The 57,671-nt window shown below is 61.2% G+C and carries 46 protein-coding genes, 1 tRNA gene and 1 pseudogene (1 of these 48 running past the window's edge); 28 read left to right on the top strand and 20 right to left on the bottom strand.

Translation table 11 applies throughout. From position 1 onward, the window contains the following. Both PQQ96_RS04155 and PQQ96_RS04150 read left to right on the top strand, forming a co-directional pair. A protein-coding gene (locus PQQ96_RS04155) for a BolA family protein (RefSeq protein ID WP_054042675.1) crosses the window boundary here: on the top strand, positions 1-267 show its 3' portion. It extends 48 nt beyond the left edge of the window; 267 of the gene's 315 nt are visible here — the last part of the coding sequence; the start codon falls outside the window, past its left edge; the stop codon is at positions 265-267. Positions 268-278: 11 nt separating this feature from the next. Beyond that, complete coding sequence (locus PQQ96_RS04150) at positions 279-1,058, top strand: peptidylprolyl isomerase (protein ID WP_408289129.1); 780 nt, start codon at positions 279-281, stop codon at positions 1,056-1,058. A gap of 134 nt (positions 1,059-1,192) precedes the next feature. On the opposite strand, the gene purL is transcribed toward PQQ96_RS04150, so the two are convergent. Further along, on the bottom strand, positions 1,193-5,287 hold the full coding sequence (purL, locus tag PQQ96_RS04145; protein WP_408289126.1) for a phosphoribosylformylglycinamidine synthase: 4,095 nt from the start codon (positions 5,285-5,287) through the stop codon (positions 1,193-1,195). Positions 5,288-5,567: 280 nt separating this feature from the next. Here purL and PQQ96_RS04140 point away from each other — a divergent pair, with 280 nt between their 5' ends. From PQQ96_RS04140 to pgi, 3 genes are all read left to right on the top strand, one after another. Next, complete coding sequence (locus PQQ96_RS04140) at positions 5,568-6,866, top strand: FAD-dependent oxidoreductase (protein WP_408289123.1); 1,299 nt, start codon at positions 5,568-5,570, stop codon at positions 6,864-6,866. 216 nt (positions 6,867-7,082) lie between these two features. Next, positions 7,083-8,696: an NAD(P)H-hydrate dehydratase gene (locus tag PQQ96_RS04135; protein ID WP_408289120.1), complete on the top strand. Its 1,614-nt coding sequence runs from the start codon at positions 7,083-7,085 to the stop codon at positions 8,694-8,696. A gap of 274 nt (positions 8,697-8,970) precedes the next feature. Continuing rightward, positions 8,971-10,593: a glucose-6-phosphate isomerase gene (gene pgi, locus PQQ96_RS04130; RefSeq protein WP_408289117.1), complete on the top strand. Its 1,623-nt coding sequence runs from the start codon at positions 8,971-8,973 to the stop codon at positions 10,591-10,593. Positions 10,594-10,690: 97 nt separating this feature from the next. On the opposite strand, the gene PQQ96_RS04125 is transcribed toward pgi, so the two are convergent. Then, positions 10,691-11,377, bottom strand: a complete 687-nt coding sequence (locus PQQ96_RS04125) for an ABC transporter ATP-binding protein (RefSeq protein ID WP_408289115.1) — start codon at positions 11,375-11,377, stop codon at positions 10,691-10,693. Here PQQ96_RS04125 and PQQ96_RS04120 point away from each other — a divergent pair. Together PQQ96_RS04120 and PQQ96_RS04115 are read left to right on the top strand one after the other, a co-directional pair. Then, the gene (locus PQQ96_RS04120) at positions 11,376-12,080 is read left to right on the top strand and encodes an arylesterase (protein ID WP_408289112.1); all 705 of its coding nucleotides are present in this window, start codon (positions 11,376-11,378) and stop codon (positions 12,078-12,080) included. The genes PQQ96_RS04125 and PQQ96_RS04120 overlap by 2 nt on opposite strands. A gap of 116 nt (positions 12,081-12,196) precedes the next feature. Continuing rightward, complete coding sequence (locus PQQ96_RS04115) at positions 12,197-12,538, top strand: hypothetical protein (RefSeq protein ID WP_408289109.1); 342 nt, start codon at positions 12,197-12,199, stop codon at positions 12,536-12,538. Positions 12,539-12,673: 135 nt separating this feature from the next. Here PQQ96_RS04115 and PQQ96_RS04110 read toward each other — a convergent pair whose 3' ends face one another. From PQQ96_RS04110 to PQQ96_RS04100, 3 genes are all read right to left on the bottom strand, one after another. Continuing rightward, a complete protein-coding gene (locus tag PQQ96_RS04110; protein WP_408289106.1) occupies positions 12,674-14,611 on the bottom strand; it encodes a SurA N-terminal domain-containing protein in 1,938 nt (645 codons plus the stop codon). An 87-nt stretch (positions 14,612-14,698) separates the two neighbouring features. Then, positions 14,699-14,775: transfer RNA gene (locus tag PQQ96_RS04105), tRNA-Asp, on the bottom strand. A gap of 278 nt (positions 14,776-15,053) precedes the next feature. Further along, on the bottom strand, positions 15,054-15,998 hold the full coding sequence (locus tag PQQ96_RS04100; protein WP_408289103.1) for an AraC-like ligand-binding domain-containing protein: 945 nt from the start codon (positions 15,996-15,998) through the stop codon (positions 15,054-15,056). Between the two features lie 615 nt (positions 15,999-16,613). Between PQQ96_RS04100 and PQQ96_RS04095 the strand changes: the two genes are divergently transcribed. Further along, positions 16,614-17,603 (top strand): AraC-like ligand-binding domain-containing protein, encoded by a 990-nt coding sequence (locus PQQ96_RS04095; protein ID WP_408289101.1) that lies wholly within the window; start codon positions 16,614-16,616, stop codon positions 17,601-17,603. Between the two features lie 126 nt (positions 17,604-17,729). Here PQQ96_RS04095 and PQQ96_RS04090 read toward each other — a convergent pair whose 3' ends face one another. From PQQ96_RS04090 to PQQ96_RS04080, 3 genes are all read right to left on the bottom strand, one after another. Next, the gene (locus PQQ96_RS04090) at positions 17,730-18,740 is read right to left on the bottom strand and encodes an AraC-like ligand-binding domain-containing protein (protein WP_408289098.1); all 1,011 of its coding nucleotides are present in this window, start codon (positions 18,738-18,740) and stop codon (positions 17,730-17,732) included. Beyond that, positions 18,673-21,384, bottom strand: coding sequence for an ATP-binding protein (locus tag PQQ96_RS04085; protein ID WP_408289096.1), 2,712 nt, complete (start codon positions 21,382-21,384; stop codon positions 18,673-18,675). Before PQQ96_RS04085 ends, PQQ96_RS04090 begins: the two co-directional genes overlap by 68 nt. Before the next feature lie 442 nt (positions 21,385-21,826). Next, a complete protein-coding gene (locus PQQ96_RS04080) occupies positions 21,827-22,186 on the bottom strand; it encodes a BON domain-containing protein (protein WP_408289093.1) in 360 nt (119 codons plus the stop codon). Positions 22,187-22,629: 443 nt separating this feature from the next. Between PQQ96_RS04080 and PQQ96_RS04075 the strand changes: the two genes are divergently transcribed. The 3 genes from PQQ96_RS04075 (at position 22,630) to PQQ96_RS04065 (ending at position 26,228) form a co-directional block, all read left to right on the top strand. Next, positions 22,630-23,325, top strand: coding sequence for a dienelactone hydrolase family protein (locus PQQ96_RS04075; RefSeq protein ID WP_408289090.1), 696 nt, complete (start codon positions 22,630-22,632; stop codon positions 23,323-23,325). 257 nt (positions 23,326-23,582) lie between these two features. After that, entirely contained in the window at positions 23,583-24,101 is a 519-nt protein-coding gene (locus tag PQQ96_RS04070) for a Dps family protein (RefSeq protein ID WP_408289088.1), read from the top strand. A 303-nt stretch (positions 24,102-24,404) separates the two neighbouring features. Then, the gene (locus tag PQQ96_RS04065) at positions 24,405-26,228 is read left to right on the top strand and encodes an ATP-binding protein (RefSeq protein ID WP_408289086.1); all 1,824 of its coding nucleotides are present in this window, start codon (positions 24,405-24,407) and stop codon (positions 26,226-26,228) included. A 48-nt stretch (positions 26,229-26,276) separates the two neighbouring features. On the opposite strand, the gene PQQ96_RS04060 is transcribed toward PQQ96_RS04065, so the two are convergent. The 4 genes from PQQ96_RS04060 to PQQ96_RS04045 form a co-directional block, all read right to left on the bottom strand. Then, complete coding sequence (locus tag PQQ96_RS04060) at positions 26,277-26,648, bottom strand: response regulator transcription factor (protein ID WP_408289083.1); 372 nt, start codon at positions 26,646-26,648, stop codon at positions 26,277-26,279. A gap of 181 nt (positions 26,649-26,829) precedes the next feature. Further along, on the bottom strand, positions 26,830-27,195 hold the full coding sequence (locus PQQ96_RS04055) for a response regulator transcription factor (RefSeq protein ID WP_408289374.1): 366 nt from the start codon (positions 27,193-27,195) through the stop codon (positions 26,830-26,832). Positions 27,196-27,239: 44 nt separating this feature from the next. After that, complete coding sequence (locus PQQ96_RS04050) at positions 27,240-28,682, bottom strand: ATP-binding protein (RefSeq protein WP_408289371.1); 1,443 nt, start codon at positions 28,680-28,682, stop codon at positions 27,240-27,242. Between the two features lie 254 nt (positions 28,683-28,936). Further along, on the bottom strand, positions 28,937-29,404 hold the full coding sequence (locus PQQ96_RS04045) for a hypothetical protein (RefSeq protein WP_408289080.1): 468 nt from the start codon (positions 29,402-29,404) through the stop codon (positions 28,937-28,939). 308 nt (positions 29,405-29,712) lie between these two features. On the opposite strand from PQQ96_RS04045, the gene PQQ96_RS04040 reads away from it, so the two are divergent. Together PQQ96_RS04040 and PQQ96_RS04035 are read left to right on the top strand one after the other, a co-directional pair. Next, complete coding sequence (locus tag PQQ96_RS04040) at positions 29,713-31,110, top strand: cytochrome ubiquinol oxidase subunit I (protein WP_408289077.1); 1,398 nt, start codon at positions 29,713-29,715, stop codon at positions 31,108-31,110. 25 nt (positions 31,111-31,135) lie between these two features. Continuing rightward, a complete protein-coding gene (locus tag PQQ96_RS04035; protein WP_408289074.1) occupies positions 31,136-32,137 on the top strand; it encodes a cytochrome d ubiquinol oxidase subunit II in 1,002 nt (333 codons plus the stop codon). A gap of 175 nt (positions 32,138-32,312) precedes the next feature. Here PQQ96_RS04035 and PQQ96_RS04030 read toward each other — a convergent pair whose 3' ends face one another. The 5 genes from PQQ96_RS04030 to PQQ96_RS04010 form a co-directional block, all read right to left on the bottom strand. Continuing rightward, positions 32,313-32,726, bottom strand: coding sequence for a DUF3331 domain-containing protein (locus tag PQQ96_RS04030; RefSeq protein ID WP_408289071.1), 414 nt, complete (start codon positions 32,724-32,726; stop codon positions 32,313-32,315). Between the two features lie 149 nt (positions 32,727-32,875). Further along, complete coding sequence (locus PQQ96_RS04025) at positions 32,876-33,823, bottom strand: helix-turn-helix domain-containing protein (protein WP_408289068.1); 948 nt, start codon at positions 33,821-33,823, stop codon at positions 32,876-32,878. 331 nt (positions 33,824-34,154) lie between these two features. Continuing rightward, positions 34,155-34,841, bottom strand: coding sequence for a response regulator transcription factor (locus PQQ96_RS04020; protein WP_408289065.1), 687 nt, complete (start codon positions 34,839-34,841; stop codon positions 34,155-34,157). Next, complete coding sequence (locus PQQ96_RS04015) at positions 34,831-35,139, bottom strand: hypothetical protein (RefSeq protein ID WP_408289063.1); 309 nt, start codon at positions 35,137-35,139, stop codon at positions 34,831-34,833. The genes PQQ96_RS04020 and PQQ96_RS04015 overlap by 11 nt, the downstream gene beginning before the upstream one ends. Positions 35,140-35,319: 180 nt before the next feature. Beyond that, on the bottom strand, positions 35,320-35,757 hold the full coding sequence (locus tag PQQ96_RS04010) for a PRC-barrel domain-containing protein (protein WP_408289368.1): 438 nt from the start codon (positions 35,755-35,757) through the stop codon (positions 35,320-35,322). Positions 35,758-36,094: 337 nt separating this feature from the next. On the opposite strand from PQQ96_RS04010, the gene PQQ96_RS04005 reads away from it, so the two are divergent. Next, positions 36,095-37,057 carry a LysR family transcriptional regulator gene (locus PQQ96_RS04005; RefSeq protein WP_408289060.1) on the top strand — a complete coding sequence of 321 codons (963 nt, stop codon included), beginning with the start codon at positions 36,095-36,097 and terminating at the stop codon, positions 37,055-37,057. A 52-nt stretch (positions 37,058-37,109) separates the two neighbouring features. Here the strand turns inward: PQQ96_RS04005 and PQQ96_RS04000 are convergent, their stop codons facing one another. Both PQQ96_RS04000 and PQQ96_RS03995 read right to left on the bottom strand, forming a co-directional pair. Continuing rightward, positions 37,110-37,751 carry an HD domain-containing protein gene (locus tag PQQ96_RS04000; protein WP_408289057.1) on the bottom strand — a complete coding sequence of 214 codons (642 nt, stop codon included), beginning with the start codon at positions 37,749-37,751 and terminating at the stop codon, positions 37,110-37,112. Between the two features lie 678 nt (positions 37,752-38,429). Beyond that, complete coding sequence (locus PQQ96_RS03995) at positions 38,430-39,350, bottom strand: LysR family transcriptional regulator (RefSeq protein ID WP_408289054.1); 921 nt, start codon at positions 39,348-39,350, stop codon at positions 38,430-38,432. A gap of 118 nt (positions 39,351-39,468) precedes the next feature. Between PQQ96_RS03995 and PQQ96_RS03990 the strand changes: the two genes are divergently transcribed. From PQQ96_RS03990 to PQQ96_RS03960, 7 genes are all read left to right on the top strand, one after another. Then, the gene (locus PQQ96_RS03990; protein WP_408289052.1) at positions 39,469-40,122 is read left to right on the top strand and encodes a DsbA family oxidoreductase; all 654 of its coding nucleotides are present in this window, start codon (positions 39,469-39,471) and stop codon (positions 40,120-40,122) included. Between the two features lie 177 nt (positions 40,123-40,299). Further along, positions 40,300-41,514 carry an MFS transporter gene (locus PQQ96_RS03985; RefSeq protein WP_408289049.1) on the top strand — a complete coding sequence of 405 codons (1,215 nt, stop codon included), beginning with the start codon at positions 40,300-40,302 and terminating at the stop codon, positions 41,512-41,514. A 147-nt stretch (positions 41,515-41,661) separates the two neighbouring features. After that, positions 41,662-42,603, top strand: coding sequence for an oxidoreductase (locus PQQ96_RS03980; protein ID WP_408289046.1), 942 nt, complete (start codon positions 41,662-41,664; stop codon positions 42,601-42,603). Next, on the top strand, positions 42,587-43,876 hold the full coding sequence (locus PQQ96_RS03975) for a c-type cytochrome (protein WP_408289043.1): 1,290 nt from the start codon (positions 42,587-42,589) through the stop codon (positions 43,874-43,876). Before PQQ96_RS03980 ends, PQQ96_RS03975 begins: the two co-directional genes overlap by 17 nt. Next, positions 43,873-44,385: a (2Fe-2S)-binding protein gene (locus PQQ96_RS03970; protein ID WP_408289040.1), complete on the top strand. Its 513-nt coding sequence runs from the start codon at positions 43,873-43,875 to the stop codon at positions 44,383-44,385. The genes PQQ96_RS03975 and PQQ96_RS03970 overlap by 4 nt, the downstream gene beginning before the upstream one ends. After that, positions 44,382-46,646 (top strand): xanthine dehydrogenase family protein molybdopterin-binding subunit, encoded by a 2,265-nt coding sequence (locus tag PQQ96_RS03965; protein ID WP_408289037.1) that lies wholly within the window; start codon positions 44,382-44,384, stop codon positions 46,644-46,646. The genes PQQ96_RS03970 and PQQ96_RS03965 overlap by 4 nt, the downstream gene beginning before the upstream one ends. Before the next feature lie 81 nt (positions 46,647-46,727). Then, entirely contained in the window at positions 46,728-47,522 is a 795-nt protein-coding gene (locus PQQ96_RS03960) for an SDR family NAD(P)-dependent oxidoreductase (RefSeq protein WP_408289034.1), read from the top strand. Between the two features lie 44 nt (positions 47,523-47,566). Here PQQ96_RS03960 and PQQ96_RS03955 read toward each other — a convergent pair. Continuing rightward, a pseudogene (locus PQQ96_RS03955) lies at positions 47,567-48,741 on the bottom strand (porin). A 515-nt stretch (positions 48,742-49,256) separates the two neighbouring features. Here PQQ96_RS03955 and PQQ96_RS03950 point away from each other — a divergent pair. From PQQ96_RS03950 to PQQ96_RS03920, 7 genes are all read left to right on the top strand, one after another. Beyond that, positions 49,257-49,445, top strand: a complete 189-nt coding sequence (locus PQQ96_RS03950) for a hypothetical protein (protein WP_408289031.1) — start codon at positions 49,257-49,259, stop codon at positions 49,443-49,445. Next, a complete protein-coding gene (locus PQQ96_RS03945) occupies positions 49,442-50,854 on the top strand; it encodes a cytochrome ubiquinol oxidase subunit I (protein ID WP_408289028.1) in 1,413 nt (470 codons plus the stop codon). Before PQQ96_RS03950 ends, PQQ96_RS03945 begins: the two co-directional genes overlap by 4 nt. A gap of 6 nt (positions 50,855-50,860) precedes the next feature. Continuing rightward, on the top strand, positions 50,861-51,853 hold the full coding sequence (cydB, locus tag PQQ96_RS03940) for a cytochrome d ubiquinol oxidase subunit II (RefSeq protein ID WP_408289025.1): 993 nt from the start codon (positions 50,861-50,863) through the stop codon (positions 51,851-51,853). 143 nt (positions 51,854-51,996) lie between these two features. Further along, positions 51,997-53,607, top strand: a complete 1,611-nt coding sequence (locus tag PQQ96_RS03935; protein WP_408289022.1) for an MFS transporter — start codon at positions 51,997-51,999, stop codon at positions 53,605-53,607. 64 nt (positions 53,608-53,671) lie between these two features. Next, positions 53,672-54,793 carry an HlyD family secretion protein gene (locus tag PQQ96_RS03930; RefSeq protein WP_408289019.1) on the top strand — a complete coding sequence of 374 codons (1,122 nt, stop codon included), beginning with the start codon at positions 53,672-53,674 and terminating at the stop codon, positions 54,791-54,793. Beyond that, entirely contained in the window at positions 54,772-56,286 is a 1,515-nt protein-coding gene (locus tag PQQ96_RS03925) for an efflux transporter outer membrane subunit (RefSeq protein WP_408289016.1), read from the top strand. The genes PQQ96_RS03930 and PQQ96_RS03925 overlap by 22 nt, the downstream gene beginning before the upstream one ends. Positions 56,287-56,403: 117 nt before the next feature. After that, on the top strand, positions 56,404-57,537 hold the full coding sequence (locus PQQ96_RS03920; RefSeq protein ID WP_408289014.1) for an FAD binding domain-containing protein: 1,134 nt from the start codon (positions 56,404-56,406) through the stop codon (positions 57,535-57,537). Positions 57,538-57,671 lie beyond the last annotated feature (134 nt).

The following is a 57,671-nucleotide window of genomic DNA, read 5'->3' as shown; positions in this document are numbered from 1 at the left end:
CTGATCGAGGCGCGCCTCACCGCCGCGCTCGCGCCGGTCGCGTCGATCCGGATCACGGATGACAGCGCGCAGCACGCGGGCCACGCCGGCGCCTCCGCCGGCGGTCATTTCAGTGTCACGATCGTGGCAGCCGCATTCGCCGGGAAAGCCCGCGTGGCGCGACATCGCATGGTGTATGATGCGCTGGCCGATGCCATGCAGCGCGGCATTCACGCCCTTGCAATCACGGCGTATACGCCCGAAGAATTTGCTTTGTTGCCCCGCTAGGAAACCTTTCGATGACCTTGAAGAAAACCCACCTTTGGGTATTGCTGGCTGCATTTGCGGCCGCACCTGCATTCGCACAGAACATCGCTGTCGTGAACGGCACGCCGATTCCGAAAGCACGCGCTGACGCACTGATCGATCAACTGGTTCACCAAGGCCAGCAAGACACGCCGCAACTGCAAATGGCCGTGCGCGAAGAGCTGGTGAACCGCGAAATCCTGATGCAGGAAGCGCTGCGTCGCGGCCTGCCGAATCGTCCGGACATCAAGGCACAAATCGCCGTTGCACAGCAAACCGTCGTGCTGCGCGCGCTGATCGAAGACTTCGTGAAGAACAACACGCCGACCGACGCCGAAGTTACCGCGCGTTACAACGCGCTGATCAAGGACGCGGGCGGCAAGGAATATCACCTGCACCACATCCTGGTCGACAACGAACAGCAGGCGAAGGAGCTGATCGCCAAGATCAAGGCCGGCGCAAGCTTCGAAGACCTTGCCAAGCAATACTCGAAGGACCCGGGATCGGGCAAGAACGGCGGCGACCTGGACTGGTCGGACCCGAAGGCCTACGTGCCTGAATTCGCGGACGCGGCCACGCATCTGCAGAAGGGCCAGATGACCGACACGCCGGTGCATACGCAGTTCGGCTGGCACATCATCCGTGTCGACGATGTGCGTGACATCACGCCGCCGCCGCTCGAACAAGTGCGCCCGCAGATCGTGCAGCAGATCCAGCAGGAAAAGCTGCAGGCGTTCGAAGAAAGTTTGCGTAAGAACGCGAAGATTCAGTAAGCGGGTTTTAGCTGCTGCTTCAGAACAAAAAAACCGCCCTCGGGCGGTTTTTTGTTTCTTCTGGTTTTGTTTCGGCTCCGCGCTTCGCTTCTGCCAGAGCAAGGCCGCCGCAATGGGCGACGGCCCCATCACCATCAACCCAACCAGCGGCGTGCGTTCTGGAACACGCGCAGCCACGGGCTTGCGTCCGTGCTGCCCTCGCCCCAGCCTTCCGGATGCCAGCTCATCTGCACCGCGCGGTGCACACGCTCCGTGTGCGGCATCAGTACTGTGAAGCGGCCATCAGGCGTCGTGACCGACGTGATGCCGTCCGGCGAACCGTTCGGGTTGAACGGATACTGCTCCGTTGCCTCGCCACGGTGATCGACGAAACGCATCGCCACGGCCACCTTCGACGCATCGCCTTGCTGCGAGAAGTCCGCATAACCTTCGCCGTGCGCAATCGCTACCGGAATGCGCGAGCCTTCCACGCCGGCGAAGAAGATCGACGGCGAAGGCTGCACTTCAACCAGCGAGAAGCGCGCTTCGAATTTCTCCGACTTGTTGCGCGTGAACTTCGGCCAGGCTTCGGCGCCCGGAATCATCGACGCGAGGCTGCTCATCATCTGGCAGCCGTTGCAGATGCCCAGCGCAAACGTGTCTTCACGGCCGAAGAACGCGGCGAACATATCGGCCAGTTGCGAGTTGAAGCGGATTGCCTTCGCCCAGCCTTCACCGGCACCCAGCGTGTCGCCGTACGAGAAGCCGCCGCACGCCACTGCGCCGGCGAAATCCGCCAGATTGGCGCGGCCGGCCAGCAGGTCGCTCATGTGGACGTCGTGCGCGTCGAAGCCGGCGCGATCAAACGCATAGGCGGTTTCGAGGTGCGAGTTCACGCCCTGCTCACGCAGGATCGCGACACGCGGACGTGCGCCCTTGCCAATGAACGGCGCGGCGACGTCTTCCGAGGGATCGAACGTGAGGATCGGCGAGATGCCCGGATCGGTGGCGTCGGAAAGCACGTCGTATTCGGCATCGGCACACGCCGGGTTGTCGCGCAGACGCGAAATACGCCAGCTCACCTCGCTCCACGCGCGATGCAATTCGGTGCGCGGTGCGTCATAGATCTTCTTCGCGTCGCGATAGATTTCGATCGTGTCGCGCTCGTTGGTCTTGCCGATCACGTGCGAGCATGCCGACAGACCGTGTTCGCGCAGCGCGCCCAGCACCGCGTCGCGGTCCGCCGCGCGCACCTGAATCACCGCACCGAGTTCCTCGGTGAAAAGCGCGCGAATCGTGCGGTCTTCACGGCGGCCGCTGGTCTGCTTCGCCCAGTCTTTCGCATCGCCGTAATCGGATTCGTGGTTCGGATCGAGCACCAGCATGTCGACGTTCAGCGACACACCAACGTGACCCGCGAACGCCATTTCGCAAACCGTTGCCCACAAGCCGCCATCCGAACGGTCGTGGTACGCGAGCAGCTTGCCGTCGCTATTGAGCGACTGGATCGCGTTGAAGAATCGCTTCAGATCTTCCGGATCGTCGACGTCCGGCACCGTATCGCCGACCTGCTGCGTGACTTGCGCGAGAATACTGCCGCCGAGACGATGCTTGGCGCGGCCGAGGTCGATCGCGATCAGCACGGAGTCGCCCACACCATCCGTTCCGCTCGCGCGGCGCAATTGCGGCGTGAGGTGCTGACGCACGTCTTCGACCGGCGCGAATGCGGAGATGATCAGCGAGACCGGCGCAACCACTTCCTTCGCAACGCCACGGTCTTCCCACTTGGTGCGCATGGACAGCGAATCCTTGCCGACCGGAATGCTGATGCCAAGCGCCGGGCACAACTCCATGCCGATGGCCTTGACCGTGTCGTACAGCGCGGCGTCTTCGCCTGCCGCGCCGCATGCGGCCATCCAGTTTGCCGACAGCTTGAGCTTATCGAGCGACGCGATCGGCGCCGCCGCAATGTTGGTGACCGCCTCGCCGACCGCCATGCGGCCCGACGCCGGCGCGTTGATCACGGCGAGCGGCGTGCGCTCGGCCATGGTCATCGCTTCGCCACGGAAGCCCGCGTAGTCCATCGTCGTAATCGCGACGTCGGCCACGGGCACTTGCCACGGGCCGACCATCTGGTCGCGCGCGGTCGTGCCGCCCACCGAGCGGTCGCCGATCGTGATCAGGAACGACTTGCTGGCAACCGTCGGGTGACGCAGCACGCTGACTGCGACTTCCGACAAGTTGATGCCGGTGACATCCACCGGCTCGAGCTTGGTCTCGACGCGTTTGACGTCGCGATGCATGCGCGGCGCCTTGCCGAGCAGCACTTCCATCGGCATGTCGACCGGCTCGTGTGCGGCGTCGCCATTCGCTTCCGAGTCGATCACCTTCAACTGACGCGCGGCCGTTGCGGTGCCGACCACCGCGAACGGGCAGCGCTCGCGCTTGCACATCGCTTCGAAAGCCGGCAGATCGGCCGGCGCGATGGCCAGCACGTAGCGCTCCTGCGCTTCGTTCGACCAGATTTCGCGCGGCGACAAACCGCTCTCTTCCAACTGGATTTTGCGCAGATCGAAGATCGCGCCCTTGCTGGCGCCGTCCACCACTTCCGGGAACGCGTTCGACAGACCGCCCGCGCCGACGTCGTGGATGCTCAGAATCGGGTTCTTCTCGCCGAGTTGCCAGCACGCATTGATCACTTCCTGCGCACGACGCTCGATTTCCGGATTGCCGCGCTGGACCGAGTCGAAGTCGAGTTCGGCCGTGTTCGTGCCGGTCGCCATCGAGCTGGCGGCACCGCCGCCCATGCCGATGCGCATCCCCGGGCCGCCGATCTGGATCAGAAGCGAGCCTTCCGGCAGATCGTGCTTGTGCGTGTGCTGATCGGAAATATTGCCGATGCCACCGGCAATCATGATCGGCTTGTGATAACCGCGCACCAGACCCGCGACGTTCTGCTCATACGCACGGAAATAGCCACCCAGATTCGGCCGGCCGAATTCGTTGTTGAACGCGGCGCCGCCGAGCGGGCCGTCGATCATGATTTGCAGCGGCGACGCGATGCGGTCAGGACGGCCATACGCTTCGTGCTTGTCGTCCGGGTTCCGGTGTGCCAGCGGTTGCGCGGCGTCACGAGCGTTTTCCCATGCTTCGACGCCGTCCGGCAATTCCAGATTCGACACCGTGAAGCCCGCCAGACCCGCCTTCGGACGCGCACCGCGGCCCGTTGCGCCTTCGTCGCGGATTTCGCCGCCTGAGCCGGTCGAGGCGCCCGGGAACGGCGAGATCGCGGTTGGGTGGTTGTGCGTCTCCACCTTCATCAAGGTGTGCGTCAGCTCGACATGGCGACGGTAGTGCTCGGGCAACGCGTTCTCGCCAGCCTCAGCCGGCGTGCGCGGGAACCAGCGCTCCGCCACGCCACCGGCCATGATCGCCGAGTTGTCCGAATACGCGACGATCGTGCCCTGCGGGTTCAGCTTCTCGGTGTTGCGGATCATGTTGAACAGGGAGATGTCCTGCTTCTCGCCGTCAATTGTCCAATCCGCGTTGAAAATCTTGTGACGGCAGTGTTCGCTGTTGGCCTGCGCGAACATCATCAGCTCGACGTCGGTCGGGTTGCGGCCGAGTTTCGTGAAAGCGTCGACGAGGTAGTCGATTTCGTCGTCGGCGAGCGCGAGACCTAATTCCGTGTTCGCTGCTTCCAGCGCGCCACGGCCCTTGCTCAACACGTCGACGGTTTGCAGCGGCTTGGCCGGCAGTTCGTCGAACAGATGCAGCGCGTGATCGCGCGAGGGCGACACGCTTTCGGTCATGCGGTCGTGCAGCGCCGCGGCGACGGCCGCGCGGGCTTCGTCGGAGAGCGCCTTCTTGCCACCCAGCAGACCGCTTTTCAGCGTAACCGTGTATTCAACGCCGCGCTCGATGCGGCGCACCTGCGTGAGACCGCAGAGGTGCGCAATATCGGTTGCCTTGCTGGCCCACGGCGACACCGTGCCGAAGCGCGGCACCACGAGGAACGTTTCGACCGTGCCACGCTCTTTGGTTTCTTCGAGCGGATCGCCGTAGTGCATCAGCGCTTCGATCTTCGCGTTGTCTTCCGCAGACAGCGGGGTTTGCGCGTTGACGAAGTGCAGATATTGCCCGCGCACGCCGGTGATGTTGGCGTCGATGCGCGTCAGCGTGTCGAGCAGGCGGGTTTGACGGAAATCGGAAAGGGCCGAAGCGCCGGGGAAACACGAGAAGTGGGCCATGGACTTGACGTTGCGTCGCTAATGATGCCGATGAGTCGCGCGTGAAGGCGACGTGAGGCGGAAAGGAAGTCCGGGATTATACCCCGGGAACGGCCTTCCAACGGGCTTCGCACCAGGGTTTTGGCGGGGTTTGCATGGCCGGGCTATCGCTTTGGCTGCTATCATTCGCCCTTTCACCAGATCGGCGCGAGCGGCCTGAGCAATGCCGGGCAGCGCGCCGCATGCCACGCTTAACGGGAACGCTGCACTTCGGCGCCCCGCCGGCAAATCGAATCAGATCATGGATGTCATCGTCATTGGCGGCGGGGTTGTGGGCGTCGCCACCGCTTATCAACTGCGCGCGGCCGGCCACCGGGTATGCGTCGTCGAGCGCCACGCAACGGTCGCGCAAGGCGCGACCTACGGGCACGGCGGCACCGTGCTGCCGACCCCGCTCGACGTCTGGTTCGGCCCGACCTTCATGGCGAGCCGTCAAGGCGCCAGGAACGGCGTGATCAGCAAGACCGGCTTTAACGGGCCGGCGCGCCAGTTCGTCAAGCAGCTAGCCGTTTTGCAGGAACCTGAGGCGTTCAGCCGGCAGTACGCGCGGCTGCGTCCGCTGATTGAAGCATCGCGTGAGGCGATGGCCGATATCGAAGCGCGCTTCGGGCTGGAATTCGAGCAGGCGAGCGGCCTGCTCTACCTGGTGCGTTCCGAGCAGGAATGGCAACAGACACAGACTGCGCTCGATCTGCTGCGCCAATACGAAGTCCCGCATCACGTGCTGACGCCGGCCGAATGCGCCGCGTTCGAGCATTCCGTACGGACTGAGCCGGAATTCGCCGGCGGCGTGCTGTTCGACCACGAGCGCACGGCCAACTGCCCGCTTTTCGCGAAACTGATCAAGCAGACCCTCGATACGCAGGGCGGCGTGCAATTCATGCTGGGCTGCGAAGTGTCGGCGATCCGGCTCGAGGGTCAGCGCGCCACCGTGGAACTGGCGCCACGGCCGGGCACGGCTTCGCGTTCACGCGAAGTCGACGTGATCAACGCCGACGCGGTCGTTGTCGCCGCTGGGCAAGGCAGTCTGCCGCTGCTCGAACGCCTTGGGCTGCGGCTGCCGTTGCATCCACTGCGTCTGCATAACCTGGTGTCGCCGATTGCGCATGAGGAATGTGCGCCGCATGTCGCGATCGTGGACGCGGTCAAGCGGATTACGATAAGCCGCATGAATCATCGCTTGCGGATTGCGGGCGGTGCGGTTTTGCAGGGCGCCGGCCAGATCGACAAACCGCTGGGCGAGGCATTGACGAAAGAAGCGCTGGCGCTGCTGGGCCAGGCGACTCACGACTGGATTCCGGGCGCGGCCCGGATCTCTGCCGCCCTACCGTGGGAGGGCGTCAAACTGCTGTCGCCGGACGGGTTGCCCGTGATCGGCAACGCACTTCATCCGCGGCTGTTCGTGAACGCCGGCCACGGGCCTGCCGGCTGGGGCCTGGCATGCGGGGCGGGCAAACTGGTCGCCGACCTGATCTCGGGCAAGACTCCTGACGTCCCTGCGGATACCCTGTCTGCGCTGCGCGCGGATCGATTCCAGTAAATGACGGGCCGCCCTGGCGCGGGGCGTATGGGGCGCAAGCGGAAAAATGCAGGTGCCGCTTCGCGCCGCGCAATGCCCATCAGGCCCAATCAACTCCAATCAGGCAATAACAAGGCCGGCACAGGCCAGGACGGCGCCCGCCCGGAGCATATCGGCACTACCATAGTGGCTCCTCAAGCTTCCTCACCTTGCCCAAGGTGAACGCCAAGCCTCGCCATGACCGTGCCCGAATCCACACTCCCGACGTTAATCAGCCCGCGCAACCGGGCGTTACCGCTGCTCACGCTCACCGACCTGCGGATCCTTGAAACCCAGGCCGCAGCGGCACTGCCTGCGCACACCCTGATGTCCCGCGCCGGCAAAGCGGCCGCGAGCTACCTGCAAGAACAGATCACCCGCGATACGTCGAGCGAAAAATCGAAGCACAAGGTCTGGCTTGTAGCCGGCCCGGGCAATAACGGCGGCGACGCATTGATCATGGCCGCGGAGCTGCACCAGGCCGGCATTGCCGTAGACCTGTGCATGCCACTTGAAGTCAAACCGGACGACGCCCGCTGGGCGCTCGACACTGCCCGTGCGGCAGGGGTAGCGATTACGTCGACACCGCCGGCTTCGCTGGAAAGCTACACATGGCTGGTGGACGGCATGTTCGGCATCGGCCTGACGCGCCCCCTGGAAGGCATCTTCGCCACCATCGCCCGCCAGCTCTCGCAACGCACGAAAGCAAAGTCGAAAAGAGGTGGCGTTCTGGCGCTCGACACGCCAAGCGGCCTCGACAGCGACACCGGCACGGTAGTGAGCGAAAGACAGGGACAACGCGGGGGTCAAAGCGATGGCACCGCGGTCCACGCCACTCACACGATCACCTTCATCGCCGCGAAACCCGGCCTCTTCACCGCGCAGGGCCGCGATCTCGCCGGCACGGTAACGGTGGCGCCGATCGGTGTTGACAGCACCAGCCGCACGGCCGTGCAACTCAACGCACCCGAGCTGTTCGCCGCCTTCCTGCCGCCGCGCGACTTCGCCACCAACAAGGGCACTTTCGGCAGTCTCGCCGTGGTCGGCGGCGACACCGGCATGTGCGGCGCGCCGATCCTCGCCTCGCGCGCGGCGCTCTATACCGGCGCGGGTAAAGTGCACGTCGCTTTCCTCGGTGACGGCGCCCCGCCCTACGATCCGCCGCATCCCGAACTGATGCTGCATGCGATCGACGATGTACCGCTCGACAAGATGGACGCACTCGCCATCGGCTGCGGCATGGGTCTGCGCGACCGCGCCACACGCATCATGCATGACGTACTGCCGCTCGACGTGCCCAAACTGTTCGACGCCGACGCCCTCAATCTGATTTCGACCGACCCGTCGCTCGCCGCCGAAGTCTCCGCGCGCGGCAGACAAGGCGACCCGTGCGTGCTCACGCCGCATCCGTTGGAGGCCGCGCGCCTGCTCGGCACCGACGCGCCGAGCGTGCAACGTGACCGTCTCGCCGCGGCGCGGGCACTGGCTGCGCGCTTTGCCGGCGTGGTCGTGCTGAAAGGCACGGGCACCGTCATCGCCGCGCCGGACGGCCGCGTCGCGATCAATCCGACCGGTAATGCCGCGCTCGCGACAGGCGGCACCGGCGACGTACTCGGCGGCATCATCGGCGCGCTGCTCGCCCAACACCTGCCACGTTATGAAGCCGCGCTCGCTGGCGTCTACCTGCACGGCCTCGCCGCCGATACGCTGAGCGCGCAAGGCCACGGTCCGGCCGGCCTGACCGCGGGCGAACTCGCGCCGATGGTGCGGACTTTGCTTAACCGACTGTTCTATCCGCCAGAGGCTGAATGAACCCACCCATCCCACAGTGTGCTGGGGACACCCAAACCGCTGCCACCCGTCACGCAACGCCGTTATACTGGACGACTGCGCCGCGCGTCAGATTCAGCGCGGGTTGCAGCGAAACGTCAGCGAGCCGGCTCGACCTCCAGGCTAGCTCACGGCGTTTCCCTGCAACCCACCGCGAACCCGTCCGCGCGGCATCGCTCTAACAGCATCGTTGCATCATCCTCGGCAGCGCTTCACGCGCGCGCCTTTCTTCGTGCCCCTTCGTTAGACGGACGCTATGACGCAGAACTCGCTCCCCTCCTGGTCCTCGCTGCAAACGCATTACGAGAAGATTCGCGATGCGCACATGCGCGACTGGTTCGCCCCCGAGAACGATCCCGCCCCTACCCGTGCTGAGCGCTTTGCGTTCGCGGGCGGCGGTCTCGCGGCCGATTTTTCGAAGAACCGCATCACCGACGAAACCCTGAAACTGCTGGTGCAACTCGCGCGCGAAGCCGGCGTCGAGAAACGCCGCGACGCGATGTTCGCGGGCGAGATCGTCAACCCGACAGAAGGCCGCGCCGCATTGCACACCGCGCTGCGCGCCATCGATCCCAACGCACCGTTCCATGCACAAATCCTGGCCGAACGCGCCAAGATGGCCGCGTTCGCCGACCAGGTGCGCAGCGGTGCGTGGACCGGCTACACCGGCAAGCGGATTCGCTATGTCGTGAACATCGGCATCGGCGGTTCGGACCTCGGGCCGAAGATGGTCGTGCACGCGCTGCATCATCTGGCCACGCCGGAGATCACCACGCACTTCGTGTCGAACGTGGACGGCGCGGATCTGTATAACGTGATGCAGATGATCGATCCCGAGGAGACGCTCGCGATCATCGTCTCCAAGACCTTCACGACACTCGAAACGATGACCAATGCGCGCTCGCTGCGCGACTGGTTCATCGAGAAAGGCTGTCCGGAAAGCGCGCTGGCGAAGCACTTCGTCGGCGTGTCAGCGAACCCGGCTGAGGTGGTCAAATTCGGCATCGCGAAAGAAAACGTGTTCGAGATGTGGGACTGGGTCGGCGGGCGTTATTCGTTGTGGTCGGCAGTGGGTCTGTCGATCATGATCGCGATCGGCCCGCAGCAGTTCGATGAACTGCTGGCCGGCGCCAACGAGATGGACCAGCATTTTCGCGACGCCCCGCTTGAGAAGAATCTGCCGGTGCTGCTCGGCATGATCGGCATCTGGTATCGCAACTTCTTCGGCTCGCAAAGCTATCTGGTCGCACCGTATTCGGAAGCGCTGCATTTCCTGCCGTCGTACCTGCAACAGCTCGAGATGGAGAGCAACGGCAAATCGGCGCGCCTGGATGGCGTGATGGTCGACTATCCGACTGCGGCTGTGACCTGGGGCGAACCGGGCACGAACGGTCAGCATGCGTTCTTCCAGATGCTGCACCAGGGTCCGACCATCGTGCCGATCGACTTCATCGCCGTGTTGACGCCGGAGCATCCGCTTGTCAGCCATCATCCGAAGCTGCTGGCGAACTGCTTCGCGCAAAGCGAAGCGCTGATGCTGGGCCGCACGCTGGACGAAGCGAAGAAGGTCGCCGGGGCTGACAAGCCGGAACTGGCGCCGCATCTGGTGTTTCCGGGCAACCGTCCGACGAGCACGCTGCTGGTCGATGCACTCACCGCGCGTTCGCTCGGCGCCTTGATCGCGCTGTATGAGCACAAGGTGCTGGTGCAGGCGTCGGTGTGGGACATCAATCCTTTCGATCAGTGGGGCGTCGAGTTGGGCAAGATTCTCGGCAAGGTCGTTGAGGCGGATCTGACGGCAGCAAGCGTCGATGAGAAGAAGCATGACTCGTCGACGTCGGCGTTGATCGCACGGGCGCGCGCTGCCTTGAAGCGGTAAAGCGTTGACGAAGCTGGAATGAAAAAGCGGGCCTTTGCGGTCCGCTTTTTTTTGGGCTCGATGATGATCGACGGGTTAAACAGCGCGCAGCGCGTTTTCAGGCCAGACGCCCCGCCTCGATCGTCACCGTCGTATCGCAGCGGCGCGCCAGCTCGATGTCATGCGTAACGAGGATCAGCGTGGCGCCGTTCGCGCGGTTCATCTCGAACATCAAATCGATCACGGCGTGACCGGTTGCTGCATCGAGACTGCCAGTCGGCTCGTCGGCAAACAGGATCGCCGGATGCGTAACAAACGCGCGCGCGAGCGCAACCCGCTGCTGTTCGCCGCCCGACAGCAGCTTCGGATAGTGCCCCGTACGCTTGTCGAGGCCCACCTGCTCCAGCAATCCTCGCGCGCGCGCCGCGGCCTCGCGCGTACCGATGCCGCCCTGCAGTTCGAGCGGCAAGGTGACGTTCTCGAGCGCTGTCAGATGCGGCATCAGTTGAAACGACTGGAACACGAAACCGACCGAGCCGCTGCGCAACGCGGCGCGCTCATCTTCGCTCAGCTCGGTGAGTTCGCGGCCGAGCAACCGAACCGAGCCCGAGCTCGCGCTGTCCAATCCTGCGAGCAAGCCGAGCAGCGTAGACTTGCCGGACCCGGATGCGCCGACGATCGCCACACTGCTGCCGGCATCGATAGCAAGATCGATGTCCTCGAGAATCGTCAGTTCACCCGTTGCATCCTTAACCTTCTTGCACAAACCCCGCACTTCAATGACTGGATCAGTTTTGTTTAGCATGGTGAAGCGTAGGTTGAAAGTGCGCACCGTGGCGCCGCGCGCGGCGGTGCCGACTACGGTATTCGGCTCGGCCGTGCTGGCCGCAACCCTGTTTTCGTTGCCCTTCCCAGCCCATGCGGCCAACACGCCCGAACAGGCCAGACCGGTAATCGTCGTACTCGGCGACAGCATCTCGGCCGAGTATGGCTTGCCCCGTGACACCGGCTGGGTAGCCTTGCTGCGCCAGCGCCTTACCGACGAGCGAATCGATTATAGCGTCGCCAATGCGAGCATCAGCGGCGACACCACAAGTGGCGGGCGGGCCCGCTTGCCGGCGCTCCTGCAGCGCCTCAAGCCGAGTATCGTGATCGTCGAGCTCGGCGCCAACGATGCGTTGCGCGGCGTGCCGCTCGCAACAACCGAGGACAATCTGCGCACGATCATCGAGCAGGCTCAACAAGGCCACGCGAAGGTCGTACTGGTTGGCATGTATGTGCCACCCAATTACGGCCCCGAGTACACGCAAAAGTTCCACGGCCTGTACGGCGAACTCTCCAAGCAATTGCGCGTGCCGTTGGTGCCCTTCCTGCTCGCCGGCATCGCCGACAAACCCGATATGTTTCAGGCCGACCAGATCCATCCCACACAGCAGGCACAGCCAGTGCTACTCAACAACGTGTGGCCGGCTGTCAAGCCACTCCTTCGCACAAGTTCGCCGCGCTGAAAACGCGCTAACAACTTGTGTCCGGTAATTGGGAGCGCGGATCGATGAGGTCGCTCTGACACTTTCGTAATCCCGCGCCACCCGGCTCGATTCTGAGCGACTTTTGAGGAGATAACGTGAAATATTTACCGTTAATCGCTTTGACCGTGGCAATTTCTGCATGCGCCGCTCAACCACCCGCTGGCGTCCAATCCGTGGGTCAAAGCCAGCAGCCGCCAAAGGCTGTCGCTACGTGCATCGCGCAAAAGTGGGCCGATGGCTCGCAACAGCAAGTGGTATCGCAGGACACCCTGGCCAACGATCAGGCAATGGATGTCTATGTGCCGGGTCAACAGCCGCCTAATGGCGCAGCCGCGGTCGTACGGCCGTCCTACACGGGCCCGGGCTCGTGGGTCGGCTTCCGCGCCAATGGCGCAGCCGGCAGCGATGCCACGAGTTCGATCAGCGCCTGCCTCTAAGCGGCTGACGGCATAAGAAGCCGCCCTTAAGCAAACCGCTTGACGCGCTTGCACTCGTCAAATGAAAAAGCCCCGCAAACCTGCGGGGCTTTTTTATGCTGCGCGCTTTAGTTGCTTACGCGCTGGCGCCGGCGCTTAGTCGCCGTTCGCCTGCGCATTGCTGCTGTCGAGCGAACCGTAGAACTTCACCTTCGAACGGGCACGCAGCGCTTCGACGTACGCTTCCGCCTCGGATTGCGCGTCGACTTGCGCAATCTGCTGCTGCGCAGCAGCCAAACGCTGCGGATCGATCGGCGCACCCGCAACGACCGCGTTCACACGGTAGATCGCATAACCGTCATCGCCGAGATCCACACCGACGTAAGCAGGTAGTTTTTGCGCGTCCGCTTTGTAGATTGCACTCAATGCAACCGGCGGGATGCCTTGCGCGTCATTGCGCGAAACCTTCAGCGGCGACGAGAAGCCCGTTGTGGCCTTCGACTTGTCGAACTCCGCCAGCTTCGCGATGCCATCCTTGTGAGCGGCCTCGTTAGACTGAACCGCGATCACTTTCTGACGCACTGCATCCTTGACGGCGTCGAGCGCCGGCACGGCTGCTGCCTTGTAATCGGTCACGCGCGCCGCGATCAGCGTGTTGCTGCCAACGTCGATTGCTTGCGTGTTGTTGCGCGCAGTGACCGCATCATTTGCGAACACGGCAGCCAGGAACTTCGCGTTGTTCAGCGGGCTGTCAGGCGGCAGCTTCGGATCCGGCTGTGGCGTTACCGTGGCCGTTTGCAGTTGCAGCTTGTACTTGTCGGCTGCAGGCTGCAGGCTCTTCGCCTTCTCGTAGACGATCGACGTGAAGCCTTCCGAATCGTCGCTGAATGCCTTGCTCGCCAGTTGCGTCTTCAGGTCTTTCGCGATCTGATCTTTCACTTCGTCGAACGGCTTGGTGACTGCCGGCTTCACGTCCGTCACCTTGACGATGTGATAACCGAAGTCGGTCTGCACGATACCGCTGACTTCGTCTTTCTTGAGACCGAACACGGCGTCGTCAAACGCCTGGCCGCCTGCGATCATGCCGCGCCCGAAGTAACCCAGGTCGCCGCCCTTCGACGCCGAACCCGGATCCTGCGAATCCTGCTGCGCGATCTGCGCGAACTGGTCCGGATGCGCCTTGACCTGTGCGAGCACCTCTTCGGCCTTCTGCTTCGCCTTGGCCTTGTCAGCCGCGCTGGCATCTTTCGGCGCGGAGATCAGGATGTGGCTCGCCCGCACCTGACCGTCCGTGCGGTAATGCGCGATGTTGTCGTCGTAGTACTTTTTCAGGTCGGCGTCGCTCGGCTGAACGGCAGCAGACAAGGTTGCCGGCGACAACACGAGGTACTGGATCGTTGCCGTGGCCGGCGTGGCGAAGTCGTTGCGATGCGCATCGTAATACGCTTGCAATTGCGCATCCGTAGGCTGCACCTTCGCGGCGTAGTCACGCGGATGGAATGCGATACCCTGCACTTCGCGCTGCTGTTCGGCAAGCTCGGTCAGATGCTGTGCGAGGGTCTTCGACGTGAAGGCACTGCCTTGAATGCTGCCAGGCAACTGCTGCGTGGCGAGGCTGTAACGCACACGTTCGTCGTACTGATCGGGCGTCATGCCCTGCATCGCGAGCAACTGCTTGTAACGGTCGACGTCGATCGAACCATCAGGATTCTTCAGCGACGAGATCACCGGATCGTTCAGCAGTACGCGGCGTACCGCATCGTCAGATGCGGTCAGATGCAGGCGCTGTGTTTCGTCGGCCAGCACGCGCTGCTCGATCAGACCGTCGAGCATTTCGCGACGGCGCTCCGGCGTGTCGAACGACTTCATGTCGAACTGCGCGCCGAGCATTTGACGGGCGCGGTCGAGCTGCTGACGCATTGCGTCGTCGTACTCTGCGCGCGTGATCTTGTGGCCGTTGACGCTGGCGACGTTTGCACTTTCGTCAAAGAAGCCGCGGAAACCTTGAATACCCACAAAACCCAACCCCGGCACAATGACGAGGATGAGCATGAACATCATCAGGCGTTTGTGATTGCGGAAAAAATCGAGCATGCGTGAACGAGTGCCAAAAACAGAACGCCCGATCTTACAACAGCGGGCAATAAAAAAGGCGAACCGGAGTTCGCCTTTCGAGGATACTGGCGGAGTGGACGGGACTCGAACCCGCGACCCCCGGCGTGACAGGCCGGTATTCTAACCGACTGAACTACCACTCCTTATACTGCACTAACTTCTGGTGCTAAACAGAACCACTAAGCCGAATCTGAAACTGGTGGGTACTGAGGGGTTCGAAAACACCCAGCGAAGCCTTATGAGACAAGGCTTCCACACAATTCGATCCAGCAGATACAACAGCAAAGTATTCTACCTGAAACCGCCGCATGACTGCAACATGTCCAAAGTGCCACCGCGTTGCCCAACAGTTAGGAAGGAATAGCAACGCCTTCACGACCATACCGCCGCAGCCCGACCGTGTGCCGATATATCGCCGGGCTCAAAGCCGGTAAGCAATCGAGCGATAGTCGCGCGGTGACATGCCATACGCCGCTTTGAAGGCCTTGCTGAAATGTGCGGAGTCGAAAAATGCCCACGCGTACCCGATATCCGTAACGGTCCGGTGTGCCATGCGTGGATCAGCAAGGTCCTTCGCGCAGCGCGCAAGCCGCTGTTCGAGCACATATCGTCGATAGGACACGCCGCACTCCGCCAGGAGTTCCCGCACGTTCTGCGTGGAGGCACCCAGTGCTGCCGCGACGCCGGCAAGCGTTAGCGATGGGTCTGCAAGATGTTCATCGATAAACGACTTTGCTCGCTGGAACTGAGCGCTGCGATGTACGCTGGTGTGGAGACGCACCTGCTGCGCCCGCTCCGAAAGCGCCATGGTCAAAAGATCCAGCGCCACTGTATTGGCGTGAACGCCGGCATCGGCCGCAATATCGTCCCAGACCTTCGACAAACTCAGCAGATAGTCCATTGAAAGTCGAGCGTAAGGACTCTCGTTGCCAAGGGCGATACCCGTAACCGCTTCAATTCGTCCAATCCGTGCCGCGAACGACGCGCGCGGCACATGCAACCAGATGAAGGTGAGGTCTTCGGTGATTGATTCCTTATAGGGTCTTGCCGGGTCGACAACGTAGAATTGGCCGGCGCGCACCTGCGCTTCATTACCTTCCTGGCTGACCGAGATCGCACCCGACAAGGGCATGACTACTTTGAATGCGTCGTTTTCGGAGCGGGCTATATGCTGACGTGTCCTGCTAACACGCAGCGGCGTCATCAACGAGGTACCGGCCGCGGTATCGCCCACAAAGCGACGGTCCAACTCAAAGCGAAACGTCTCGGGCGAGCTGCACTCGAGGCTAACCGGAACATAGAGTTCCTCAGCCATGTCCCTCCAGTAACTGAAGCGTCGATTGGCGGGAATTTCGTCGAGATTCATGCTTGCGCCCATCACGTCTCCTCATGTGGCTCACCGCCGGCCGTCATGGCTGGCGACCCGGCGCCTGACCCATTGATCGGTGCGCGTTCGGCGCCTCCCCATCGGCCGCGGCAAACGCCACGCAAAACTGCCCGGTACCCGCCAGACCCTACCTACTTGCAATCTCCATTGCACTGTAGCCGCTGGAGCCCACATCGGCCAGCACCTGTGCGCAACGGCTCAACCGAACGCTCAACAGGAACTGCGCAAAATCCATGTCGTACCAGCGCGGGACGCCCTCCATCTCTGAGAACGTCATCCCTCGCGAGGTGCCGGTCATGCAGATCGAAAGCAATCTGTCAGCACGATGCGCATTCACGCACGATCTGAAGGAAACTGAACCCGTGCGTATTCTGCGGGCTGCGCGGACCTGTCCGCGAACGCTCGCTAGCAATGGGTTGCGCCGTTCGTTCTGACCGCCACCGGGAAAAACAGGATGGACGTGACTGCGCAAATAGCTGGACGCTTCGCTTTATCGCTCCATGTACGACAAGTTGTCAAATGCGGTCTTTCTCGCCTCACAAACGCCATTGTCAAAGGTGATCCTACATGGCCTCGACCTTCAGTCTCGACAACATGCCGGTTGCAAAGCGGTTCGGCTATTTCCGTGACGTCGTGGAATCGTTCTATATTCCGATTGGTCTTCAGTGCGATACGCCCGAACGATTCAATGCATGGGTCAAGGGCGACTCGCTGGGGCCGGTCGACATCGGCACCTGTTTCCTCGCCGAGCAACGAGTCAGCAGAAAGATGGAACACATCGCGCGCTCGCAGGACGATCGCATCAAACTGATCATGCCGCTCTCAGGTGCCATTGCGGTGTGTCAGGACAACAATCACGCGGTGGTTCGCCCCGGCCAGTTCTATATCACCGACCCGACGCGAGTGTACGAGGAACACATTCTCGAAGGCCTGACCTTCACCTACATGCTCATCCCACGCGCGGCTATCGCCGGTAAGATCGGCGACACTGCGAAGATTACAGCGACGCCTCTGGACTACGATCTTCCGTACGCTCGACTCGCAGCGGACATGATGCGCAGTCTGATATCGATCAGTAGTTCGATGGAAGGATTCGAAGCAGAACAGGCGGGCGCCATTGCAGCGGATCTGGTGACGATGGCGCTATGGGAACGAATGGACAAGGTGCCCACGCATGGAACGGCACACCGCACAGCGCAATTCCAGCAGGCGAAAGCACTGATCGAGCAGAACCTGACGAATGGTGAACTGAGCCTGGCAGGAATTGCAACACAAATGGGCTTATCGACCCGGTATCTGAGCGGACTTCTTTCGGAAGGCAATTTGCACTACCAGCGCTATGTCCTGGAGCAACGACTCGCACGCTGCAAGCGACATCTGGCCGATCCCAGGCTGGCCCAACTCGTCATAGCCGACATCGCCGCGCGGTACGGCTTTGTCAATGGCGCACACTTTAGCCGCGCGTTCAAGGCAATATATGGCGTGTCACCGCGGGACTATCGTTCAGCGGCACTAGCCGGATTCGTCCGGCCAGATGAACCATCCGCAAGCCCGAGAGGCGATGAACAAGTGTTAGCGCAGTAATATCCCTCGGGAGATCGTCCGCCGTTGTCGCGCCCTGGCTCACGTTCAGCCTGGTCCACGCCTCGCGCGCCTCGGCGGTCACTGCTGCATCAGGGCGCGTCCCGCCGCGACAGAGAGCGCTGGATCTCACCCATTGGTTGAACCCTTTCGCCGTCGGACGTCGTCGGGGGATATGCCGTACGCTGCTTCAAATGCTTTGCGAAAGCAGCCAATATGCAGCCAGCCACCCATCGTGCTGATGTCATGTACGCTGTGAGCGGCGAAACGCGGATCTGACAGCATACGAAAGCATCGCGCCAGCCTGCGCTCCTGCACATAAGCGTGAAATCCGGAACCGGCCTGCGTCGTCAACCGCTGCACTTCTTGCGCCGGAATGCCGAGTGCCGCCGCGACTGTCTCTACAGATAAACTGTGATCCGCCGCGCGCTCGTCGATAAAGAGCCTGATCCGCAGTAACAGCTCCGACGAATCCGCGGCGTTCGTTAGAGCCGGCGCTTTGGCATGCGCGTTAAACGCGAGTCCTAAAAGACTCAGCACATGCGCAGCTATCTGTTCGGACTTTGGACCGGAAAGCTCATCCCATACGGTCGACAGGCTGCGAATGAACTCAATCGCGAGGCGCGCGTGCGGTTGATCCACGGAGTGCGCGAAACCTGTGACCTTTTCGGTCGAGCCGATTCTGGCAACGACGTCCTCGCGAGGCAGAAGCATCCACAGGAAATTGCAGTTCCTGAGCGTCAGCTCTTCATAAGGACGCGTGGGGTCTACAACAGCGAGTTGTCCAGGTCCGATCAGCGCCTCCTTGCCATCCTGTCTCAGATGGATTCCGGCGGTTAAAGGCATCCAGATACCGATGGGGTCCGCTGCGGAACGGCCGATGTGATACGACGTTCGCGACACACGCTGCGCTTCACTCAGAAACGCTGAGCCGGCGAGGAGTGGTCCGAGTGGACGTCCGTCCCACTTCGCCGTGAAGGTCTCCGTTTCTTCGCAGTCGACCGACACCGGCACATGCAAGCTTTCAGATACATCGTGCCAGTACTCATACCGCTCGGAAGCCGGGAGATCGTTAAGATCGAATCTCGAATGCATGGACGGACTCCTCCAGCGGTGATGGTTCTGTTCGAGGTGCGGCAATGCGCTTCGCTTCCCAAGACAGGGCTGCGTTCCCACGCGACGAAAGGATCATTTTCCTTACACGGCGCAGTTCGGGGTGAAGCCAACGCTCGCCGGTAACGTTGCCATGTTCGATTGCCTGATCCACAATCTTCAGTGCGTTCCCCGCGTCGCCACACTTCGCAAGCGCCTGGCCATACCGGCACAACAGCAAGGTCAGCGGCGCGCGAAAGCCCGTTTCCGCCAGACGCTCAATAGCGGTCGAAAAGAACCGTAGTCGGCCGGGATCCGGCGATGCCGTGGCGGCAACGCATTGTTCATAACACGCGCAAACCGCAATCCATATAGGAAAGGACATCCGGGATGCCCTCTCGCGCAGACCGGCGATCGCTTCGCGCGCTCGCGCCATGTCATCCGACAGGATCGCCAACGGAATAGTCGCTTCGACCAGGACGTAGCACGTCACCGTCTCGCTGTCGCAATCGATCGCGGCCTGGAGGGTCGACTGAGCCAATTCCAGGGCGCTTTGCACTGATCCCTGAACCCAAAGGACACGGGAGAGCGTCGCGCGCGCCACGATTCCATGTTCGTGTTCGATGCGGAACCCAGTCGCACTCCAGCGATGCACTGATTGATCGTAGGCGGCCAGCATCTCCTCGAGTCTGGCGCGAGCCTGGTCTTGATCGCCGAGGTAATGCAGCGTAATCCCTTCAATGCCCATGCCAAGCAGAGATCGCGTCACCTCTTCCCGTCCGCGCGCCAGGTCGCTGAAGCGTTGAGCCATGAGCAATGCGGCCTTGGGCTCACCGCCACACTGATGCACGTTCCACAGGCCCCATAAAGCGCGCGCCTCGTAGTCGGCATTCCGCTGTAACACCGCATCGGCATAGAGATTCATCCATGCGTGCCGGGCTTCCTGGCCGGGACCATTCGTGTAGACAAGTCCAGCGGCCAATGCCGTGCGCAGTTTGAGTACAGCATCTGGCGGAATTGCACCATCCATTGCCGGGTTATAAACTGCCAGCGCCTGTTTTGCACGGCTACAACATTCATTCAACAGTGGCAGGTCGAATAGATACGGGACGCTCACCGACGCGAGCGCAACGCCTGTCAACGGATCGCCCGACGACGAAAACGACCACTCGAGCGCTGCGCGAACGTTGTCAAGCTCGCAGGCAAACTCCGCCAGCCTTCTCTCATCCGTTCGTTCGGTCCCACTGACCGGAGCATCGGCGAATAACGTCAGCAAATACCTCGCGTGCATGGCTGAAGCCGCGTTTCGCTCGCCGTTGTCGTCAAGCTGCTGCAAAGCATAGTCGCGCGTGGTTTCGAGAAGATGATAGCGCCGGGTATTGCCATCGAGTTGAGCGGCGACCATCGATTTACTCACCAAACCGCAGAACGCGTCGAGCGTCTCCCAAACGGACACGTAACGGTCCATGATGAGAAAGCTAATAGCATCGAAAGTGAAGCCGCCGACGAACACGCCCAGGCGACGAAACACAGACCGCTCGATATCACTCAACAGGCGATAACTCCAATCCAGCGTCGCCCTCATCGTCTGATGTCGTGGCGGCGCAGTCCGGCAACCACCGGTAAGAATCCGTAGACGGTCTTTGAGACGATTGCCAAGCACCTCAATGCCAAGTACAGCGGCTCTCGCGGCGGCTAGTTCGATTGCCAGCGGGATACCGTCGAGCGCGCGACACACAGCACCTATCAATAGAATGGCCTTCTCGTCCGCCGTAAATTCGGGCGCGACTGCCTTTGCCCGCGCAAGGAAGAGTTGTGCCGCTCCGGTCAGCAGCACGGCGCCTTCTGTGCTTCCCGCCTCGGGGACATCAAGCGATGGAACCGGATACAGCATTTCATCAGGTATTCGTAGCGGCTCGCGGCTCGTCGCCAGGACGGTGTGGCCGGAATTTCGCAACATCAACGCAAGATTCGCCGCCGTACCGACAACGTGTTCGCAGTTATCCAGCACGATGAGCAACCGCTTACCATGCACCGCGTCGACGATCGTACTGATTGAAAGCGGCGCCCTCGATTTTTTCATGCGCAGCCCCGTGGCCGCCGCATCGAGCGCAAATCGCTCATCTGTTACCGCTGAAAACGATATCACCGCCACGCCGTCGGGAAACGCGGGGGCGGCTTTTCTGGCTACCTCGATCGAAAGGCGTGTCTTGCCGATCCCGCCGGTACCGACCAGCGTCACCAATTCACGGCGTTCCAACACGGCCAGAACTTCCGCCAGCGTCCGATCGCGCCCGAACAGGTCCACGATGCTTTCGTTTGATGTGCCCTGCGAGTCGTTAGTGGATGCGACGAGGGCGACAGGCGGCGGCATATCGCGCGCGCGCTCCTCAGGGACCGGGTCTGCGCATTGCAATAATCGATAGCCACGACCTGGAACCGTTCTAATCAATTGACTGCTGGCACCGAAAACCTTTCTCAATGCAGAAATTTGCACCTGCAGGTTGTTCTCTTCCACCACGGTTCTCGGCCAGACAACACGCAGGATTTCGTCTTTCGACACCAGTGCCCCATTGGCACTGTTCAAAAGCTCCAGGATGTCGAAAGCGCGCGAACCCACGCGCAACGGAGTCCCGTTGTGGCGCACTTCGCGCAACGCGAAATCGATCTCCAGATCACCAATGCGTAACACGGCAGCCTCCTGTCGTTCAGACACATGCATACGCGGCGGCCAATAAAGACGTGGCGGATGACACGCTAATCCGTTCGCTGCCCGTCCAATCCAGCGGCAGGAAGGCAAACCGATTGTGCTGCGGCGGTCGAGTGAATCGTAACGAGTTGAATCCGCGCTGACTTGTATTGAGTTCGATGGAAACTTGACTCAACCGGAACAGCGCGTGGGCTGTTGAGGTTCACGCATTGCGCGGCCGAACGAGGTACCGGCCCCCCAGCAACGAGGGCGGAAGGGGCGTCAGGCTGTTTCGAAGTGGATTCTAATTTCCGCGCTGCCGGGATTCATCGCGCAGTATCCGCAGATCAACGTTGAATTGGGGCTTACCGACCGGCAGGTCGACGTCATCGACGAGGGAGTCGACTGCGTTGTACGGGTGGGCCAGATCGCGACGCGCGTTTGATTACTCAGCGCCCTCTTCCTCCAGCACAATTCGGTTATCGACCGACTGCACATTGGGGATCCGTTTGGCGGCATCACCCGCGAGTTGGATCTGTGAGTTATCCGGCACCGTTCCCACCAGAGTAACCGCCCCTCCCTTAACCAGCACCGCGATATTGCTGGAAATCAAGCCCTTCGTGGCATAAAGCGCATGGCGGACAGCTTTGGACAATTGTCGGTTCTGTGCACGGATCGCAGATTTGCTGTTGTTGCCGATCGGTTGCGGCGCATTGGTATCGCTAGCGCCCTGAGCGAAAGCCAGATCCGCGCTGAGTAACGCGGCGAGGCCGCACGTCACGATAAAGGTCGAGAGTCGCACCATATTTTTCCCCAAGGTGGGTTGATCAATAACCCGCGATTCGCAGAAGCTCTGCGCTGAATAACGGTACAGATTGCGCTTGCAATGATGGTAGAGATTCTGGTCTCACACTGCTTAAATCTTATTAAAGTTCGCGAGGGATGCCCGCACGTTTAACAGTGAGTCCGATCAATTCCGCAGCGCCCGAACGCGTCCCGCGCAACATGATGTGGGGCACCTTGAACGATTGGCACGTAAGGGTGCGCTGCACGTCCTGTGGTTGGCCGGATGAGGCGATTTTTTCAGGTTCTGCCCGGGGCCGACGGATGCAGACGTTGGGTGAGCCGATCGGCGCCGTGCCCTTTCATAATGATTCAGCTTTTTTAGTACGCCAAACGAGATGCTTTCGAATAAGCTCGACGCGATGACATGACCCGGCGTCGTGTTGCGCTTTGGCGGAGATAAGAATGAGTGAGATCCTTTCCATCACGGTTCCAGACGGGACGTTTTCGGCATATGTTGCGCACCCTACCCAGCAACCCGCGCCGGCAATCGTGGTGCTGCAGGAAATATTCGGCGTCAATCCCGACTTGCGGCAAACGACCGACGAACTCGCCGCACTCGGTTTCATCGGCATCTGTCCGGATCTGTTCTGGCGTCAGGCACCGAATGTCCAGCTATCGGACAAGACCGATTGGGACAAGGCGGCCAAACTCTACGAGGCGTACGATGTCAATCAAGGCGTTCAGGACATCGTCGCGACGGTGCAGGCAGCGCGAGTGCTCTCAGGTGCAACAGGCAAGGTCGGTGTGGTCGGTTTTTGCCTTGGCGGCTTGATGACGTTCCTGACCGCGGCACGATCCAACGTCGAAGCGGCGGCCTGCTATTACGGCGGCAGAACCGAACAGTTCCTATCCGAAGCGCCGAATGTGGCTGCGCCTCTCATCATGCACTTCGGCACCGAAGACGAGTACATCGCCAGTGATGCTCAGCGAGCAATCAAGGACTCGGTTGCGGGAATGCCCAACGTAGAGATATTCACCTACCAGGGCAGTGCACACGCTTTCTCGCGGCACAACGGCACCAAATATGATGCGACGGCAGCAGCACTGGCCAATGGCCGCACCGCCAGCTTCTTCAAGACTCATCTCGGCCTCGCATGAAGCCATACCGTCGAGCCGTCTTGCGCGCCTCGACGGCTTCCATCGGAATGGCGCGCTTCTTCAGAACATTTAACCTGACCAACCTCGTTCGCATCTGCCGGCCGCGGCATACACTGGGCCTATGCGATCGGGCTTTCGTACGCAAACATTCCGGCAACGTCCGGCTCTGCGTCGACAGAGTTTCACCCGCGCATCCCCCAGGGCGAAATGTTTCGCTACGAGCCTGGGACCACTCCGAATTTCTGTCGAGGCCATGCATGAACGATCTCACGAACGCTGTCGAGCGAAGAAAGGCACCGCTGAACACGCCGAGCGCCCTCTCCGAAGAGGCGACACGCGACATCTCCGCCGAGCTCAATGCCCTGCTCGCGGACACGATGGCGCTGTACATGAAGACCAAGAACTTCCACTGGCACATGTCTGGGCCTTACTTCCGCGACTATCATCTGCTGCTCGATGAGCAGTCAGACCAGATTTTTGCGACTACCGACCCAATCGCCGAACGTGTCCGCAAGATTGGCGGCACGACCATTCGCTCCATGGGTCATAGCGTGAAATTGCAGCGCATTCTCGACAACGATGCCGATTTCGTCACGCCGCCTGACATGCTCGCGGAATTACGCGAGGACAACATGTCGCTCGCACGATACATGAAAGGCACTCATGCACTATGTGACGAGTATGGCGACGTCGCGACCGCGAGTTTGCTGGAACAATGGATCGACGAGGCCGAACGCCGCACGTGGTTCCTCTTCGAATCCGGGCGCTCGGGTTAAGCGGCGACAGAGGGTAGTCAACCTCAGACGAGCGACTCCCCTCGCCGCTTCCAACCAAGGCTATCAGAAGCGCAATATGGATCATGCCGCTCAATCCCGGACCGTCATTATCGGCGGCTCGCTTAACGGCCTGTTCTCAACCCACTCCGTGTTTTAAGGACAATTTATCTAGCCTCAGAACATCCCGTGCACAATGGGTGGTTGAACTGATTTATCCATACACCCATGACATTACCCCGGGAATCTGCGGATCGTGACAATCGAAAGCAGCATCGTCCAGCCCTTCTCGCCGCACGATCACACATGATGACCGACCGACTCGCCCGGTTGCGCTATCTCGCGGTGCTTTGGCTCTCAGGCTGCGCCGCCCTGAGTGGCGCGACCTGGCTATGCTTCCGGCTTGGGTTCGACTTGAGCGCAACAGGGTTTGTCTTCCTGATTGTGATCGTACTGCTGTCTCTCATGGACAGCTTGATATCTTCCATCATCTTCTCCATTCTAGCCTTAGGTTATCTAAACTATTTCTTTTCGGAGCCGCTCTTTACGTTTCAGATCGCCTACGAACGGGATTTTCTTACGCTGGCGGCTTTTCTGATCACGTCACTAGCCATCACTACACTGGTCAGACATATACGGCGGCTCGGGAATGCACAGCGCGAGCAAGCCCGGCTCCTCGATCTCGCTCACGACACAGTTTTTGTTCGCGACATGAACGACGTGATCACCTACTGGAATCGAGGCGCTGAGGAACTTTACGGGTGGAAAAAGCGCGAGGCGATTGGCAAAACCTCTCACCATCTCCTCCAAACCCGTTTCCCCGCTCCCCTTGACGAGATTAACGAAACGTTACTGTGCAGCGGGTCGTGGGAAGGCGAACTCGTCCACACGAAGCGCAACGGCGTGAACGTCATGGTGGAAAGCCGCTGGTCGTTGCAGCAGGCCGAAAGCGGACGGCCGCTCGCGATTCTCGAAACCAATAATGACATGACGGAGCGTAAGCGAGCTGAAGATGCGCTACGCCGAAACCAGGCACAGTACCTCGCGGAAGCGCAGACGCTGAGCCTCACCGGCAGTTTTGGCTGGAACGTCTCCCAGGAAGAAATCTTCTGGTCCGATCAAAGCTTCAGGATCTTCGGGTACGACTGCGCAACCGGGCCCACGATCGAAATGGTACTCGAGCGCACGCATCCAGATGACGTTGCGTTCGTTAAGCGGATGATCGATCAGGCAGCAGAGACTGGGCAAGATTATGACTTTGAACATCGATTGTTGATGCCTGACGGCTCCATCAAGCATCTTCACGTCGTGGCGCATGCGGTAAGGGATGACCCCGCCACACGACGGTTTGTCGGCGCGATAATGGACGTTACCGCGGCCAGACTCGCGGAGCGACAGTTGCGTGAGGTCCAGGCAGAACTCGCCCACATCACGCGCGTGACTGCTCTTGGGGAACTGAGCGCATCGATTGCCCACGAAGTAACCCAGCCACTCGCTGCTATCGTGACCAACGGCGAGGCCTGTCTGCGATGGCTTGGCAACCCGATCCCGTCTCCGGAGGAAGTGCAAGCCTGCGTGGAGCGTATGATCGCCGACGGCAAGCGCGCGGCCGAAACCGTTCGGCGCGTCCGCCAGCTCATCAAGAAGGGGGGCTCACAGAAGATACCGTTGGATCTCAACGATGTGATCAATGACGCTGTGTCCCTGGTGCAGCACGAGGTCCTGAGTCACCGGGTTTCGCTGCGCCTCAAACTCGCCCCTGAGTTGCCTCCCCTGTTCGCCGACCGGATCGAACTTCAGCAAGTGATCCTCAATCTGGTGATAAACGGCATTCAGGCAATGGATGCCTTGAGCGACAGGCCGCGTGAACTACTGATTGCAACGCTGCAGGATGAGAACGGTTACGCCGTGGTCGCCGTCCATGACGCCGGCAACGGGATCAAGCCAGAGAGCGCAAATCAGCTATTCGAGCCATTTTTCACCACGAAGCCGGACGGCATGGGAATGGGACTGTCGATTTGCCGGTCAATCATCGAAGCCCACGGGGGGCGAGTTTGGGCATCCAATCATCCGAGGCAGGGTGCTGTCTTCCAGTTCAACCTTCCTCCGATCAACGCGAGCGAGTCGTGATGAGTGAGTCGCGGCCCTCGCTGAACCGTCCACGTCGCGATCATGGCGTCAAGGCGATCCCAACGCCAAGTTAAGCCAATGCGCCATTGTGCCGGCATCAACAGGTTTGGGGAGAAACGCCAGCACACCATCCTTCTGGATTTTCGCGCGAAGCGCGACCGGAGGGAATGCTGAGATAAAGAGGGTCGGCGGTGTGTATCCGAGCATCAGAAGCTGATCATGCATCTCGATCCCTGACATACCTGGCATTCGTACGTCGGAGATCAGACACGAGGTTGCACCGAGGTCACCGGATTTCAGGAACTCTTCCGCCGACGCAAATATGCGAGTTTGCCATCCGAACGACCGCACCAGACTCGCCGTGGCCATCCGGACCGACTCGTCATCGTCGACGATACAAACAATCTGAATAGCGTCCACGCAGCGGCCCCGGTTTTCGAAAATGCTCTACAAACACGCGGATTTCCAATCGGGCGCGTTCAATCAGACAAGAATAATCCACAAGACTCTGACAGAAAACCATACGAATGTATAACAGCTAGCGCTGGCGCGCAGTTGCGCCTGCCGCTTGAGCTTTACGATTGCTAACGACACTGTACGGTCAGCTCTTACGGCCAACAGCAAGCTCGATCGAATCAAGCAATACCTCTTCCACAAAGGGTTTGTGCAGAAAACTGACCGCGCCGTGCTGCAGCGCCTCGCGCACCACCTCATCGTCGCCATGCGCGGACATGAACACAACAGGGATACGCCGTTGTTCAGCGTTCAGTTGCCGTTGCACTTCGAGACCCTGCATGCCTTGCATGCTAAGGTCGAGCAAAACACACAGCGCATCGTCGACCATCGGGGAAGCGAGAAATTCCTCTCCCGATGGAAAAGTCACCGTCGCATAACCCACTGCTTTAAGAAGGCTTCCGACGCTATTTCGTATCGAGGCGTCATCGTCGACGATGCAAACAAAGCTCATAGCTGCCAATACTCCCAGTGCGCCGACGTTGTAACAGAGACAAATCAACGCGATGCGACGGATTCCGTCGCAAGGTCGTTACCGAGCGTCGCGGCCCTGAAACCGCGCCTGCAAGGCTGCTCGTAAAACCGCGCCAGATAGGCCGCGCTTCTCGTCAACACTTCATCTGCCTCGTCCGATTGCTGCAGTTTGCGCAGGGCATATTCGCGCGTCGTTTCGAGCAGGAAGTATTCTTTGGTCCTGCTGTCGAAGGTTGTCATGACGACGCATTTGGAGGCCAGGCCGACAATCGCCTCCGTCACATCGTTGGGCGACAACCGTCCACAAGCTGCGACAGCACATGCCGCCTCCAGGGAAAATCTGGCCGGAAAGATCCCGAGCCTGTGCAGCACGATCCGCTCCGTCATGCTGAGGAGCTGATAGCTCCAGTCGAGCGCAGCCTCCAGCGTCTGCTGCCGGGGCGGCGCAGTACGGCGGCCGCCCCTCAGAAACTGGAACCGGTCATCGAGCTCGGAAACCGCCCTGCGAATGCCGAACACTGCCGCACGGGCCACTGCCAGTTCGAGAGCAAGTGGCACGCCGTCGAGCCGGCGGCAGATCGTCGCAACCATCTCGAGGCTGCCAGGGTCGGTCTCGACATCCGCATTGACTGCACGCATCTGCGCCAGGAACATTCTTACCGAACTGCATGCCAAAGTCGCCTGCGGACTGGCCTCGGTATCCGGGGTGTCAAGCGGCACCACCCGATAGAATTTCTCGTCCCGAGTTCGCAACGGCTCACGGCTCGTCGCCAGAATGCGCAGGTCCGCGCTTGCCTGGACGAGCAGCTCGCAGACGGTTGCCGCCGACTCGATCACATGCTCGCAGTTATCCAGCACCACCAGCAAATTACGTCCCAGGACCGCGGCGACGAGCGACTGTCGCGGAAACTCGTCATCGGCACGGCCAACGCCCAGCGCTTGCGCGATCGCGCTCACAACGCCCTGGGCATTTTCCACTGCGGCCAGTGTGATAAAGCACGCTTCCATGTCCGTCGCAGCCGCGATTGACCTCGCCACCGCGATGCCGAGCTGCGTCTTGCCGATGCCTCCCGGCCCGAGCAAGGTGACAATCGGCGTCCCGCTCAGGGCCCGCGTGATGTCAGCAATTGCACCCTCGCGCCCAATCAATGGGGCATGGCAGACCGGCAGGGCGTTCAGGCGCGCCGCGCCCGCCTGAACGCCCTGCACGGCTTCGGGCAACGCGGCTGGCTCATCCCCCTCGGTCGGAACGGTGAGCCGGTAGCCCCGTCCCGAGATCGTGCGAATCGCGTGCTTGTCATCACCAAAGATCTTCCTGAGCGCTGACAGTTGGACATGAATATTATTTTCCTCGACCACCGAATTCGGCCACACGCGTCGAAGGATCTCGTCTTTCGTGACAGTCTTGCCCTTCGCCTCGATCAGCAGTTCGAGGATATCGAATGCCCTTGACCCGACCTGGAGCAGCCGATCATCCTGATACGCCTAGCGCGTGTCCAGCAACACTGTTACTCGACCGATCTTTATCATGCTGCACTCACGGCTGGTTGATTAGCGGGACGGGCAGTTCGATGACTACACCCTTTGCACTCACGTGGCCGGTGCGAGGCTCGCGTCGTTAGGACCACACTTAATTGGGAGATTGATCCAAAGTTATGACCCGGAGGGGTACAGTGCCTGCGCCCCCACTCGTCCAACGACGAATCGCAGCGCCCGCGGGATTACGCCTCCTCGGGGTAGATGCCCGCGGACACAAGACAAACGAATGCCGTTGCCTTTAAAACGCACTCCACAGAAGACAGCATGAATCCCAGCGGAAACACCCGGAATTCGGCTGGCAGGCCGAATGCAACGGCCATCAAGCCGATCGTGCAAAGAAAAGCGTAGGCCAGACGCGCTGAACGGCTTCCAGCAAGAACGAAGAACACGAGCGCCAGCCATAGACACTTTGCAGCAACGCAGCACACCGCCTCCCGCGTTATCCGACTGAACCAGACCTCAAATGGAAGCCCGCAGACCGACCAGACGGCTGTAGCGACGACGACCCTTCGTGTCCATTGCCCGAGAGCTGGCTCAGGCGCTGACGGACCGGCCGCAGACCATGCCTTCATATCGACCAGATCGGTGTCCGGCAAAAACGCCTGATCGATTCGATTCATGTCGTGCTGTGTGTTGTCCAGATAGCGCATGATGATTCTCCAGGTTTCTTCTCGGACTCTGGCGCAAGGATTGCAGGGACCTTGCCACCAACCTTCGTGCGATGTCTCTGCATTGAAGACATTATTCGACGACATGATCCGCCGATCTTTTCAGATCGCCTGCGCGGTTTCGAAAACGCACGGTGCGCAAGGAGACGCGTTCGGCGCGCGTGGCAACCGGCGTGCGAATCTGAAACGGGCGGGCGTTTGAACAAGAACCGTGCTCGACGGTAAGCCATGATTTCACCTCATGTTCGTCAACGAACGTCAAGTCACGCTTCGAACTGCGGGAGTTCATCATGCATCTCACCGGCGTACTCGATCTGTCACGCGCCCAGTTCGCAATGACAGCCATTTTCCACATCATGTGGCCGATTCTCACGATCAGTCTTTCGGCCTTCCTCGTCCTGATCGAAGTGTTGTGGCTGCGCACCGGTAACATCAACGACTACCGGCAAGCGCGCTTCTGGAGCAAGCTGCTAGTACTGAACTTCGCGGTGGGTGTGGTCAGCGGCATCCCGATGGAGTTCCAGTTCGGCACCAACTGGGCCGGTTTTTCCCGTTACAGCGGCCAGTTCTTCGGCAATATCCTCGGCTTCGAAGGCGCGATGGCCTTTATGCTCGAGGCGGGGTTCATCGGCGTGATGCTGCACGGTTGGGGACGCGTGCCGCGCGGCGTGCATCTCTTCGCCACCTCGATGGTCGCGCTGGGTTCAAGCATCTCCGCGTTCTGGATCATGGTCGCCAACTCGTGGATGCAGACGCCGGCTGGCATTACGGTCGAAAACGGCAAAATCGTCGTGACCGATTACGCGGCCGCGATCTTCAATCCGGATATGGTCTGGGGCGTCACGCACATGTGGGTTGCGGCGATCGAAACCGGCATGTTCGTGATCGCCGGTATCTCCGCGTGGAACCTCTTCAAACGTCGCAATCCGGAATTCTTCGCACGCTCATTCAGGATCGCGCTGCTGGTGCTCGTATTCGCCGCGCCGATCCAGATCTGGCTCGGCGATTCGAGTGGCGGTAGCGTGTTCAGGACGCAACCGGCAAAAGGCGCGGCAATCGAAGGGAACTGGATCACGAACAAGCCCGGCACCGGTGCGTCATGGTCGTTGCTCGCCTGGCCGAACCAGACGGAGCAGCGCAACGACTGGTCGATTGAAGTGCCGGGCATGCTAAGCATTCTCAGCACCCACACGCTGCACGGCCAGGTCAAAGGTCTCACCGATTTCCCGCCGGCCGACCAGCCGCCGATGATTCCACTGCTGTATTACGCGTTCCGTGTGATGGCCGGCATTGGCTTCGCTTTCATGGCGCTGGCGTTCTGGACCGCATACGTGCTGCGCAAGACGCATGGCGACCTCGAGCGCCTGCTCGCTCAACGCAAGCTGCTGCTCGCATGGGTACTGTGCATTCCCCTGCCCTATGCGGCGGTCGAGGCCGGCTGGATTGTGCGCGAGGTAGGCCGCCAGCCTTGGGTCGTCTACGGGCTGCTACGCACGAAAGACGCTGTGTCGAACGTGGCGCCGTCGTCGGTGACCCTGAGCATGATGATGTTCTTCGCCTTCTACGTGGTGCTGCTGCTCACCTTCTTCGTGCTCGCGCGCAACTGGCTGCGCACGGGTCCCGATCTCACGCTGACTCCGCCCGTGCCAGTCAAAGCTGAAGCAGCCGCGGCCGTCACCGGCTACTAACCCATTCCCGTTACGAGGCAATCGCATGGACACCTCGATTCACACGACGCTCGCCTTCATCTGGTTCGGCCTGATTGGGTTGATGCTGGTGTTCTACGTGGTCACCGACGGCTTCGACCTCGGTATCGGCATCCTCAGCCTGCTACGCAAACGCCGCGAGGATCACGACGTGATGGTGCAGACGATTGGCCACGTCTGGGACGCCAACGAAACGTGGCTCGTTGTGCTCGGCGGTGCGCTTTTCGGAGCGTTCCCCGAGGCGTATGCACTGCTTCTGCAGGCGCTGTATCTACCGGTCATGGCGCTCATCGCCGGTCTGATCATGCGTGGCGCCGCCATCGAATTCCGCCACAGCGTGACGCTCGGTCCATTGTGGGACAAGGTGTTCGGCATCGGCAGTCTGATCGCCGCAATCGCCCAGGGTGTGGTGCTCGGCAAGGTCATCACGGGGCTGTTGCCAGGCGAACTGAGTGGCCTGTTCGTCACCGTTTCCGCAGTCGGCGTGGTGGCCGGCTATTCACTGCTCGGCTCGACCTACCTCGTCAATAAGACCGCGGGGTCGCTCGAACAATGGGCCCGCCGCCTCGCGCTGCTGAGCGCCTTTATCACGGTCGCCGCGGCCGCGCTGCTGACCGTCGCGACCTGGTTCATCAGCGCCGTCGGTCACGAGCGCTGGACCCAACCCGGCGTGTTTCATCTGCTGATCGGGCTCGGCGCGGCCGCGGCGTTCGCATTCGCGTGCGTCATCGGTTCCCTGAAAACGGGAAGCTCGCGCGGGCCGTTCCGCGCGTCGGTCGCGCTGTTCTTCGTGTCGTTCATTGGGCTCGCAGTCAGCCTCTTTCCCGACTTCATTCCGGGCAAACTCGGCATCGTTGAAGCGGCATCCGATTCGTCGACGCTCGTGTTCATGCTGATCGGGATCGGACTCATCTTTCCGGTGATGGTCGGCTACAACCTCTACCAGTACTACATCTTCCGCGGCAAGGTACTGACCGCTTCACACGCGGCTGGGCGAGCGTCATATTAAGCGCACGAAGCCCAGCCCGGTCCTTTACAGCAAAGCCGACTAAATCGGCTTTGCTGCCACTGAAGCAGAGCGGGTGGGAAGTCGAACGGGGTTTAGCAGAGTTCAAACGGAGATCGCCAGCAGCAGCCTGTGGCAACGAGCAAGGCGTTGCCACAGGCGTCCAACTGGGTATCGGTCAGAGCGAAACGGCATTGTCGAGCTCGGCGCGCAGAATCATCGCACCCGTGTTGAGCGGCGCGGGACGGCAAGGACGGGGCTTGTAGATCGCGTCGCCCGGCTGGATCGCGCGTCCGCTCATGGCGCAAACGCCGAACACGCGTGCACGGCTTGCGTGCCAGATCTGATCGCCATAGGAACAGCGGGTCGGGTCGCGCCATATGACCGTCGCGGTAGACCGCGACGGCCGGTCGATCACATGGACCTGAACTTCAAAACGTTGCCCCATGACCGGCAAGTCGCAGTTCTTGCGGCCGTTCCGGGCGACCGTCGCGGCCAGTTCGTTGACGCAGGCGTCGGTGTCGCCGGACAGGACGGACAGCAAACCGAGGGTTTGCATCCAGGGATCGGTGAAATTCGCTTTCGCCAACATGATTGCACTCCTGTCTCGGATAATCCAGTTGATTATCGAGGCGGCCCCAGGGGCTGCCCGTCGAGCCACCCCGGCAACGCGCGCGGTTGTGCTGCTCAAACGCCGTCCTGTACGTGCGCCGGGATGACGTCGTCGCCATGGCAATCTGTTTAGCGATCGACATTTGCTTTCATCCTCCAGCAATAAGGGGGCTCTCCTACAAGGCGTTTGAACACTGTCGTAAAGTGAGCCTGCGACCGGAAACCGCAGCTCAGCGCAACGTCGAGCACGTTGTGTCTCGACTCGACTAAAAGATGTTGTGCGTGTTCGATCCGGCGCCGCAACAGATATTCGTGCGGACGCATGCCGGTCGCGCGACGGAATTGCGAAGCGAAATGCATGCGCGTCAGCCCCGTGCTGCTGGCGATGTCGGCAAGCCCGATCGACTCGGACAAGTGCGCGTCGACGTATTCAATCGCACGGCTGAGCCGCCATGGCGGCAATGCACTCGCTTCGCGGGTCTGCCGTTCCACAACCGTGAAGTGACGCGCGATCACACGCGATACGATTGCCAGACTGACGCTGTCGGTGAAGACCTTGCCGAGCGCGGCGTCGTCAGACTGCGACACCGCAAGGGCCTGACCGAGACATTCAAGCGCAGGGTCGCGCACGAGCTTCGGATCGTCGATACGGATATCGCCCGCATGCGGGTGGCCGAATACGTCCTCGAAGCATTCGCCTAACACCTGCTGGCTGACAAATAGATGCAGTACGTCGCCTGGTGACTCGAACACGGCGCTGCACGGCACCTCCGGTGCAGTGATCTGCACCGCTCCCGCAGTCACGCGCCCTCGCACCAGCGTCCTGCCTGCGTGAACGAAGGTCACCGACGTGCACTTCAGGTTCATGGCGACGCAATGAAGTGCGTCGCTACCCGGATTGACGACCTCCAGCGGCTGGGTATCGTTACGGGTCCAGCGCGACACGAGAATATCGCTTCGCTGCGGCGCGTTGGTGTGATCTTCGCCGGGCGTGCGCCATTGATGCTCCACGGCGATCGGGCTGCCCCGGCTCCTCTGCACGACGTGCGTAGCGGGCAACGTCAACGAGCTGATCATGATCTGGTCATCCGATTGAGTGGTGAGACAGTGTCAGGTTGATCCGGCACCGTATCGACTCCAAGGTATCGCACCGGAAAGACTCCAACTAGCCCTACATACGGTTGCTCGCCATGACCAATGGTTGGGTCGACTCATATCGAGGTTTAGTCATGCAGCAAAGGATGCGGACACACGCCACCCGGCCTGGCTGTGGCGAACACCGGAGCATGTCGGATCGAGACAGGATAGAAGTGGTTCTTTTGCGAGAAGCGATGAGCGACCTATACGCAGGTATGAGATCGATCCCCGTCATGACCGGGTGAACCCCGGACCGCCCCGCACGATGCGCTCAGGAACGTGAGCTACGCGTCGGCGTCGCCATGCCTTGTGGTGGCTTGATACCCAGCGCCTCAGCCTTCAGCACAAAGTCGGCGAGTGAACGTGCGCCCATCTTGCGCATTGCCTGACCGCGATGAATCTTCACGGTGATTTCGCTCAGATTCATTTCACTCGCGATCTGCTTGTTCATCAGCCCGGCCACCATAAAGGCCATGACCTGGCGCTCGCGCACGGTCAGCGATTCGTAACAACGCCGCAAGTCCGCAATGGACCGACTGACCTCGCGCCGCTCCTCGTCGCTGGCCAGCGCCTGCGCGACAGCGTCCAGCATGTCCTGGTCGCGAAACGGCTTGGCAAGAAAATCCTTCGCACCGGCCTTCATGGCTTTGACCGTCATCGCTATATCGCCGTGTGCGGTCATGAATACGATCGGCAAACCGAGATGACTTGCCGCGATCTGTTCCTGCACGGCGAGCCCGCTTTGACCTTTGAGGCGAACATCGAGGATCAGACAGCTCGGCACGTCCGGCATGTCGTAGGCGAGGAATTCCTGCGCTGAGCCGAAGGTTTCGACACCGAGTCCGACCGAGCGCAGCAACGTGCTGACAGCCTCGCGCATCGACTCGTCGTCGTCCACGACATAGACCATGGTGTGGCCCGCGTTGCTGCCGGCATCGTTACGCACATCACTGCTCATGACACATTCCTTCATCAACGGGCAGGATGAACTGCAGCACCACGACCAGGTAGAACACCCCTACCGCGATATCAAGGAGAGTTAGCGCATCGATCCCGAACACGGTGAGCGCGATCACGGCGGCGAGCGTCGACACGACGCGGACGTCGGGACGCACCGTGGGGGAAGCAGGTCGGCAATTTTTCATGGCGGGCGGGTCAACAGGCCGCCAACCGACGATTGGCCGGAATGGACCAGACAAACCTGGACATGGGCGTTCGAAGCGGCGTTCATTGACGAATACCGGAAACCTGTCCATCTGGCTGACAGCCTGAATGGCTGTCAGCGCGCATGACACTCAGACCTACCGGTGACCGATAGCTTTTAAGCTGAATGTGATCATGCGCGAGCCCACGTCAAACGCGGTACTTATTTTTCCTTAATCATTCCAAATTCGCTGCTGCGCGGCTGCCGCCCCCAGCCGCCACGCACGCGGGCGTCAGTGATGACCGTAGTCCTTGCGCGCCACGGGAATGGTGCGGACCTTCGCGTACTGGAAAGCCGGCATCGACTTGACCGCCTCGCGCGTGGCGCCCGCCCACACGAGCTTTCCGTTCAGGTAGTCCAGTTGCGACAGCGGAATCGCTACGTCATGCTGCGACACGCCGAGAAACTGATGAGCCGCCACGATCGCGAACGATGACGCATTATCCGGCGCGATGATGATGTCGTGGAGCACCCCGACTTTCTCGCCACTGTCGTTATAGATGCTTTTGCCCAGCAGACTCTTCGTTACACTCCAGCCATCGACGATGAGCTGCGACTCCTCCACGGTGATGCCAATGGTCTGCGCGCCTGCGACCTGTGCGCTCGCCGACTGGCACACCGCACCAAACGCCGACGCGGCCAGAAATACAAGTGCCCACTTTGCCTTCATCATTATTTTCTCCAGGAAATGCGTTGGTTTCAAAACGGTAAGTCGCAACAAGGTGACTGCGCTGCGGGATATGGCCTGCTCACGTCGCGCCGACCATTACTTTGAACCCGTTGCGCTCGCGGTGTTTTCGAATTCGCACGGTGTCGGCATTCACGTATTCAGTAAAAAGTCCTCCCGCTCCCCTACTTCACCCTATACGCGCGGATTAGCGGCGTGAATGCATTGATGAATGCAGCACCCGTATGTAGGGATGGCGCAAGCTCGCCGCTGATCGTATTGTCTTTACATCAGGTAAGACGTGTTGCCCAGTTCAACCGGATCCAGGAGCCAAGCGACTATGGACAAGATCTTCAGCATGCGCGTGTTCTCGCGGGTCGCGGAGACCGGCAACTTCAGCGTGGTTGCAAGACATATGGAGTGCAGTACCGGCAATATTTCTCGCGCGGTAGGGTCGCTCGAGGAGCATCTTCATACGCGGTTGCTGCAACGAACGACTCGCCACGTCTCGCTTACCGAGTGCGGCGAACGGTACTACCGCCGCTGCAAGAAGATTCTGGCCGACCTCGACGACGCGGAGTCGGAGGCGAGCGATGCCCACACGCTGCCTCGCGGCAGATTGCGAGTTCACGCCGTACCCGACATTGGTCTGAAACAGCTGACGTCCACCATCGTCGAATACCGGCAGGCCTTCCCGGCTGTCTCCGTCGATCTGAAACTGCTGCCACGAATGGCGAATCTGATCGAGGACGAGTTCGATGTCTCAATCGTATCGGCATCGGCGCTGCCGGACTCTCGCAATGTGAGCAGGATCATAGGGCGCTGCGAGCGAATCCTGGTCGCCGCGCCGAAATATCTCGCGCGGCATCACATTGCTACGGTGAACGATCTGCCGAACCACACACTCATGCACACCAGCTCGAGCTTCGATCCGCTCTCCGGGTGGCTGGCTGAAATTGCCGGGCATGCTACAGCCGGCGCCGAGCTGGCCGGGCAATTCGTCGTCAACAGCATGCAGGCGCTCAGAGTCGCTCTGCTCGAGGGCGCCGGGGTCGGCGCGGTACCCACTTATTCAGTCGTGGACGAGATTAAAGAGGGAAAACTCGTTCAGCTATTTCCGAAGTACCCGCTTCAAACAACCAACGTTTTTGTCATTTATCCCTCTCGCCAATTCGTCGACGCGAAGATAAAGACGTTCGTCGAATTCGTGACCGTGTCGTTAAAGGAAAAACTTGATTTGCGCATTGAGAATCTGGCGGCGGCAGATTCATCTGGGCATGCCCAAGCGATGCTGCAATCCTGATTCCGGGAGAATTGATGTAGCCCATGCTATTCGTTCTTTCCAGAAGCCCCCTTCAACTCGACCAGTCCGATCCCAGTATCAGTCCGCAGAAATTCAAGCGGCGATAGTTGGGATCCCACCGGTCCAGCACATCGGCATTCACCGTTCCAAAGGTCGTCTCCGGACGATGTTCCATACCAAGCGCATAGGCTTCGATGATCTTCTTCTTGAAACCCGATTCGCGCGGATAAGCCTGCAAAATTTCATCGCGCTGCTGTACGGCTAATTCGTCGCGGCGGGCGCCCCGAACATCCATTTGCACGCCGGCGCTGACCAGCGCAACCAGCGGCGACATATGTTCCGGAATGCCTGGTGTCGTATGCAACGCGATCGCCACCCATACTTCGTCGATCAAACGATCGACGATGACGTGCTGTTGCAGAAAATCGCGCGCGGCATTCGCACCGTCCACCTCGAACCGGTATGGCGAGCGCCGATACTTCACGTTCAGGCCGGCGTTGTGAAACATCACAGCGACATAGAGCAACTCCGCGTCGAACATCAGGTTCTCGCGATATCCGGTCAGCGCACCGAACAGAAATGCTCTTAGCGAATGATGAAACATCAATTCTGACTCGGCACCCCGGATCTGATCGGTCGCCGCCTGAGCGATGACACCATCGGGAATATCAATGCCGGCAATGGTTTTCTTCATCTCAATTCCCTCGTGTCGCCCCTGCCCCTGGTGTGCCTGTACACGCATGCCAGACCGGCACCGCAGCGAGGCGCCGTTAGGACCGTTCGGCGTCCAAAGATGTTGGCTGGGGAGTATTGGAACTCATGGCGATCCTCATAGGAAGCGCTCCGCCCTCAAGATGCGGAGCCTTTCCGGAAAAGCGGGCGCTCGAGGCGATTGCTTCCATAAAGCATACGGAAACGGGCAGCGGCCGGCATGCGGAACAGGTTGCCGATGCACGGCCCTCGAATCCCGCCGCATCCACCGGCACGTTCGTGCCGGTGGATGCTCAATAGATCCGAGCCAGGCGCGACATCCATTCTATCGACGGCCTTCTAAAGAATCCTTCCCGCACGCCTTAATAGTTCTTAAAAAGATGTTCGGCAGGAAGGACCCGCTCATCCCAAGCCTGGACCTCGCCGCCGAGGTCTCAGAACATTTCACATTTTTTGCAGGACTTTATGTGCGCTGCATTCCTACACTTGAATCAACCGTAGTCACGAACGCAATTTGCACCTGGCGACTCAGTCGATGGGACCCACATGAAGACAACACATAGGGCAGCAGCGCATCGCGCGGCGCCATGCGTAACGCCGTTTGAGCGGAATCGCGTCCGTTGAGGCGAGCATGCCTACCTGGCACGGGCGCGTCCCTCGTTCAGCCTTCGGGGGAGGTGTGAAGCCGAGCTTCCAGAAACTGAACTAGCGAGCGCACTTTGCTGGAGTGACGGCGATTGGGCAGATAGGCGGCATAGACGACTGCATCGCCTTGATGAGGGCTCGCATCGAAGTTCTCGAAGAGACGCATCAGGCGTCCCGCGCGAACCTCGGCGCCGACCAGCCATTCGGGCAGCAAGGCAATGCCGCGTCCCGCTATCACCGCCTCAAGCAGGAGGTCGAGACTATTCGACAACAGATGGCCACGCACCTCGACGCGCTGCTCGACGCTGTCCCGCCGGAAGGTCCAGACCTGGCGGGTACGGTAGCCGCCGCCGTACGCGACCCGAAGGCACTCGTGGGCGTCGAGCGCCTGCGGCGTCTGAGGCGTGCCGCAGCGCGCCAGGTAGTCGTGGCTTGCCACGATGTAGCGCTGATTGTTCTCCAGCTTTCTGGCGATCAGGTTGGCGTCACGGTCGGGCAGCCCGATCCGGATTGCGACGTCGATCCGGTCGAGCGCGAGATCGACAAAGTGATCGGCCACGACAACGTCGAGGAACAGGCGCGGATTCTCGGAAAGGAATGCCGCAAGATGGGGCGCGAGCCGCAAGCGGCTGTAAGTGGACGGTACCGAAATTCTGAGCGAACCGACCGGCGACGCGCCACTGTCGAAGACGCTCTCGTCCGCTTCGGCCAGATCGTCGAGCACCTTGCCGACCTGCTCGACGTACGCAATGCCGGCGTCGGTGAGGCTGACCTTTCTCGGCATGCGGGTCAGCAGAGCAGTACCCAGCGAGACCTCCAGCGCATCCATCAGACGCGTGACCGATGACGTGGCCACCCCCAGCCGCTGGGCGGCCTTCGAAAAGCCGCCGGCGTCAGCCACTTCCAGCAATGTAGTCAGGGCAAGGAGCTTGTCCATGGTCGGCCTTGATAACGGTTTGGTTGCGTCACACGCAACGCCGGATTGCATTTTAGACCTATTCACCAATATTCACGCAACGAATAAGCTGCATCCGTTACCTAGTGAGGGGTGCAACGTGCAAGCCATTCAGGTCGAGGTCAATTACGACTTCATTTGTCCGTGGTGCTGGATCGGCCAACGGAATTTCGCCGCCGCGCTCGTCGAAGCCGGCGTCGGCGCTGCCGTATCGATTCGCTATGTGCCGTTCGAGTTGAACCCGGCCATGCCAGTCGAAGGCATGGACAGGCGCAGCTATCGGAGCCGCAAATTCGGCAGCTGGGCGCGCTCGCAAAGCATGGACGCGCAAGTCGCGGCCGCCGGTCTGACGGCGGGCGCGCAGTTCAATTACGACAAGGTGCTGCGCACACCGAACACGCGTCTCGCGCATCGGCTGATGCAGTTCGCACAAGCACGCAATGAACCGCACAAGACCGCTGCGCTTTACCCGGCCATCTTTGCCGCCTACTTCTCGGAAGGCCGCGACATCGGTTCGCTCGACACGCTCGTCGCCATCGCCGCCGAACACGCTTTCGACGCGGCCGAAGCGAGCGCGTATTTGCTGTCCGCCGCCGGCAATCAGGAGATCGACGCGGCGCGCGCGCGAGCCGACAGGCTCGGCGTGCAGGCCGTGCCCACCATCCTGATTGACGGCGGGGTCATCAGCGGCGCGCAGCCGCCCGTCGTCTTTGCCAACGCACTGCGTTGCGCCAGGCAAAGGAGCGCAGCATGAGATCACTTTAGAAGCCGCGCGCGGTCGTGATCGGTGGTTCGCCTGGCGGCCTGCTCGCAGCTACCACCTTGCGGGCGGCAGGCTGATGACCGATCTGGGCATTTCGCTCGGCAACCGGGTAATGAACATCGCCCGCTGATATCCGCATTTCCAGTTCTTTTACATCGAGGAGTTTTCATGTCAACCCAGGCATCCACCACTGCGGGCGGCACAGGTCACGTCAAAATGACGCGCGGTCTGATCGCGTTGTTCGCGTTCTGCTGCGGCGCCATCGTCGCGAACCTGTACTACGCACAACCGATCACCGAACTGATCGCACCGGACATTCACATGTCCGGAAACACGGCGAGCATGATCGTTTCGCTCACGCAGATCGGCTACGCATTCGGCCTGTTCTTTCTCGTGCCCCTCGGCGACCTGCTGGAGAACCGCAAGCTCATGATCACCACCGCGCTAGTCTCGATCGTGAGTCTCGGCGCCGCGGCTTTCGCTCATCAACCTGGCTGGTTCCTCGCGATCTCGCTGCTGGTGGGATTCAGCTCCGTGGCCGTGCAGATTCTGATCCCGCTTGCCGCGCACCTTGCCCCGGACGAGTCGCGCGGCAAGGTGGTCGGCACCATCATGAGCGGCCTGCTGCTCGGCATTCTGCTGTCGCGTCCAATCTCCAGCATGGTGGCCGGACACTTCGGCTGGCGTGCGGTGTTCGGTTCCGCAGCGGTGCTGATGGCGATCGTCACCACTGTGCTGGCGCTCACTATTCCGTCCCGCCAGCCGGATCACAAGGCCACCTACTTCGAGCTGATCGGCTCGCTCGGCCATCTGGTCCGCACCATGCCGGTTCTGCGTCACCGCTCGTTCTATCAGGGGCTGATGTTCGCTTCGTTCAGTCTCTTCTGGACCGCGATCCCGGTCGAGTTGACGCGGCATTTCGGACTCTCGCAAACCGCCATCGCCATCTTCGCACTGGTCGGTGCGATCGGCGCAACCTCGGCGCCGGTGGCCGGACATCTGGCCGATCGGGGTCATACCGTACGCGCGACGCTGATTGCACTCGTGGTGGGTGCCCTCGCTTACCTGCCGGTGTTGATCCATCCGGCGTGGGGCGTGTTCGGGCTCGTCGCGACCGGCATCATCCTCGATTTCGCCGTGCAGATGAACATGGTGCTCGGCCAACGCGAAATCTATGCGTTACATGCGGCAAGCAGAAACCGCCTGAACGCGCTGTATATGACCAGCATCTTCGTCGGCGGTGCGTTCGGTTCGGCGCTCGCCAGCCCGCTCTATGAACACGGTGGCTGGCCGCTGGTCGCCAGCGCCGCCACGGCCTTCCCGCTCATTGCACTGGCGCACTACTTCGCGATCGGCCGTCCGCACGCCGCTCGCATCGCTTGACTGCGGCGTCGCTCAGACACCCGGACGGTACGCCGTCCGGTTAACAAGATTTCAGCGTAGCTTCAGGATATTCCCCGACATCGGCGATACGCTAGTCAATATAGTCCTCTATCCGGGCGACGTTCAATCGTTTGTAAAGGAATCGCCATGTCCTCCCTTTCGTCACTGCTCAGCGGTTACGACCTGCACCGGCTGCGTTTGCCGAACCGCGTCGTGATGGCACCGATGACCCGCTCGCGCGCACCGTTGCGCGGCCGCCCCACGGCGATGATGGCGGAGTACTATGGACAGCGCGCGTCGGCGGGACTGATCATCACCGAAGCGACCAATGTCAGCCCGGCCTCGGCCGCCTTCGAGCTCACACCGGGCATCATGACGTCCGAGCAGATCGACGGTTGGCGCCCTATCACGAGCCAGGTGCATGCTGCGGGCGGCCGCATCTTCATGCAGCTGTGGCATGGCGGACGCGTCAGTTCGTTCGCACTGCTCGGCGGCGAGGCGCCGCTCTCGCCCTCGGGCGTCAATGACGACCTCGAACAGTTACAGGTCTGGGCGCAGTTGCAAAACGACCAGTACACCAGGATCCACGCCACACCCTCTCGCGCCATGTCGCTCGAGGACGTGAAGCTGACCATCGACGCCTTCAGGCAACGCGCGGCCAACGCGCTCGCCGCCGGTTTCGACGGTGTCGAGGTCCATGCGGCAAACGGCTACCTGCCCCATCAATTTCTCTCATCGACCACGAACACGCGCGACGACCGATACGGCGGCTCGATTGCAAAGCGCGCCAACTTCCTGCGCGACATTCTCACTGAAATCGGCTCGGTCGTTTCGCTCGACCGTGTCGGCGTACGGATATCCCCGTACGCGCACTACAACAACGTGCGCGATGCCGAAGCCGACCGGCTGGTATGGCGGCGAGGGCGCCGGCTATATCGACTACCCGTTCGACAGCAGCGCCGGCCAAAACGAGCATGCCGGCACTGCTCAGGCATGACGCGTCCATGGGGCCGCGCGCAGGGCATGAGGCGCGCGCATTCTTCGATTCAGGTTTTCTTCGACAGGTGCATGAATGACTCGCAAGTCTAGATTGCTGACGTTCGGCGGCGTGGTCATCGTGGCCGCGCTGATCGTCGTCGCATTGCTGGTGTGGAAACCCGCCATCGCACCGATCAGTCCGCCGGCGGCGTCGTCGTTCGACGCGCAAACCAGGCTCGCCGGCGCGCGCGTCGTCGCGCTCGGCGACTGCATCGTGTGTCACACCGCCAAGGGCGGCAAACCGTTCGCAGGGGGCCTGCCGCTCGCCACCCCGTTCGGCACCATCTACGCAACCAACCTCACGCCTGATGTCGAAACCGGCATTGGCAGCTGGTCGCTCGAAGCATTCACGCGAGCGGTGCGCCACGGCGTCTCGCGCGACGGTCACCTGCTCTATCCCGCGTTTCCCTATATTCACTTCACGCGCATGTCGGATGGCGACATTTCGGCCGCTTACGCGTATCTGATGACGCGCGAGCCGGTCAATGCGACGGCGCCCGCCAATGACCTGATCTTTCCGTTGAACTTCCGGCCTTTACTGGCGTTCTGGAACATCCTGTTCCTGCACCCCGGCGAGCGGGCGGCGGATGCCTCAAAAGATGCCGAGTGGAATCGCGGAAAGCTGCTGGTGGATGGCCTCGGTCATTGCGCCTCGTGTCATTCGCCGCTCAATGCGATTGGCGGTGAAAAGTTGGGACATGCATTCGACGGCGGTATCGTCGACGGCTGGGAAGCTCCCCCACTGAATGCACTCAGCGCGGCGCCGAAACCCTGGACTCAGGAACAGCTCGTCACGTATCTGCGCAGCGGCCGCGCCAGCGAACACGGTGCCGCGGCCGGCCCGATGCTGCCCGTCACGCGTGACCTCGCTACCGTTCCTGAAGAGGATGTGCAGGCGATCGCCACCTACATCCTGTCGATTCAGAAAGCGCAACCGGCCATCATGAACGCTGCTGCCGAGGGCGTGAGTCAGGCCGATGCGTCGCCTGCGGCGCAACGCGGCGCGATCCTGTTCGGCGCATCGTGCGCGCAGTGCCACGGCCCCGCCGCGCCGATGCAATCGATCGGCGAGCGCCCCACGCTGGCGTTCAGCACCGCCGTCAATGCAACGACACCCCGCAACGCCGCCCAGATGATTCTCAGCGGCAATGGCTGGCACGGTGAGGACCGCTTGAACTACATGCCGTCCTTCAGTGAAATTTATAGTGACCAGCAGATCGCCGACCTGGTGTCCTATATCCGCGCGACCTATTCGCAGCGCGGCGAATGGAAGGACGTCGAGGACATGGTCGTCAAGGTCAGAAAGGAGAACAACGCGCGATGATCAACCTTACCGTCAATGGCGTGCAGCACGCGCTGGATATCGATCCGTCGACGCCCCTGCTTTACGCACTGCGCAACGACCTGCACCTGCATGGCGCCAAGTTCGGCTGCGGGCTTGGACAATGCGGCGCATGCACGGTGATCGTGGGCGACCGGGCTGCCTTTTCCTGCCTGATGCCCGTGTCGTCGATCGGCAGCCGCCCGGTGCGCACGATCGAGAGCCTTGGCACCGCCGAGCAACCCGGGCCGCTGCAAAAGTCGTTCATCGAACATCAGGCCGCGCAGTGCGGCTATTGCATCGCCGGCATGATCATGCGCGCACAGGCATTGCTCGAGCGCAATCCACGGCCGACCGAGAATGAACTGCGCGAGCACATGGAGCCGAATCTTTGCCGTTGCGGCACCCACATGCGCATCCTCGCCGCGATCCGCGAAGTCGCGCACTTGCCCGCACCAGACGCGACGTCCGCCGCGACTGAAGGCGCGGCGACCCACGGAGGCACGCAATGAGCGTCAAAGAAGACGATATCAACGAGGGGCGCCGCCGCTTCATGATGTCCGGCGCGCTGGTGGTGAGCTTCAGCCTGCTCCCCGGCGTCAAGGCAATCGCCCAGGAGGTGATCGCTGACGAAGGCGCTGCGGTACACGTGGCCAAAGCGACCGAGACGCTCGCGGGCAGCCTGAAGACTAATCCGTTTCTCGATGCATGGATCAAGATCGATCCCGCAGGCAAGGTGACCGTCTACACCGGCAAGGTGGAATTAGGTACCGGGGTGCGCACTGCGCTGCTGCAGATTGCAGCCGAAGAGCTGAACATGGCGCCGTCGCTGATCACGTTTTTAACCGCCGATACGGGCGCCTCGCCGGACGAGGGACTCACGGCGGGCAGCCACACCATCGTCGACAGCGGCAGCGCCTTGCTGAACGCCTCTGCCCAGGTGCGCGGCCTGCTCGTCGATGCGGCTGCCAAACACTTCGGCGTCGAGAGCAGCGTGCTGACCGTTCAGGACGCGGTCATCAAGGCGCCCGACGGCCGCACCATGACGTACGGTGAGGCGGTCGGCGCGGTGGATCTCCATCGCATGGCGACGCCGGCGTCACCGTTGAAAGATCCCGCCACGTTCGTGACGATCGGCACGTCATTGCCGCGCCTGGACATCCCGGGCAAGGTGACGGGCGGTGCGAGCTATGTGCAGGACATGTCGATGCCGGGCATGCTGCATGCCCGGGTGGTGCTGCCGCCGGTCTATGATGCAAAGCTGCTGCAGACCAATACGCCCGAGATTCTGAAAATGCCGGGCGTGGTCAAGGTGATCAGGGACGGCAGCATGCTGGCGGTGGTCGCCAAAGGCGAATGGCAAGCGGTGCAGGCACAACGCGCGCTGGCCGCGGGAAGTCATTGGAGCTCCGGACGCACCTTGCCCGACCCCGCTACCGTACACCGCGATCTCAAGACGATCTCAACGCAACACATCGAAATTGCGAACACGCACAATGCGGCTGGCGCGCCCGTCAAAACGCTGAGTGCGCAGTACATCAAGCACTACATGCTGCATGGTTCGATCGGCCCGTCCTGCTCGGTCGCGCAGTTCAAGGACGGCACAATGACGGTCTGGACGCACTCGCAAGGCGTCTATCCGCTGCGCGATGGGCTCGCTGAAATGCTGTCGCTGCCGAAAGAGAAAGTGCGCTGCGTTCACGTCGAAGGATCGGGCTGCTATGGGCACAACGGCGCGGACGACGCAGCAACGCACGCCGCCTTGATCGCCCGCGAGATGGTGGGCCAGCCGATTCGCGTGCAATGGATGCGCGAACAGGAGCATACCTGGGATCACTTCACACCCGCGATGGTCACTGAAGTGAGCGCGTCGCTCGACGCGGGCGGCAGCATCGTCGACTGGAACTACGCGCTGTGGAGCAGCTCGCACAACGAGCGGATCGTGAACGCGGGCCGGCTCCTTCCCGCGCAAATGCTGGAGAAACCGCTCGTCCCGGCGCCATCGACGCCGATGCTGCAGCCCGAAGGCGGCGGCGACCGCAACGCGATTCCGCTGTACGCACTCCCCAACGTGCACGTGATGAACAACTTCTCGCCGACCATGCCGTTGCAAACGTCGGCGATGCGCTCGCTCGGCGCGCACATGAACGTCTTCACGATCGAGACGTTCATGGACGAGCTGGCCGCCGCGGCCGGCGCCGACCCCGTCGCGTTCCGGCTCAAGCATATGCAGGATCCGCGCGCCCAGGACGTGATCCGGCTCGCGGCCGAGAAATTCGGCTGGCCGCACGCGCCGCGCAAGCCCAACCACGGCGTCGGCTTTGCGTTCGCCAAGTACAAGAACCTGATGGCGTACGTGGCGATAGCCGTGGAAATATCCGTGGTGCGCGAAACCGGTCAGGTGATTCTCGAACGCGCCGAGGTGGCAGTGGACGCGGGGCAGATCGTCACCCCCGACGGCATCCGCAACCAGATCGAGGGCGGCGTGATTCAGTCCACCAGTTGGACACTCTATGAAGAATTGCAGTTCGACACGGAGAGAATCCGCAGCTTCGACTGGAGTAGTTACCCGATCCTGCGGTATTCCGCCGTGCCGCGCAGTTTGAACGTGCATCTGATCAATCGGCCGGGTGCACCCTTTCTCGGCGCCGCGGAGGCGTCGATGGGTCCAACCGCCGGCGCGCTCGGCAACGCGTTGTTCGATGCGACCGGAAAACGCTTGCGCGCCACGCCCCTGGGTGGCGATAGTCTGCGCAGGCTGATCGACGTGTAGAGAATCCTCACGGCGCCGCTTGCAACAGATGAACCGGTCTCGCGGACATAAGCACATGACGTCTCTACAAGGAGCAAGCCAGTGATTATCGATCTATCGGGCAAGACCGCCGTCGTGAGCGCATCCACGGCGGGCATCGGCCTCGCAATCGCCACCGGAATCGCGGCAGCAGGCGCGGACACCCTCGTCAACGGACGCAAACAGGACGCGGTGGAGCGCGCCATCGACGCCGTTCTCCAGACCGTTCCCACGGCGAAGCTACGCGGTTTTGCCGGTGACCTCAGCACGCGCGAGGGCTGCGACGCGCTGGCGAAAGCGGTGCCGCAAGCGGACATCCTCGTGAACAACCTGGGCGTGTACGGCCCCGGCGACCTTTTCACCACGTCCGACGACGACTGGGAGCGCTATTTCCAGGTCAACGTGATGTCGGTCGTAAGGCTGACGCGCGGCTACCTCAAGGGGATGATGGAACGCAAATGGGGGCGCGTCGTGTTCATCTCGTCGGAGTCGGCGCTGAACATTCCCGCCGATATGTTCGCGTACGGCTTCTCGAAGACCGCGCAATTGAGCATCGCGCGCGGCATCGCCAAGCAGGCCGCGGGCACGGGCGTGACGGTGAATGCCGTGCTGCCCGGTCCCACCTTGTCGGACGGTTTTCGCGCGATGGTGGAACAGACGGCGAAGGCGCAAGGCAAGACGGTTGAACAGGTCGGCATCGACTTCGTGCGCGCGCAGCGCCGCAGTTCGATCATCCAGCGGCCTGCCACCACTGAGGAAATCGCGAACATGGTCGTGTACGTATGCTCGCCACAGGCTTCGGCAACCACGGGCGCGGCGCTGCGGGTGGACGGCGGCGTGGTGGATACGATTGCGTGACCGGTCGGCGGATTGGCAGACGCCGAGCCGGAACGAACGCGACGTTAGAAGCGGGTGCGAATGCCCGCGGTCACCGCGACTTGCGTATTCGTCGCCGACTGCGTACCGATACCGTTAATCAACGCACCGTTCAACACCGTACCGCTCGCGCCGCTGACATGCTGATACACGCCTTCGAGATAAAGATCCGTCCGCCTGGAGAGCGAATAGTCGCTCAGCAGGCTGATCTGGTTCCACCTGGGTTTGATGTTCGTTGTCGCGTTGCTCAGGCGCCCATCGGTAAATGTGTAAGCGCCTGAGATACGCCACGCCTGCGTCACGTTGTAGCGTACGTTGAGTTCATAGTTATTGAAGCCAAGGCCACTTGCACTACCGAATGTCGTGGGGCTCGATGCCGAACCGGTGCTGATCGCGGTCGCGTTGTCGAGCTTCGTCTGGGTCCACACCAATCCGACTGTTGCCGCGCCCAACGAATAGTTCGCACCCGCGCCCCAAACGCGCTGCCGTTGCGCGGTGAACGGCGCGTCGGCGGACGTGCTGGTGCCGTCCACGGCGCCGATGCTATTCGCGCCTGGCTGATTGATCTCCATGTAGGCGGCCGCGACGTTCAACTGACCGGCGGTGTATGACGTGCCGAGACTATACAAGCGGTTGTTCGCAAAGGCGCCTGCCTGGTTTGAAAACCATAGACGCCGCCGAACTTCAGGCCACGATAGCTCGGACTCGCATACTTGATCGCGTTGTCGACACGAAACGCATTATCGAGGTTATCGTTGTCGAATGGGTGAGCGAACTGAGTGCCGCCAAACAACGTGCCGGTCAGACTCATTGGCGCAAGATAGTCGACTACCGAGTCGTACTGGCGACCTAACGTCACCGCGCCATACGGGTCCGTTGCGAGACCCACCCAAGCCTGGCGGCCAAACATACGACTGCCCTGACCCAGCTTTCCGTTAGTAATACTAAAGCCACTTTCCAAAGTAAAAATGGCCTGCATGCCGGAGCCGAGGTCCTCACCGCCGCGCAGTCCCCAGCGGTCGGAATTGAGATTGCCACCGGTCGCCTGCACGTTGCTGTGACCTGTCGAACCACTGACATGTTGATTGTTCGTATACGTCACGCCGGCATCGAGAAGACCATAGAGCGTCACGCTGCTCTGCGCATGGGCCACGGTGGCATACATTGCCGCTGATGCAAGAAGTAAAGGTTTGACTTTCACTTGACCATCCGTCGGAAGTGGGTGAATCCGCATGCATGTGCTCATCAAGGATTTGCCGTTCTGCCTGGAACAGTTCCAGACGTAATGCTCGCCACGCTCTTTCGGCCCGCGTTCCGCGGTAATTCCATGCCACCCACTTTGCGATTCACCTCAGCAACACGAAGCCCCACTGTCGCTGGATGCTCTCCCTGTGCCGTGGCACAAGCTAACAAAATCGCGGCGTGGATTCATGTTAATCAATCTTTGATCATCGCCTGTTGCACAAATATCACACTGCTCGCTCGGGTTGTCGATATGTGGGCGGAGCGGTGCTTTTAGCGGAAATTATGATGCGCTCAGGACTTTTAAGATTTCCATGAGGCATCATCGCCACACCGTTGTCCGATCTGTGCGCCTTCCTGACGTTGCCTGGAACCGTACGTAATCTTGAAGGAACCTTCCATGCCTGACGACCCGTTTTCGTCCGACGCCGACGTACTCGCGGCCACAGGATCGCGATGCGGAGGTACACAGCGATGAAGGTTATGTCCACGCCCGCGTGGCGCCTGCCAGGGGCGATCTGCGCAGCCCTGCTTGGCGTGACGTTCTTCTTCGTCATCATCGGCGTCTTCGGTCTGCCCGCGTCGATCATCGCGCTCGCACTTTTCGTTGCGCTAGCCGTGGCGATCTCCCGGCGCCCACAAACCGAACGGAAACAACCGTGAGCCTCGATCCTGCCATCCTCGCGCGCGTCCAGTTCGCGTTCACCGTCAGCTTCCACATCATTTTTCCGACGATCTCCATTGGGCTCGCCGCGTTTCTGGCCATCATGGAAGGCCTTTGGCTGAAAACCAAAGATCCGCTCTATCTGCAGATCTACCGTTTCTGGCTCGGCATCTTCGCGATGGGCTTCGGGGTCGGCGTGGTCACCGGTATCGTCCTCTCGTTCGAATTCGGTCTCGGCTTCGCCAAATTCGGGCAGATGGCGGGCCCAGCCATCGGCCCGATGATCGGACTGGAAGTGCTCACCTCTTTTTTCCTGGAAGCCGGGTTCCTCGGCATTATGCTGTTCGGCTTCAACCGGCTCGGACCGAAGCTTCACTTCTTCGCCACCTGTATGGTCGCGCTCGGCACCTTGCTGTCGGCATCGTGGATTCTGTCGGCCAATAGCTGGATGCAAACCCCTGACGGCGTGGCGGTCGAACACGGCCGGGTCGTGGTGACCGACTGGCTGAAGGTGATCGTCAACCCCTCCTGGCCGTATCGCCTGCCGCACATGCTGGTAGCGGCCTACATCACTGGGTCGTTCCTCGTTGCCGGCGTCGGCGCCTGGTATCTCCTTCGCGGCGAACATGAAGCATTCGGACGCCGAACGGTCTCGATCGGCCTCACCTTTGCCACCATATTGATCGGCTGCCAGGTCTTCGTCGGCGACATGCTGTACGGGAAAATGCTTGAGCATCAGCCCGCCAAGATGCAGGCTGCCGAAGGCTTCTGGGAAAAACAGTCGCAATCGCCCGCGCCCTATTACTGGTTCATCGTCCCGGATCAGCAGAACCAGCGTAATCGTTTCGCGCTCGGCACCCCTTACCTCGGAAGTATCTGGCTCACCCATAGTCTGAACGGCCGGGTCGAAGGATTGAAGAACACGCCACGCGACCGGCAGCCGGTGATGGGCTGGGTCTTCTACGGCTTCCGCACGATGTACGGCCTTGCCATCATCATGTTCGGTGTATGTATTGCATCGCTGTGGCTACGCTGGCAGGGCCGGCTCTTCACCACACGCTGGTTCCTGCGAACGCTCGTCGTCATGACGCCATCCGGCGTGATCGCGACGCTCGGCGGGTGGTATCTCGCCGAGACCGGCCGCCAGCCCTGGGTGATCTACAACATCCTGCGCACGGCCGACGCCGTCTCGCCGGTCCCTGCAGGCGTGCTGCTTTCGACACTGATCGCGTTCGTCTGCATCTATGCGCTTTTCATGACAGCGTTCCTGGTCTTCACCTTTCGTCTGATTCGGCGCGGTCCACAGGTGGCGCCGTCCGAACCGGTGGCCACCGGCTCGCTCAAGCATGCGCTGAAGCCCGCGGTGATGAATGATCCTGCCGGCCGCAACCCGGCTCCAGTGGAGTAGCCCGTCATGAGCCTGCCGCTGCTCTCTGCGCTGTTCACCGCCTTCGCGGTGTCGCTTTACGTGCTGCTGGACGGTTTCGATCTGGGCGTGGGCGCCCTGCTGCTCGTGCAATCCGACGAACGGCTGCGCGACCGCATGGTTGATTCGATCATGCCCACCTGGGACGGCAACGAAACCTGGCTGATCATGGCCGGCGTCGCGTTGCTCGCCGCCTTCCCCGTCGCCTACGGTGTGTTGCTTCCGGCGTTCTATATACCGCTGATCGTCATGTTGCTGGCGCTGGGACTGCGGGGCGTCTCATTCGAGTTCCGCTACCAGATCGAGAAGGGGCGACGCTTCTGGGACGCGGCGTTCGGTGTCGGCTCGATCGTGGCCGCGCTCATGCAGGGGTTGATCGTCGGTGGACTCATCCAGGGGGTGAACGTCGATGGCGACAGCTTCGGCGGCAGCGTCTTCGATGTATTCCGGCCGTTCTCCGCGCTGACCGCGATCGCAGTGCTCACCGGCTATGTCGTCCTCGGCGCCGGCTGGCTCCATCTGAAGGCGACGGCTGCGCTGCGTGAATTCGCGGAGCGCTACCTGCGTGTGGCCGTGCCGTGCTTCGTCTGTCTCGCTGCAGCAACCTGTACGGCCGCGGCATGGGTTCAACCGGGTATTCGCGCCGCATGGGCTGCGCATATGATCGCCCTCGTGGTGATCACGGTGCTGTTTCTCGGTGCGAGCGCCGCTCTCGTGCGGGCGATTGGCGGCCGCGTCGACGGACGTCCTTTCTTTCTGACGCTGACTCTGTTCGTGTTGGGCGTGGCGGGCCTTGGTTTTGGCATCTTCCCGGACATCGTGCCCTTCCGTCTCACGCTCTGGGCTGCCGCTTCGTCGACCCTCAGCCATGTCTTCCTGCTGATCGGCGCGCTGATCGTCACGCCGGTCGTGCTCGCGTATTCGGCCTTCGCCTACCGCACGTTTCGCGGCAAGACGCCCGAGGCGGGATGGGAAGCATGAGCCCCCGCGTCCGGAGTTTGAGCTGGTTCGGCGGTCTCTATCTGGCGGCCGTGGCAGCCCTGCTCCTCGTCACCACGGTGATGCATGTGGTCTTGCGGCTCGTTACGTGATCGCCGCCGGTCAAATACGGATAGGCCGTTGCCATGAGTGAGACTACCCTGCCCGGCTCGATACCGGCTTCACCTCGGCCCGTGGCCGCGCCCACCCTGTCGGCGGGGCATTCGCGCCTTTTACTCATGGGCCTTGGTCTCGCGACCGGGATGGAGTTCTATACGTTCGACAGCATGAACCTGGTGCTGGCCGATCTGACCGGCACGCTCGGCGTTTCGGCGGACGAAGCGAGCTGGCTGCTGACGGTCTATAGCTGCGCGCTGTTTCTCGGCGTACCAGTCTCGGTCTGGATGGCCGGGCACTATGGCTACAAGCGCTTCCTGATCTCGACCATCGTCGTCTTCGCGATCGCATCGATGGGGTGTGCGATATCCCCGAATCTCGAATCGATGCTGATGTGGCGCGCCATCCAGGGGCTGGCCGGGGCCGGTCTGGTTGTATGGTGGCGCGCGAGCATCTATGTACTGATGCCCAAACCCCAGCGCAGCCCCTCATTGATGAAGGCTTCCACGCTGCTCTATTTGTCGAGCGCCGCGGGGCTACTGGTCAGCGGCTATATCACGGACCATTTCAACTGGCGGCTGATCTTTCTCCCGAATCTGTTGTACGCGGCCGGCGCGATATGGCTGCTGGCACGCTACTTTCCGACACTTCCGCCACCCGCCTCCGACCGCGTGATCCAGACCGATTGGCTCGGTATAGTCCTCCTCGCAACCGCGCTGATTTCGCTTCAGATCATCCTCAATCGCGGTGAAATCGACGACTGGTTCGGATCCTTCCATATTCGGGTGCTGGCCTGGACAAGCGGCGCGGCCCTGCTTCTCTTCGTTGTCTGGCAGGCGAGTCCGGCGAACCGAACACCGCTCCTCTGGCTCGGCCTGTTGCGTGACCGCTACGTGTTGTCGTCTGCGCTGATCGGTGTCTTCACCGGCGTGATCCTGTCGGGCAGCCTCTTCGTTCTGCCCGAGTTTTTGCGCAATCTGTCGACCCATACCTATAGCGCGACACAGACCGGACAGATCATATGTGTCTATGCGTTGACCGCGGCCGCCATCCGGCCGCACATGGTCGGTCTTATCGCGCGAATTGGCCAACGCAAGACGATCGTGATCGCGCTCGTCATGTTGATCACGTCGATGGTCCTGTTCAATCGCCTGCTGACGACGGACACACCCGGCTACTACTACGTTGTTCCGCTGATTCTGTACGCCTGCTGCCTGTCGCCTTTATTGCCCGCAGTGGGCAGCGGCACGGTCGCGAGGATCGAGCAGAACAAGCTGCTCGACGGCGTCTCCCTTTACATGACCTTTCGCCAGTTCGGTGCTTCGCTCGGGGTCGCACTGCTGACCATTCTCATCGGGCACCGCGAGACACTGCATTCATCGCGCCTGTTCGAACATCTTCACCACGGCAATCCGGTGACGCGAGACTGGCTCTCCTCGGTGAGCGCAACGCTGGTCGCGCGCGGCGGCTATTCCCCATTCGAGAGCCAACGCGCGGCGCTACGCGTTCTCGCCGAAGCAGGCGCACGCCAGGCTGCCACGCTCGCGTACGCGGACGCGTTCGCCTTCATGGCGGTCGTCGGCGTGATCGCGTTGTGCCTCGTCCCCATCATCCCGCCGACCCCGGTGGCCAGGAAATAAGCAACGCGGCCATGAAAACAGCGTCTCTGCCACCCCCTATCCATCTGCACAGCCGGAGCCCGCGATGAGCGAAGCACCACCGGTTCAAAAACCGGCAACTACGCTGCCGCCCGTCGCTGCACCCGCGGTGCCCCCGCCGCCTGACAGTCGACGCTGGCTGATCGTTGGCACACTCGCCCTGATCGTGCTGCTGGCAATCGCCGCGTATTTCCTGGTGCCGGACCTGTACGAGAAGCAGACGGACGACGCCTATATCGACGCCCATCTGGTCTCGGTCATTCCGAAGGTCCCAGCTTACGTAGAGAGACTTCATGTCAACGACAACAGCAAGGTGACAGCCGGCGATCTCCTCGTCGAACTCGATCCGCGCGACTACGTCGTTCAGGTGGATCAGGCACGCGCCAATGTCGCGGCGGCGGTTGGCAAGCTGGAAGAGGCGCGCAATCAGGTCGCGGTGGTGGACGCCAATACCAGCCAGCAGCAGGCGGAGCTCGAAGTGGCCCGAGCCAATGCGAGGCTTGCCGCCATCAACCTGACACGGCTGCAATCCGTGGCCGACGTGCGGGCCGTGTCGTCGGAGCGTGTCGATGAGGCGAAGTCGGCCGCCGACGGCACACGCGCATCCACGACCGCGGCCCAGGTCAAGGTCGACGCGTCGCAAGCGCAAGCGAAGCTGGCGCGCTCCCAGGTCAAAACGGCGGAAGCGGCCGTCGCCCAGGCTGATGCCATGCTGGAACAGGCGACGCTCAACCTGTCGTACACCCGAATCTACGCAACGGAATCGGGCAGCGTCGCAAACAAGTCCGTCGAGCAGGGCAACTTTGTACAGCCCGGGCAGACGTTATTGTCGGTCGTCCCGGACAGGATCTATGTGACCGCGAACTACAAGGAGACGCAGTTGACCCACATCCGGCCGGGCCAGAAAGTCACTGTCCTCGTCGATGCGTTTCCGGACCTGCGGCTTCGCGGTCACGTCGACAGCATTCAACGCGGGACCGGCTCGCGCTTCGCTCTGCTGCCGCCGGAGAATGCAACGGGTAATTTCGTGAAGGTGGTGCAGCGGGTGCCGGTGAAAATCGAACTCGACAACCCTGGGGACGCACTTAAATTAATCTCGCCCGGCATGTCGGTCGAGACGGAAATCTTCGTCAGGGAGCGCCCGGCATGGCTTGGCTTCTGGAACTAGCGGCTGCGTGGCCGACGGAGCCTCCTCCTTGCCGGCGACGGCGTGGCGCCGCTATCGTCGCGGCATGCGCGGGACTCCTCACAGGTTGCACCGTGGGTCCCGACTATGTGTCGCCGAAACCGGCCATGCCGGCGAGTTTTACGGAACATGCGGGCCCGGCGGCGAGCGCCGCGCAAGTGGCGCCGACCTCGAACGATGCCTGGTGGCAAGGCTTTGGCGACGCTACGCTCAACTCGCTCATGGCAGACGCACTGCGGTCCGCACCCGACCTGGCTGTTGCCGAAGCGCGCATACGCGAAGCGCGGGCCATGCGCGGTATCGCCGAAGCAGATCAATACCCGAGCGTTGACGTAGGCGCCCTATACGATCGGACCCATGGCAGCGCCAATGTGCCGGTCGGCGTGCCGCCTGGCGGTCTCGGTCCGGGCATCGACGGCAATCTATGGGAGACCGGCTTCGACGCATCGTGGGAAATCGATGTGTTTGGCGGCGAACGGCGCAGCATCGAAGCCGCTGACGCGTCGTATCAGGCCGCCGTGGCGGACCGAAGGGATGTCGAGCTGACGCTGCTCGCGGAGGTCGCTCGCAACTACATCGAATTGCGTGGCGTTCAACGGCAACTCGCCGTCGCCCGCAGCAATCTGTCGATCCAGCAGGACTCGCTATCGCTGACCCGATCGCAATTCAACGCAGGACTGGCCTCGCGTCTCGATGTGCTGCGTGCGCAGGCGCAAGTCTCCGATACCGAAGCCGCCATTCCGACCTTCGAGGCGAATGAACGCGCGTCCTTTTATCGAATCGGAGCGCTGATCGGGCAGCCGCCGGAACAATTGCTTGCACGCCTCGATACCCCACAAGCAATTCCTTCGGCGATCGCGGACGTTCCGGTAGGTCTTCCGTCAGACCTTCTGCGCCGCCGGCCGGATATCCGCGCTGCCGAACGCCGGATCGCCGCCGCAAACGCCCGCATCGGCATCGCTCAAGCCGATCTCTATCCGCACTTCGCGCTGACCGGGGCTGCGGGTCTGGAGAGCCTGAATGCGTCGACTTTCCTGACCGCGCCGAGCCGCTATTTATCGATCGGCCCGAGCATCACCTGGCTGATCTTCGATGCCGGCAAGGTTCGCTTCGAGATGCACGCTGAAGAAGCACGGACAGATCAAGCCGCCGCCGCATATCAGCGAACGGTTCTCGGTGCGCTACGAGATGTCGAGACCGCGCTGGTGTCTTATGCGCAGTCACAAGTGCGGCACGAGAGGCTGGCAGCCGAGGTGACCGCCGATCGGGAAGCCGTGGCCATCGCAACACGTCTTTATCGGCAAGGCCTCAATGACTTCCTCTCCGTGCTCGATGCCGAACGCTCGCTGTACGCCGCCGACGACAAACTGGCGCAGAGCGAGCGTGACACTGCGCTCGACCGCGTTGCCCTCTACAAAGCGCTGGGCGGCGGCTGGCAGGCAGAAGGCGATGCCGCAAACAAGCAGGGAACATAGCCATGCTGCCGGTTGGCACACATTCAGCGTCTGTATGATGAAGGCTGTGCCGAACGCTCAGCCCAATGAAATCGTGGAACTCACACAAACAGCATTCATATTTTAGGTCTCTAAGCTATGAAAATCGTCATCGCGGGTGGTTCAATTGCCGGTCTTTCGAGCGCGCTCACGCTCAGTTGTACCGGACACGACGTGCATGTATACGAACGCTCTGACGTCCCGCTGCGCGGGAGGGGCGGCGGTGTTGCTGTGCTGCGTCATATGATGAAATTCCTTGAACAGCATGGCCACTACACTCAGCAAATGATCAGTGTGCCAACGATCATGCGACGGCGCATAGACGTTGAGGGAAATGTTTTAACCGAGGAACCTGAGAAACTGCCCTTCTCTTCCTGGGACACTGTATATCGGTCCCTCTGCGCCATGCTACCGAAAGACAGGATTTCGTACGGACACGAAGTCGTTTATTTTACTGAGCATGACGAATCGATTGAGATCAAATTTGACCGTGGACAAAGTGTAAGCGCCGACATTCTCGTCGCTGCAGACGGAATCGGCTCTCGCACGCGGGCGAAGCTCTTTCCGAACTACGAATCAAGCTTCGCGGGGTACGTCGCCTGGCGGGGAATTGTTGATGAATCGGCCTTCTCACCGCTGGAAGTCGAAGCGCTCGTGAATAACTTCACCATGTTCCGGGATCCCGGACATATGTTTATGGCATTCCTGATTCCCGGTCTCGACGGATCACTTGAGCCGGGTAAACGGCGTTTCAACTGGCTCTGGTATCGAAATGAGGCCGATGTTGCGGCGATGCACCGACATCTAACAGACAGCCATGGACACCAGCATCATGCCTCTATTAGTCCCGGCCAGCTGTCAGCCGAGTCATTCGAAGAGCTGTGCGAACTGGCAACCCGACATCTCCCCGTTATATTCCAGCAACTTGTTCGCGAGACGCGCGCACCATTCTTCCAATCGATACGCGATGCCTTAAGCCCTAGCTTCTCTGTCGGAAGGGTTGCGTTGATTGGGGATGCCGCCTGCACAGTTCGCCCCCATACCGCCTCCGGCACCTCAAAAGCAGCGGATGACGCCGTTGCGTTGGCCGAAGCCCTGTCGAGCGAGCCCGAAGCGCACGTCAGGAAAGTACTCGAATTATGGGCGGTACGTCGACGCGACGCAGTCGGCCGCTTACTCGCGAAAGGCCCCGAACTAGCCGCGTCCTTCGGCTTGGGAAGCGTCGATATGTGACCTCGATAGGCGCGAGTCATCGATATTCAATGCTTCCTCTTCGTGTCAGCTGCACCTTCGCCAACAAGCAGACCACCTTCCACAAGGATATTCAAATGACGACAATCGATGTCAAGGTCCCTCAGTTTTCAGAG

This window comes from Paraburkholderia sediminicola (assembly GCF_046027825.1).
Lineage (GTDB): Bacteria > Pseudomonadota > Gammaproteobacteria > Burkholderiales > Burkholderiaceae > Paraburkholderia > Paraburkholderia sediminicola_D.
Note: the sequence above shows the minus strand (reverse complement) of the source record. Positions and strands in the feature narration are given on the sequence as shown.

Excerpts from the sequence above, each read along its gene's own strand:
- PQQ96_RS04000 (WP_408289057.1), bottom strand. The coding sequence starts at position 37,751 with ATGAAGAAAACCATTGCCGGCATTGATATTCCCGATGGTGTCATCGCT.
- PQQ96_RS04110 (WP_408289106.1), bottom strand. The coding sequence starts at position 14,611 with ATGCTCGATTTTTTCCGCAATCACAAACGCCTGATGATGTTCATGCTC.
- purL (WP_408289126.1), bottom strand. The coding sequence starts at position 5,287 with ATGGCCCACTTCTCGTGTTTCCCCGGCGCTTCGGCCCTTTCCGATTTC.
- PQQ96_RS04030 (WP_408289071.1), bottom strand. The coding sequence starts at position 32,726 with ATGTTGGCGAAAGCGAATTTCACCGATCCCTGGATGCAAACCCTCGGT.
- PQQ96_RS04055 (WP_408289374.1), bottom strand. The coding sequence starts at position 27,195 with ATGAGCTTTGTTTGCATCGTCGACGATGACGCCTCGATACGAAATAGC.
- PQQ96_RS03920 (WP_408289014.1), top strand. The coding sequence starts at position 56,404 with ATGAAAATCGTCATCGCGGGTGGTTCAATTGCCGGTCTTTCGAGCGCG.
- PQQ96_RS03975 (WP_408289043.1), top strand. The coding sequence starts at position 42,587 with ATGACTCGCAAGTCTAGATTGCTGACGTTCGGCGGCGTGGTCATCGTG.
- PQQ96_RS04125 (WP_408289115.1), bottom strand. The coding sequence starts at position 11,377 with ATGCTAAACAAAACTGATCCAGTCATTGAAGTGCGGGGTTTGTGCAAG.
- PQQ96_RS04075 (WP_408289090.1), top strand. The coding sequence starts at position 22,630 with ATGAGTGAGATCCTTTCCATCACGGTTCCAGACGGGACGTTTTCGGCA.
- PQQ96_RS03995 (WP_408289054.1), bottom strand. The coding sequence starts at position 39,350 with ATGGACAAGCTCCTTGCCCTGACTACATTGCTGGAAGTGGCTGACGCC.
- PQQ96_RS03925 (WP_408289016.1), top strand. The coding sequence starts at position 54,772 with ATGGCTTGGCTTCTGGAACTAGCGGCTGCGTGGCCGACGGAGCCTCCT.
- cydB (WP_408289025.1), top strand. The coding sequence starts at position 50,861 with ATGAGCCTGCCGCTGCTCTCTGCGCTGTTCACCGCCTTCGCGGTGTCG.
- PQQ96_RS04025 (WP_408289068.1), bottom strand. The coding sequence starts at position 33,823 with ATGATCAGCTCGTTGACGTTGCCCGCTACGCACGTCGTGCAGAGGAGC.
- PQQ96_RS04040 (WP_408289077.1), top strand. The coding sequence starts at position 29,713 with ATGCATCTCACCGGCGTACTCGATCTGTCACGCGCCCAGTTCGCAATG.
- PQQ96_RS04070 (WP_408289088.1), top strand. The coding sequence starts at position 23,583 with ATGAACGATCTCACGAACGCTGTCGAGCGAAGAAAGGCACCGCTGAAC.
- PQQ96_RS04150 (WP_408289129.1), top strand. The coding sequence starts at position 279 with ATGACCTTGAAGAAAACCCACCTTTGGGTATTGCTGGCTGCATTTGCG.
- PQQ96_RS03930 (WP_408289019.1), top strand. The coding sequence starts at position 53,672 with ATGAGCGAAGCACCACCGGTTCAAAAACCGGCAACTACGCTGCCGCCC.
- PQQ96_RS04005 (WP_408289060.1), top strand. The coding sequence starts at position 36,095 with ATGGACAAGATCTTCAGCATGCGCGTGTTCTCGCGGGTCGCGGAGACC.
- PQQ96_RS04095 (WP_408289101.1), top strand. The coding sequence starts at position 16,614 with ATGCCGGTTGCAAAGCGGTTCGGCTATTTCCGTGACGTCGTGGAATCG.
- PQQ96_RS04120 (WP_408289112.1), top strand. The coding sequence starts at position 11,376 with ATGGTGAAGCGTAGGTTGAAAGTGCGCACCGTGGCGCCGCGCGCGGCG.
- PQQ96_RS04020 (WP_408289065.1), bottom strand. The coding sequence starts at position 34,841 with ATGAGCAGTGATGTGCGTAACGATGCCGGCAGCAACGCGGGCCACACC.
- PQQ96_RS04080 (WP_408289093.1), bottom strand. The coding sequence starts at position 22,186 with ATGGTGCGACTCTCGACCTTTATCGTGACGTGCGGCCTCGCCGCGTTA.
- PQQ96_RS03985 (WP_408289049.1), top strand. The coding sequence starts at position 40,300 with ATGTCAACCCAGGCATCCACCACTGCGGGCGGCACAGGTCACGTCAAA.
- PQQ96_RS04065 (WP_408289086.1), top strand. The coding sequence starts at position 24,405 with ATGATGACCGACCGACTCGCCCGGTTGCGCTATCTCGCGGTGCTTTGG.
- PQQ96_RS03950 (WP_408289031.1), top strand. The coding sequence starts at position 49,257 with ATGAAGGTTATGTCCACGCCCGCGTGGCGCCTGCCAGGGGCGATCTGC.
- PQQ96_RS04010 (WP_408289368.1), bottom strand. The coding sequence starts at position 35,757 with ATGAAGGCAAAGTGGGCACTTGTATTTCTGGCCGCGTCGGCGTTTGGT.
- PQQ96_RS03970 (WP_408289040.1), top strand. The coding sequence starts at position 43,873 with ATGATCAACCTTACCGTCAATGGCGTGCAGCACGCGCTGGATATCGAT.
- pgi (WP_408289117.1), top strand. The coding sequence starts at position 8,971 with ATGACGCAGAACTCGCTCCCCTCCTGGTCCTCGCTGCAAACGCATTAC.
- PQQ96_RS04100 (WP_408289103.1), bottom strand. The coding sequence starts at position 15,998 with ATGAATCTCGACGAAATTCCCGCCAATCGACGCTTCAGTTACTGGAGG.
- PQQ96_RS03965 (WP_408289037.1), top strand. The coding sequence starts at position 44,382 with ATGAGCGTCAAAGAAGACGATATCAACGAGGGGCGCCGCCGCTTCATG.
- PQQ96_RS03980 (WP_408289046.1), top strand. The coding sequence starts at position 41,662 with ATGTCCTCCCTTTCGTCACTGCTCAGCGGTTACGACCTGCACCGGCTG.
- PQQ96_RS04140 (WP_408289123.1), top strand. The coding sequence starts at position 5,568 with ATGGATGTCATCGTCATTGGCGGCGGGGTTGTGGGCGTCGCCACCGCT.
- PQQ96_RS04135 (WP_408289120.1), top strand. The coding sequence starts at position 7,083 with ATGACCGTGCCCGAATCCACACTCCCGACGTTAATCAGCCCGCGCAAC.
- PQQ96_RS04035 (WP_408289074.1), top strand. The coding sequence starts at position 31,136 with ATGGACACCTCGATTCACACGACGCTCGCCTTCATCTGGTTCGGCCTG.
- PQQ96_RS04015 (WP_408289063.1), bottom strand. The coding sequence starts at position 35,139 with ATGGACAGGTTTCCGGTATTCGTCAATGAACGCCGCTTCGAACGCCCA.
- PQQ96_RS03935 (WP_408289022.1), top strand. The coding sequence starts at position 51,997 with ATGAGTGAGACTACCCTGCCCGGCTCGATACCGGCTTCACCTCGGCCC.
- PQQ96_RS04045 (WP_408289080.1), bottom strand. The coding sequence starts at position 29,404 with ATGCGCTATCTGGACAACACACAGCACGACATGAATCGAATCGATCAG.